This is a genomic window from Spirosoma areae (assembly GCF_054781775.1).
In genome coordinates this window covers 57,672-115,342 of record NZ_BAAGTT010000046.1, presented here as the reverse complement: position 1 = coordinate 115,342, position 57,671 = coordinate 57,672, and the positions used below count along the sequence as shown (strand labels likewise).

Annotated in this window: 48 protein-coding genes and 1 tRNA gene (2 of these 49 cut by a window edge); 29 read left to right on the top strand and 20 right to left on the bottom strand. The window is 51.3% G+C overall.

Annotated features, from left to right (window positions below):
• Nucleotides 1-1,415, bottom strand: partial view of a tetratricopeptide repeat-containing sensor histidine kinase gene (locus ACYVI1_RS28355; protein WP_460914724.1) — the 5' portion only. The gene continues 550 nt to the left of window position 1, outside the view; 1,415 of the gene's 1,965 nt are visible here — the first part of the coding sequence; its start codon is at nt 1,413-1,415; its stop codon lies off the left edge, out of view.
• Nucleotides 1,416-1,417: 2 nt separating this feature from the next.
• Nucleotides 1,418-3,640, bottom strand: coding sequence for a tetratricopeptide repeat protein (locus tag ACYVI1_RS28350; RefSeq protein WP_460914723.1), 2,223 nt, complete (start codon nt 3,638-3,640; stop codon nt 1,418-1,420).
• 545 nt (nt 3,641-4,185) lie between these two features.
• Here ACYVI1_RS28350 and ACYVI1_RS28345 point away from each other — a divergent pair.
• A complete protein-coding gene (locus ACYVI1_RS28345) occupies nt 4,186-5,454 on the top strand; it encodes a hypothetical protein (protein WP_460914722.1) in 1,269 nt (422 codons plus the stop codon).
• A gap of 1,186 nt (nt 5,455-6,640) precedes the next feature.
• On the opposite strand, the gene ACYVI1_RS28340 is transcribed toward ACYVI1_RS28345, so the two are convergent.
• From ACYVI1_RS28340 to ubiE, 3 genes are all read right to left on the bottom strand, one after another.
• Nucleotides 6,641-6,715: transfer RNA gene (locus ACYVI1_RS28340), tRNA-Val, on the bottom strand.
• A gap of 129 nt (nt 6,716-6,844) precedes the next feature.
• Nucleotides 6,845-7,627 carry a type IX secretion/gliding motility protein PorT/SprT gene (gene porT, locus ACYVI1_RS28335; RefSeq protein WP_460914721.1) on the bottom strand — a complete coding sequence of 261 codons (783 nt, stop codon included), beginning with the start codon at nt 7,625-7,627 and terminating at the stop codon, nt 6,845-6,847.
• Nucleotides 7,564-8,313, bottom strand: a complete 750-nt coding sequence (gene ubiE / locus ACYVI1_RS28330; RefSeq protein ID WP_460914720.1) for a bifunctional demethylmenaquinone methyltransferase/2-methoxy-6-polyprenyl-1,4-benzoquinol methylase UbiE — start codon at nt 8,311-8,313, stop codon at nt 7,564-7,566. The genes porT and ubiE overlap by 64 nt, the downstream gene beginning before the upstream one ends.
• A 285-nt stretch (nt 8,314-8,598) precedes the next feature.
• Here ubiE and ACYVI1_RS28325 point away from each other — a divergent pair, with 285 nt between their 5' ends.
• From ACYVI1_RS28325 to ACYVI1_RS28305, 5 genes are all read left to right on the top strand, one after another.
• Complete coding sequence (locus ACYVI1_RS28325) at nt 8,599-9,804, top strand: dipeptidase (RefSeq protein ID WP_460914719.1); 1,206 nt, start codon at nt 8,599-8,601, stop codon at nt 9,802-9,804.
• A 126-nt stretch (nt 9,805-9,930) separates the two neighbouring features.
• Nucleotides 9,931-10,362: an ABA4-like family protein gene (locus ACYVI1_RS28320; RefSeq protein WP_460914717.1), complete on the top strand. Its 432-nt coding sequence runs from the start codon at nt 9,931-9,933 to the stop codon at nt 10,360-10,362.
• 410 nt (nt 10,363-10,772) lie between these two features.
• Entirely contained in the window at nt 10,773-11,159 is a 387-nt protein-coding gene (locus ACYVI1_RS28315; protein WP_460914715.1) for a hypothetical protein, read from the top strand.
• 93 nt (nt 11,160-11,252) lie between these two features.
• The gene (locus tag ACYVI1_RS28310) at nt 11,253-12,560 is read left to right on the top strand and encodes a Gfo/Idh/MocA family protein (RefSeq protein WP_460914714.1); all 1,308 of its coding nucleotides are present in this window, start codon (nt 11,253-11,255) and stop codon (nt 12,558-12,560) included.
• Between the two features lie 133 nt (nt 12,561-12,693).
• Entirely contained in the window at nt 12,694-14,187 is a 1,494-nt protein-coding gene (locus ACYVI1_RS28305) for an APC family permease (protein ID WP_460914713.1), read from the top strand.
• Between the two features lie 33 nt (nt 14,188-14,220).
• Here the strand turns inward: ACYVI1_RS28305 and ACYVI1_RS28300 are convergent, their stop codons facing one another.
• A complete protein-coding gene (locus ACYVI1_RS28300; RefSeq protein ID WP_460914712.1) occupies nt 14,221-14,763 on the bottom strand; it encodes a DUF2231 domain-containing protein in 543 nt (180 codons plus the stop codon).
• 134 nt (nt 14,764-14,897) lie between these two features.
• Here ACYVI1_RS28300 and ACYVI1_RS28295 point away from each other — a divergent pair, with 134 nt between their 5' ends.
• From ACYVI1_RS28295 to ACYVI1_RS28280, 4 genes are all read left to right on the top strand, one after another.
• Nucleotides 14,898-15,524 carry a TMEM175 family protein gene (locus tag ACYVI1_RS28295; protein ID WP_460914711.1) on the top strand — a complete coding sequence of 209 codons (627 nt, stop codon included), beginning with the start codon at nt 14,898-14,900 and terminating at the stop codon, nt 15,522-15,524.
• 15 nt (nt 15,525-15,539) lie between these two features.
• Nucleotides 15,540-16,892, top strand: a complete 1,353-nt coding sequence (locus tag ACYVI1_RS28290; RefSeq protein WP_460914710.1) for a peptidoglycan DD-metalloendopeptidase family protein — start codon at nt 15,540-15,542, stop codon at nt 16,890-16,892.
• A 120-nt stretch (nt 16,893-17,012) separates the two neighbouring features.
• A complete protein-coding gene (locus tag ACYVI1_RS28285) occupies nt 17,013-17,369 on the top strand; it encodes a hypothetical protein (RefSeq protein WP_460914709.1) in 357 nt (118 codons plus the stop codon).
• Between the two features lie 112 nt (nt 17,370-17,481).
• Complete coding sequence (locus tag ACYVI1_RS28280) at nt 17,482-18,012, top strand: ferritin (protein ID WP_460914707.1); 531 nt, start codon at nt 17,482-17,484, stop codon at nt 18,010-18,012.
• Nucleotides 18,013-18,084: 72 nt separating this feature from the next.
• Here ACYVI1_RS28280 and ACYVI1_RS28275 read toward each other — a convergent pair whose 3' ends face one another.
• The 4 genes from ACYVI1_RS28275 to atpA form a co-directional block, all read right to left on the bottom strand.
• Nucleotides 18,085-18,366, bottom strand: coding sequence for a hypothetical protein (locus ACYVI1_RS28275; RefSeq protein WP_460914705.1), 282 nt, complete (start codon nt 18,364-18,366; stop codon nt 18,085-18,087).
• Between the two features lie 99 nt (nt 18,367-18,465).
• Nucleotides 18,466-19,035 (bottom strand): DUF4136 domain-containing protein, encoded by a 570-nt coding sequence (locus ACYVI1_RS28270; RefSeq protein ID WP_460914703.1) that lies wholly within the window; start codon nt 19,033-19,035, stop codon nt 18,466-18,468.
• A 446-nt stretch (nt 19,036-19,481) separates the two neighbouring features.
• Entirely contained in the window at nt 19,482-20,369 is an 888-nt protein-coding gene (gene atpG / locus ACYVI1_RS28265) for an ATP synthase F1 subunit gamma (protein ID WP_460914702.1), read from the bottom strand.
• Nucleotides 20,370-20,454: 85 nt separating this feature from the next.
• On the bottom strand, nt 20,455-22,029 hold the full coding sequence (gene atpA, locus ACYVI1_RS28260) for a F0F1 ATP synthase subunit alpha (protein WP_460914701.1): 1,575 nt from the start codon (nt 22,027-22,029) through the stop codon (nt 20,455-20,457).
• Between the two features lie 366 nt (nt 22,030-22,395).
• Between atpA and ACYVI1_RS28255 the strand changes: the two genes are divergently transcribed.
• From ACYVI1_RS28255 to ACYVI1_RS28230, 6 genes are all read left to right on the top strand, one after another.
• The gene (locus ACYVI1_RS28255; protein WP_460914699.1) at nt 22,396-23,172 is read left to right on the top strand and encodes an FKBP-type peptidyl-prolyl cis-trans isomerase; all 777 of its coding nucleotides are present in this window, start codon (nt 22,396-22,398) and stop codon (nt 23,170-23,172) included.
• Nucleotides 23,173-23,278: 106 nt separating this feature from the next.
• A complete protein-coding gene (locus ACYVI1_RS28250; RefSeq protein ID WP_460914698.1) occupies nt 23,279-25,384 on the top strand; it encodes a carboxy terminal-processing peptidase in 2,106 nt (701 codons plus the stop codon).
• A gap of 103 nt (nt 25,385-25,487) precedes the next feature.
• A complete protein-coding gene (locus ACYVI1_RS28245) occupies nt 25,488-25,727 on the top strand; it encodes a hypothetical protein (protein WP_460914696.1) in 240 nt (79 codons plus the stop codon).
• Nucleotides 25,728-25,812: 85 nt separating this feature from the next.
• Nucleotides 25,813-25,953 carry a hypothetical protein gene (locus ACYVI1_RS28240; protein ID WP_460914695.1) on the top strand — a complete coding sequence of 47 codons (141 nt, stop codon included), beginning with the start codon at nt 25,813-25,815 and terminating at the stop codon, nt 25,951-25,953.
• Between the two features lie 51 nt (nt 25,954-26,004).
• A complete protein-coding gene (locus ACYVI1_RS28235) occupies nt 26,005-26,403 on the top strand; it encodes a hypothetical protein (protein ID WP_460914694.1) in 399 nt (132 codons plus the stop codon).
• A 67-nt stretch (nt 26,404-26,470) separates the two neighbouring features.
• Nucleotides 26,471-26,911, top strand: a complete 441-nt coding sequence (locus ACYVI1_RS28230) for a lasso peptide biosynthesis B2 protein (protein ID WP_460914693.1) — start codon at nt 26,471-26,473, stop codon at nt 26,909-26,911.
• Nucleotides 26,912-26,927: 16 nt separating this feature from the next.
• Here the strand turns inward: ACYVI1_RS28230 and ACYVI1_RS28225 are convergent, their stop codons facing one another.
• Nucleotides 26,928-28,277 carry an MATE family efflux transporter gene (locus ACYVI1_RS28225; protein WP_460914692.1) on the bottom strand — a complete coding sequence of 450 codons (1,350 nt, stop codon included), beginning with the start codon at nt 28,275-28,277 and terminating at the stop codon, nt 26,928-26,930.
• Between the two features lie 153 nt (nt 28,278-28,430).
• On the opposite strand from ACYVI1_RS28225, the gene ACYVI1_RS28220 reads away from it, so the two are divergent.
• The 5 genes from ACYVI1_RS28220 to ACYVI1_RS28200 all read left to right on the top strand — a co-directional run bounded on the left by ACYVI1_RS28220 (nt 28,431) and on the right by ACYVI1_RS28200 (nt 33,675).
• The gene (locus tag ACYVI1_RS28220; protein ID WP_460914691.1) at nt 28,431-29,234 is read left to right on the top strand and encodes a DUF4290 domain-containing protein; all 804 of its coding nucleotides are present in this window, start codon (nt 28,431-28,433) and stop codon (nt 29,232-29,234) included.
• Between the two features lie 110 nt (nt 29,235-29,344).
• Entirely contained in the window at nt 29,345-30,652 is a 1,308-nt protein-coding gene (gene murA / locus ACYVI1_RS28215) for a UDP-N-acetylglucosamine 1-carboxyvinyltransferase (protein WP_460914690.1), read from the top strand.
• Nucleotides 30,653-31,038: 386 nt separating this feature from the next.
• Nucleotides 31,039-31,881: a hypothetical protein gene (locus ACYVI1_RS28210; protein WP_460914689.1), complete on the top strand. Its 843-nt coding sequence runs from the start codon at nt 31,039-31,041 to the stop codon at nt 31,879-31,881.
• Between the two features lie 102 nt (nt 31,882-31,983).
• Nucleotides 31,984-32,625, top strand: coding sequence for a DUF305 domain-containing protein (locus tag ACYVI1_RS28205; protein WP_460914688.1), 642 nt, complete (start codon nt 31,984-31,986; stop codon nt 32,623-32,625).
• 75 nt (nt 32,626-32,700) lie between these two features.
• Entirely contained in the window at nt 32,701-33,675 is a 975-nt protein-coding gene (locus ACYVI1_RS28200; RefSeq protein WP_460914686.1) for an SAM hydrolase/SAM-dependent halogenase family protein, read from the top strand.
• Between the two features lie 2 nt (nt 33,676-33,677).
• Here the strand turns inward: ACYVI1_RS28200 and ACYVI1_RS28195 are convergent, their stop codons facing one another.
• Nucleotides 33,678-35,510, bottom strand: a complete 1,833-nt coding sequence (locus ACYVI1_RS28195) for an ABC transporter ATP-binding protein (protein ID WP_460914684.1) — start codon at nt 35,508-35,510, stop codon at nt 33,678-33,680.
• Between the two features lie 83 nt (nt 35,511-35,593).
• Between ACYVI1_RS28195 and ACYVI1_RS28190 the strand changes: the two genes are divergently transcribed.
• Both ACYVI1_RS28190 and ACYVI1_RS28185 read left to right on the top strand, forming a co-directional pair.
• Nucleotides 35,594-35,938 (top strand): PadR family transcriptional regulator, encoded by a 345-nt coding sequence (locus ACYVI1_RS28190; protein ID WP_460914683.1) that lies wholly within the window; start codon nt 35,594-35,596, stop codon nt 35,936-35,938.
• Nucleotides 35,939-35,940: 2 nt separating this feature from the next.
• Nucleotides 35,941-36,624, top strand: coding sequence for a hypothetical protein (locus tag ACYVI1_RS28185; protein ID WP_460914681.1), 684 nt, complete (start codon nt 35,941-35,943; stop codon nt 36,622-36,624).
• 52 nt (nt 36,625-36,676) lie between these two features.
• Here the strand turns inward: ACYVI1_RS28185 and ACYVI1_RS28180 are convergent, their stop codons facing one another.
• Entirely contained in the window at nt 36,677-37,783 is a 1,107-nt protein-coding gene (locus ACYVI1_RS28180; protein WP_460914679.1) for a glycosyltransferase family 4 protein, read from the bottom strand.
• 128 nt (nt 37,784-37,911) lie between these two features.
• On the opposite strand from ACYVI1_RS28180, the gene hemE reads away from it, so the two are divergent.
• Nucleotides 37,912-38,940 (top strand): uroporphyrinogen decarboxylase, encoded by a 1,029-nt coding sequence (hemE, locus tag ACYVI1_RS28175; protein ID WP_460914677.1) that lies wholly within the window; start codon nt 37,912-37,914, stop codon nt 38,938-38,940.
• A gap of 130 nt (nt 38,941-39,070) precedes the next feature.
• Here hemE and ACYVI1_RS28170 read toward each other — a convergent pair whose 3' ends face one another.
• Complete coding sequence (locus ACYVI1_RS28170; protein ID WP_460914675.1) at nt 39,071-40,036, bottom strand: VOC family protein; 966 nt, start codon at nt 40,034-40,036, stop codon at nt 39,071-39,073.
• Nucleotides 40,037-40,174: 138 nt separating this feature from the next.
• Nucleotides 40,175-41,152 carry a bifunctional heptose 7-phosphate kinase/heptose 1-phosphate adenyltransferase gene (locus ACYVI1_RS28165; RefSeq protein WP_460914674.1) on the bottom strand — a complete coding sequence of 326 codons (978 nt, stop codon included), beginning with the start codon at nt 41,150-41,152 and terminating at the stop codon, nt 40,175-40,177.
• Nucleotides 41,153-41,366: 214 nt separating this feature from the next.
• Here ACYVI1_RS28165 and ACYVI1_RS28160 point away from each other — a divergent pair, with 214 nt between their 5' ends.
• Nucleotides 41,367-42,221 carry a M23 family metallopeptidase gene (locus tag ACYVI1_RS28160; RefSeq protein WP_460914673.1) on the top strand — a complete coding sequence of 285 codons (855 nt, stop codon included), beginning with the start codon at nt 41,367-41,369 and terminating at the stop codon, nt 42,219-42,221.
• Nucleotides 42,222-42,309: 88 nt separating this feature from the next.
• Here the strand turns inward: ACYVI1_RS28160 and ACYVI1_RS28155 are convergent, their stop codons facing one another.
• Entirely contained in the window at nt 42,310-43,830 is a 1,521-nt protein-coding gene (locus ACYVI1_RS28155; protein ID WP_460914671.1) for an NADH-quinone oxidoreductase subunit N, read from the bottom strand.
• A gap of 42 nt (nt 43,831-43,872) precedes the next feature.
• The gene (locus ACYVI1_RS28150) at nt 43,873-44,685 is read right to left on the bottom strand and encodes a TerC family protein (protein ID WP_460914670.1); all 813 of its coding nucleotides are present in this window, start codon (nt 44,683-44,685) and stop codon (nt 43,873-43,875) included.
• Nucleotides 44,686-45,030: 345 nt separating this feature from the next.
• Between ACYVI1_RS28150 and ACYVI1_RS28145 the strand changes: the two genes are divergently transcribed.
• Together ACYVI1_RS28145 and tamL are read left to right on the top strand one after the other, a co-directional pair.
• Complete coding sequence (locus tag ACYVI1_RS28145) at nt 45,031-50,121, top strand: translocation/assembly module TamB domain-containing protein (protein ID WP_460914669.1); 5,091 nt, start codon at nt 45,031-45,033, stop codon at nt 50,119-50,121.
• A 9-nt stretch (nt 50,122-50,130) separates the two neighbouring features.
• Entirely contained in the window at nt 50,131-52,545 is a 2,415-nt protein-coding gene (gene tamL, locus ACYVI1_RS28140; RefSeq protein ID WP_460914668.1) for a translocation and assembly module lipoprotein TamL, read from the top strand.
• A gap of 125 nt (nt 52,546-52,670) precedes the next feature.
• Here tamL and ACYVI1_RS28135 read toward each other — a convergent pair whose 3' ends face one another.
• The gene (locus tag ACYVI1_RS28135) at nt 52,671-53,384 is read right to left on the bottom strand and encodes an arylesterase (RefSeq protein ID WP_460914667.1); all 714 of its coding nucleotides are present in this window, start codon (nt 53,382-53,384) and stop codon (nt 52,671-52,673) included.
• A gap of 148 nt (nt 53,385-53,532) precedes the next feature.
• Here ACYVI1_RS28135 and ACYVI1_RS28130 point away from each other — a divergent pair, with 148 nt between their 5' ends.
• Complete coding sequence (locus tag ACYVI1_RS28130) at nt 53,533-54,225, top strand: ABC transporter ATP-binding protein (protein WP_460914666.1); 693 nt, start codon at nt 53,533-53,535, stop codon at nt 54,223-54,225.
• A 112-nt stretch (nt 54,226-54,337) separates the two neighbouring features.
• Nucleotides 54,338-56,839, top strand: coding sequence for an ABC transporter permease (locus ACYVI1_RS28125; RefSeq protein ID WP_460914754.1), 2,502 nt, complete (start codon nt 54,338-54,340; stop codon nt 56,837-56,839).
• A 24-nt stretch (nt 56,840-56,863) separates the two neighbouring features.
• Here ACYVI1_RS28125 and ACYVI1_RS28120 read toward each other — a convergent pair whose 3' ends face one another.
• Entirely contained in the window at nt 56,864-57,484 is a 621-nt protein-coding gene (locus ACYVI1_RS28120; RefSeq protein ID WP_460914665.1) for an ABC transporter ATP-binding protein, read from the bottom strand.
• Nucleotides 57,485-57,624: 140 nt separating this feature from the next.
• Nucleotides 57,625-57,671: the 3' end of an acyl-ACP--UDP-N-acetylglucosamine O-acyltransferase gene (gene lpxA, locus ACYVI1_RS28115; protein ID WP_460914664.1), read on the bottom strand. 748 nt of this gene lie beyond the right edge of the window; 47 of the gene's 795 nt are visible here — the last part of the coding sequence; its start codon lies beyond the right edge, outside the window; the stop codon is at nt 57,625-57,627.

The window sequence follows — 57,671 nt, the reverse complement described above, 5'->3', positions numbered from 1 at the left end:
GCTGAGGCCCGGCCACCGTGGAGGGTGATTTTCTGCAGGTTCTGTTTTAAGTCGCCCAGCAGGTCAGCTTCCAGGTCGGCATCCCGATTGGGCTTTTGCTGTTCCTCTTCGAGTTCGGTGACTAACTCGGTGGAGACCTCTGAAAAGTTATTGACGAAGTTCAATGGGTTCTGAATCTCGTGGGCAATACCCGCCGTCAATTCGCCCAGCGAAGCCATTTTTTCCCGTTGGACGAGTTGAACTTGAGTATCTTTGAGTTCAGTGAGCGTTTTTTCCAGCACTACATTCGCTTTCTGCTTTTGCTGATTGTTACGCCACAGCACATAGGCCAGCAGCAACAGGCCCCCTAAACCGGCCAGCAAGGTGTAAAACTGAATTCGATTTTGGTACTCTTTCTGGTCGTCAATTACTGCTTGTTGGCGTTGTTGTTGAGCAAGAGTGAAGCGTTGAAGTTGCTGAATTTTTTTCCGACTAAATATACTGTCACTTGTGGCTCTAACTATTTCCTGATACTTAAAGGCACTATCGAAGTTATTCCTTGCCTTATAAAGTCTCACCAGTACATCACTTACATTTAGTATAGATGAGTTATTGGCCTGCCGACTACTCATCAGGGCTAGATGCGCGTAATGCAGGCTGGAGTCGGGTTGAAGGGTTTTATTGAACAAATCAGCCATCGTCACTTGAATGGAAGTTCGGCTGCGCAAATCAGTATCCAGGTAGGTTATTCGTAGGGCTTCCCGATAATAGTGCATGGCCTTGAGACTGTTTCCCTCCACTTCCTCAAATTCTCCAAAATTCTTAAATACCCGACTCATAATTGGGGAATGGGGTAATTGCATGGCTAACTGGTACGCTTGCTGATTGGCAAATCTTGACGAATCAAGTAGCTTCAGGCCCATGTAATGGATGGCTATGTAATACCAGGCATTGGCGATTCCTTGTTGATCCGAGATGGATTCGTAAATGTTTTTGGACTGTTTGTAGTAGTTGAGTGCTTTTCGGCCTTCGCCCAGATTTGCATAAATGCCCCCCAGGTTTCCCAGTATCCTGGCCTCATCTTTCCGATACTTAGTGGCTCTGGCAATTTCAAGGGCCTTAAAGGCATAATCTAAGGCTTGGGGTAACTCACCTCGCTCCCGCAATGCTAAGCCGAGTGCGCCCAACGCTTGACCTTCGCCTTTAACGAAATGAATTCTCTGTGCCAACGTGAGGGCTTGTTGAGCCAGCATCATGCTGGAGTCAGACGAAATGAATGTGTAGGCATACCCCAGCTCAGACAGCAGCAACACGCGGCTGGTATCCTGGTGGATGTGGGCCAGCAGGTGCTTGAGGCTGTCGATTCGGGTATTCTGACCGAGGACTACTGGCAACGAAAAACCCAACAGTAAGAGGGTAGCGTACAGTAGTTTCATAATCAGGTGGTGGGTAGAGTGATAACAAACTCGGTTTCCTCGTCCTGGCGACTCTCCACCGTTAGTGTACCGCCGTGGCCTTTGGTAATAATGTCATAAGCCAGTGAGAGGCCTAAGCCCGTCCCTTCGCCGGTGGGCTTGGTGGTAAAGAAGGGCTGGAAGATTTTCTGCTGCACTGACTTTGACATCCCCGTACCGTTATCACTGACCCGGATCTCAACTCTTGTTTTTGTCATTGAGGTAGTGACTGTGACAGTGGGCTGGTAATCGGACTCACCCTGCTTCTGGCGCTCCTTGACCGCGTAGAAGGCATTGTTGTACAGATTCAAGAGCACCCGGCCTAACTCCTGGGGCATAACGTTTACCTTGTCCAGGCCGGAGGAAAAGTCGGTGACCAATTTAGCGTTGAAATCCTTTTCTTTAATCCGTTGACCGTGAAAGGCAATCTTGAGATATTCATCCGCTAAGGCGTTGAGGTCGGTGGAGTGTTTCTCACCCGTTCCACTGCGGGAGTGTTCCAGCATACCCCGCACGATGGCCGAGGCTCGTCCACCGTGGTGGTGGATTTTCCGAAGATTTTGACTTAAATCCTCAGCGATGGTTAGTACGTCATCGGTTCGTGCGGCCAGGGCTTCCTCTCTCAACTCATCGACTAGTTCGGTACTCACCTCCGAGAAGTTATTGACAAAGTTTAAGGGGTTCTGAATCTCGTGGGCGATGCCCGCCGTTAACTCCCCTAACGAGGCCATCTTCTCTTTTTGGATGAGCTGAGTCTGGGTGGTCTTAAGCTGCGTCAGCGCCTGTTCGATCTGCTCTTTTTGCGCCTGTAGCCGGATGTTGGCCCGTTGCTTGGAACGGTAACCGATATAAGCCATGGCCATCAGCAGCAGGGCTACAACCAACCCTCCCCCCAACGCCCACTGCCGAACGCGCGACGCTGATTCAGCCGCCTGCTCCCTGGCCCTGGCAACGGCCTGTGTTTTGGCAAACTCAAACGTCAGGGTCTGCTCGGTAACTTTACGGACGTTTTCCTGATTGCGAAGCGAGTCGTTGAGGGTGGTCGAACGCCGGAAAGCGCTCAGGGCTTTTTGATATTGTCCCGTCTTTTCGTAGCACAGCGCTAGATTAGCATACACAATGGCAAGCTTGCGGTCGTATAGCTTGATTCTGCCTAAGCTACGGAAGGCCCGCTCGAAGTAGGGCAGAGCAAGGGCGTACTTTCCCTGCTCGGTAAAGATGGACCCCATTGTTGTATACACATCATAAATGATATACGGCTGCTGAAGCGAGTCGGCGATGGCCATCGCCCGTCGGTTGAGGGCTTCGGCCGGGCCATATTGTTTCTGTTGGGACAACATCCACGCGGCCGACATTAGGTATGTGGCGTAGGGACCGGTTGCGCCGGTCTGCTTGGCTATGCTCGCTGACCGCAGGTAATATTGGTACGCCCGGGTGTACTGCTTCATTGTCTCATAGACCCTGGCCAGATTGTTACTGGCGAGCATTTCGATGTAGGGGTTACCGGCCTGTTCAGCAAAACGCAGGGCGCTGAACGTGTTGCGCTCGGATCGCACCGTGTCGCCGGTCTCTAACAGGACTCCCCCAATGTTTAGATAGATCCCCGCCTGATTTTTAAGGTCCTGGCGTTGCTGTGCCATTTGCAGGGCTTTCTGAAGATAAGCCAGCGACTGGGGATAATTCGTTAGATTTTTGTAGACGGTTGACAGGTTTATATACAGCCCCTGCAGCAGTTCGCTGTCCTTGCTGCGTTGGGCGAGGGGAATGGCTTTTCTGAAAAAGAGAGCAGCGCTGTCGGGCTGGTTCTGCTTGAGGTATAACACGCCGTAGTTCAAGTATACGCGACCGAGTCGTCCCGTCTCGTTCTGGGCTGAGAAGATCGCTTCCGCCCGGCTCAGGGCCTGGCGGGCCTGGGCAAAATTCCCCTTAAATGTATAGGCCCTACCCACCTGCATGAGCGCTTTGGCTTCGCCAATTGGATAGGCGATTCGCCGGGCAACGGCCTGTGTCCGCAGAGCAAGCGTAAGGCACGAGTCGTAATTGATGGCAAACAGTTCGCTGGCAATGTCAAGGCTACGGTTTACCCGGGCCGTGTCCGTGGTGGCCTTGGCGAGCAAGCGGTTGAGCGAGTCGATTTTTGGAGTCTGGGCGAGGGCTGGAGCTGCCAACAGGCAAACTAACAAGGTGGCCGTGGAAAGGGTCTTCAAATCGAGACGGGGATAGCCAGGGCTAAGCCAGCAGGCGGGCAGAACATTCAATATAAGTTGAGGCATTATCCGGACTCAGGAGCAAACTGAGAGCTAATGTAGTAAACAAAAGCCACTTAAGGCCAATCAACGTGCATTCTCGTTGCCTCGGAGGGCTGGCAAGCTTAGTCCAAATGGGAAGCTGTCGCTAACGGGCCGCGTCGACGCCGTTGTTGTGAGAACAATCGGGAAGTAAGGCCCCAAACGTGAGCGTAGCCCGGCGTTCGGCCGAGGGACGAGCAAGTACTGGTTAGAATAGGTATCGATGGCCAGAGGTAAAAGCACAACGTTGCCTTTAGTTATGGTCTGTATGATGGCGTGCCAAGAAACTTTACCTTTGCCCGCTAAAGAAGACAGGAAGGGTAGTTGACGAGAACGGGTAGGCGAGTGGGCTAAACAGCTTTGTTTGTCGGTCAGCTTAACATATTGCCCACTTATACAACAAGTTATTTCTTGTCAATTATTCGAATCGCATTGTTAAGATTAATTGAGGTACTTAACTCAATATGGGCAAATACATCATCACCTGGGCGTCCTGGTTCGGCATGGTATCCTTGTTGCTGTACCTAGTCAATCCCGCAACTGCCCAAGTTGATCCGCAACAGGCTGAAACTTATTTCAGGGAAGCCGCCACCCTCTGTCAACGCGACGGCGGACGACTATGGGGCATCTCTTTATGTGGACCCATGGTGTTCGCAGACGCCCGGACGCGAACCCTGGCGACCAATCAACCGCGTCCGGCAGACGATTGGCCTCGCGTTCTTGGCTCCACTAATGCACCCATCGAGTGGGGTGGCTCGCGTTGGGTCGCCTACATGTGGGACTTCACGACGACCCTGCCGACTCCACGCGCCCGGCGCGAGTTCCTGTTGCACGAGTTGTTTCACCGCATTCAACCGGACCTGGGGCTAATGACCCTTTCGGGACAGAACGCGCATCTGGATACGTTCGAAGGACGAATCTGGCTTCAGCTCGAGTGGCGCGCCCTGTCGCGGGCGCTCGCTCAGTCGGGGGAAGACCGTAAGCGCACGCTGGGCGATGCAGCCGCTTTCCGACTCAAGCGACGTTCGCAGTTTGCCGATGCCGCCGAGAACGAGCGCGTCGAAGAAATCCGGGAAGGCTTGGCCCAATACACCGGCATTGTCACCACGGCCGACTCACACGCTGACGCTGTCGCCAGCACCATTGAGCATTTGGCCGCGGCAGAAGGGCATGAGACGTTTCTGCAACAAGCTTACGCCACCGGTACGGCGTACGGGGTTCTTCTCGATGATGCGTCAGTGGATTGGAGACGCAGCGTGCATAGCGACACTGATCTGGGGCGGATGCTGATGGAAGCTCTGGAGATCAGGCCAACGGCGGATGTAGTCGAGGCCTCGGCGCGGTACGGTGGCGTGGAAATCCGCTCGGCGGAACAGGCGCGCGAGGAGCAGCGACGAGCCCGCCTGCTCGAACTGCGGAACCGCTTTGTGGATGGTCCTGTGCTAGTGGTTCCGTCAGGCGGTGGCACCACGTTTAACGCGGTCGGCGCCACGCCCATTCCAGGCGTAGGGACGGTGTTCGTCTTGCCGTATAGTACTAAAGGTGAGTGGGGCACGTTGGAGGCAACAAAGGGCGTGCTGATCCGCGAGGACGGCAAGCGAGTGCTGGCTGGACCGATTCGCATCGAAGGCACCACCATCCGTGGCAAGGGCTGGACGGTGGTGGTCGCTTTAGGGTGGAGCGTGCGCGCAGGGCCTCGGTCCGATGATTACCAGATTATTCGCGATCCGTAGCGGCCGCCACTGCGGTTGCTTACTGTATAAATCCGCCCGTTTGAGGTAGTAACTACCTCATAGAATAAAACGAAGTTACTTACTTTTCATCCCACTGTCTTACTTCTAGAATTAATCTCATAACATAACCCGTAGTTATGCAACGCGTCTGCATAAAGTACAAATTACTGCTTGTTAGCGGAGTTGTATTTTAGATAGGTTGACGGATTCAAGTGACGGATTTTGTACGAAACGGCAAAGCGACCCATAGTCGCAACGACTTGACCTGTAGCCGCATCTGTCTTGTTGAGCCTAAGCTATTAGAAGCTCCGGAGACCTATACCTGTAGTAGCCTGATAAGACCGGTACTATTATCGGAGTTAATAAAAGCACCCCCCCGGTAGACGCACATTCACCGGGAGAAAATTATCGAACGCAGGCGTAGCCGGGACTATCCCACCAGCCCCTGCCATCGAGAACATCGTTTTGTTGCTACCTCCCCCTGTTTTGCCTAGCCTGTGTATATAGAGTGGTAAGGGTCAGTTGATAATAGGCTGGTTTGCTATTGAGTTTTGGGAATGCAGAAGACTGGTATGAATGAAGTCAGGAAAGGATGAGGGTAACAGTAGTTTGTCTGTACTGCAAAACGGGACCAAAATGAAAATAGCCCCGTAAAGCGCTGATTTTGAGACTCAATAAAGAAAACGGTCCTTTTTTTAGTGACTGATCTGCGGGCTGTCCAAAGCTCATTTTACCGCTTTTTAGGGCAAATAACTCAGTTAAACAATCAACGTAAAGAAAGCTGCAACGGGTATTGAGTTCCCTAACACCCTGTTTCCATTCTGTCCCCGTTTTGCAGTACAGACCTAGGTGATCCGCCCCCGCTAAAATCCCAGGCTGTTATCCTATCTTCCATGTGATTTGTGTTTTTGCCTAACTATAGCCGGATTCGCTTTTCTGGTAGCTATAGGAGTCTGCTAAAGGTTCATGCACTACACACGCTGGCCAATAACAAATGGAGGTCGCTTAGGAATTTTAACTGGTTCCATTCGCTAGACGTTTACAGAAGGACCAAACTCACTATTGATATTTTCATACTTGCTTGAACTGGCTATAAGTGAGCACCGTAAGGGTTGTTTAAACCATAGTTTAAACCAAAAACAACTCAGCCAGTCAGCAACTAAGCTAACTGGCTGATTATCAATAGTGGGAGTTGACGGGTTCGAACCGCCGACCCTCTGCTTGTAAGGCAGATGCTCTGAACCAGCTGAGCTAAACTCCCTTTGCCCCGTTAGACGCCGTTGCGGTTTGGGACTGCAAATATAGTGGGCTGATGCCTGCTTTTGCAAACATCTACTCAAAAAAAGATAAACTTTTCTGCAAGTAGCTGATCGCCAACCGGTCCGAACGGCTATTCAAAATTCAGGTATAAGGTCACTGTGTGGGTCGTCAGCCTGTCGAGACCAATGCCCGCCACATTGGTCGACGGGCGGTAAAGATTAACTAAGCCGTGTGAAAAGCGCAGTTCAGGCGCGAGTTTAAAATACTCGAAAAATTGTTCGAACCCAACGCCGTACTCGATGGCAAAATCCATTGTGCTGGTACTGAGTTTGCTAACGCCCTGAATCTCCTTCCGGCGCACGTTGCTTTCGATACTGAATGCACCACCCGCCAGCAAATACATCCGGGTGTTATTGCGTCGCTCCGATTTATATTTGAGCAGCAAGGGAAAATCAAGCCAGGTCGATTCGCGGGTTTCGGTTTTTGAGTAGCCACCCGGATAATCATAATGCACCTCGCGGCTAAACAGGGAAACGGAGGGCGTCAGCCGTAAATCGAAGCGGTCGTTCAGATACGCATTCACCACAAAGCCCACCCGAAAGGCAGGCTTATTGGGCGAGTAAATCCGGTACGCTGAATCGGCAGTAAGAAACGTTGGGCTGTGCGTAACGCTGAAGCGGGTGACAGGTACGGCAAAGAAAAAACCGTAATGAATGAGTTTGTCATCGTACCGTTCGAGGTGCTTGCGAACGTATTTGTAAGACGTCTGCGCCTGACTCGGTGTAGAAATCAGGGTAGTACTCACTACCAAAACGATAAACGCAAGCGACAGCCGGAACGGGCGGCTGTTCAGGATTGGGCCAGCTTGTGACCGATGTAAATTGACGCGATGCCGAAGGTGAGCGGTATCCATTTGGTATTGATAAATCCAGCGGCTTCATAGATGTGCAGAAAGTCAGGACCGTCGGGGAAAGCCTGCACTGATTCGGGCAGGTAAGTATAAGCCGATGCGTCTTTGCTCACTACGCGCCCAATAAGCGGCAGGATGGTACGGGAGTAAAACCCGTACAGTTGTTTAAAGGGAAACTGGCGCGGATTCGAGAATTCCAGCACAACGCACACACCGCCGGAGCGCGTTACGCGGTGCATATCGGTCAAGCCTTTAAGCAGGTTCTCGAAGTTGCGTACCCCAAACGAAACGATGACAGCATCGAATTCATTGTCTGAAAAGGGCAAACGTTCTGAGTCGCCCGTTCGCAATTCGATAATTGAATCAACTCCGCGCTTCTTCATCTTCTCCCGACCAACTGCCAGCATGCCCTCCGAAATATCCACTCCAACAATTTTTTCGGGTTTTAGAGCGAGGGCTTCAAGGGCGAAATCGCCGGTGCCGGTGGCAATGTCTAAGATGGTTTTGGGCGAATAGGAAGGAGTTTTGCTTGACCGAAGTTCGCGGATGGCCCGTTTGCGCCACAGAATGTCGATACCACCACTCAACACATGATTCAGCAGGTCATACTTCGGCGAAATACTGTCAAACATCTCCGCAACCTGCTCACGTTTGGAGGTATCCTTATCTTTGTAGGGGACTACGGCCATTGATTAAAGAGTGAAAGAGTGAAAGAGTGAAAGAGTGAAAGAGTGAAAGAGTGAAAGAGTGAAAGAGTGAAAGAGTGAAAGAGTGAAAGAGTGAAAGAGTGAAAGAGTGAAAGAGTGAAAGAGTGAAAGAGTGAAAGAGTGAAAAAAAGACGCCTTATATTCGCTCTTTCACTCTTTCGCTCTTTGATACAAAGGTAACCTCATAACGGCAGGGTTCGCTCGAAAGTTTGTCATTGCGTCGGGTAATGCGTAGCTTCGACACACTTCCATACAACCTGATTGTCTATGCTTCCTTACGTTCTTCCTGCACTACTCGGCTTGAGTTCATTCATGGCGCAATTACCTGGCGATGAAGATCCCGTTACCAAAAAAGCGCACAAAATTCACCAGCGTGTACTAACCCTCGATACCCATGCCGACGCGCCAATTATGATGCAAAAAGCCGGGTTTGATGTTGGCGCTATGCACGATACCAAACGCGACGGCTCGCAGATTGACTTCCCGCGCATGAAACAGGGAGGCATGGATGCGATGTTTTTTGCGGTCTACACCTCGCAGGGGCCGCGCACCGATTCGGGCCATGCCGAAGCTAAACGGAATGCGCTGAACCAGTTTGACCTGATTCATAGAGCACTCAAAAAATACCCCGGTCTGGCCGAACTGGCCCTGTCGCCCGCCGACGCTTACCGCATTCAGAAAGCCGGGAAACGGGCGGTCTTTATTGGCATGGAGAACGGCTATCCAGTTGGCAAGGAGTTGTCGATGCTTAAAGCCTATTATGATTTAGGCTGCCGGTACATCACCCTGACGCACTTTGCCAATAACCTCATTGGCGATTCGTCCACCGACCCCGACGGCCCTATGTACGGCGGATTAAGTGATTTCGGCAAGAAAGTAGTACCCGAAATGAATCGGCTCGGTATTCTAATCGACGTATCGCACGTAGCCGACAGCACGTTCTACGACGTGCTGTCCCTCTCGAAAGCGCCCGTTATTGCGTCGCACTCGAACTGCCGCGCCCTGTGCGATTTTCCCCGCAACATGACCGACGACATGATTCGGGCCATTGCTGGCAAAGGGGGCGTTGTGCAGGTAAATTTCGTAAGTGATTACCTTAAAAAACCGTCGGATGCTCACCGGGTGGCTAAAACCAAAATCAGAATGTCGCGGGTAGGAAAAGTCCCTTCGGCAGATATGGAAGCCCGAATAATGGCCCAAACTGATTCGGTGTCAAAGATTTACGCTTCTGAGCGGGCCAGCTTATCGGATATTGTAGACCATATCGACCACATAGTTAAACTGGCCGGTATCGACCATGTGGGCATCGGCTCCGATTTCGACGGGGGCGGAGGGGTAAATGGCCTCGAAGACGTCAGTCAGATTGAGAACCTGACCGCCGAACTCGTGCGCCGAAACTATTCGGAAGCCGACATCGCCAAAATATGGGGCGGCAATCTGCTGCGGGTACTGGGCCAGGCGCAGGTGAAGTGATTGCAGACTAAAACGTAATGACAGTAGCCTGTTCCGGTTATTTTTTGTCATGTTTCCTTCGTCAGCATGACAAAAAACCTGCTTATCCCAAAATTACTCTCCCTTCCTCTAAACCCTCCTTCTCCTATGTCTGCCGAAGCTGTTTTTAAACTTGCCAACACGCTGGTTCTGCCGCAATGGCTGCTGATGGTTTTTGCCCCGCGCTGGTTCGTGACTAAATGGGTAATGAATTCGTACCTGATTCCGGTTGGTCTTGCTGTCATTTATGTGATTTATCTGTTTAGCGGAGGCCCGGTCGATTTTGGCGCATTTGGCACCTTGTCAGGTGTGAAAAATTTATTTGCGACGGGGGCTGATGGCGTTATGCTGGCCGGTTGGGTGCATTATCTCGCCTTCGATTTGGTAGCCGGTACCTTCGTTTTGCGGGATTCACAGGAGAAAGCCATCCCGCATTGGTTCATTATAATCCCCTTGTTTTTCTGCTTCATGCTGGGGCCGGTCGGCTTGCTTTTATATTGGTTAATTCGCACGGTGCGTACCCGAACCTTGTCAGCCTGACAGGTCACTAAATCACTAAAACCAATGAACACGTTTTTATCGACGCTCAGGAGCCGGAATGCCGTTCTGTACGGGTTCGGCTGGGTTTGCCTGATTGCCTGCCTTAGTTGTGCGGCTTTATCCCTGATAACCAGCGGACAAGTGCTGGGTATCAATGCATTTATTAAACCGGCAAAATTCTTTATATCGACAGCGATTTTTTGCTGGACGATGGCCTGGTATACAGGCATGCTCACCCAACGGCGAAAGGTGAGAATCTATAGCTGGGCGGTTGTCGTCATCATGGTCGTCGAACTGGGGATTGTCGTAGGTCAGGCTGCTTTGGGCAAATTATCACATTTTAATATCAGCTCTCCGGTCGATGGCCTACTGTTCAGTTTAATGGGGATGCTGATCACTATTTTTACCCTTTGGACGGCTTACATTGGCTATTTATTTTTTCGGCGCCAGCCATCAATGAATCGGCCTATGTCTGGGCTATCCGGCTGGGTATCCTGTTATTTGTCATCTTTGCTTTTGAAGGTTTCATGATGGCAAGCCGGTTGAGCCATACGGTAGGAGCGGCCGACGGAGGAGCAGGATTGCCCGTAGCGAATTGGAGCACGCGCTATGGGGATTTGCGAGTGGCTCACTTTTTTGGCATGCACGCCCTGCAACTGCTGCCTTTATTCGGCTACTATGTGGCTCGCCGACCCGTTCAGGTTATAGCGATGGCCGCTGTCTACCTGCTGTTCGTTACGTTTTTATTGATGCAGGCGCTGGCTGGCAAGCCAGTATTGGCTGGTTTGGGAAATTGACGGTAAAAAAGAGACGGGTTCATCTTTGACAATAAACGAGGCTGCCCAATGCCCTCACCGCACCGGCGACCCGGCCCAACCCCTTGTCATCGAATGAACCGTTCTGACTTTCTAAAAACCTCTGCACTTGCCAGTGCCACGCTCATCACCGACCCAATCCAGGTTCGGGCATTTATTACGCGCCAGCCTGCCCGGAAATACCGCACAGCCCTGGTTGGCTCAGGCTGGTGGGGAACCAACATCCTGCGGTGCGCCGTGCAGGCGGGTGAATCGAAAGTAGTCGCGCTTTGCGATGTAGACACCCGCCAACTCCAAAAAGCAGGTGATGAACTGAATAAACTCACGGCTGATAAACCCAAACTCTACCGCGACTACCGCGAGATGCTGGCCACCGAAAAGCCCGAAATCGTGATCGTGGCCACCCCCGACCACTGGCACCCGCTGGTGGCCATCGCGGCCATGAAGGCCGGGGCGCATGTGTACGTCGAAAAGCCCATCGGGCATACCATCAATGAGGGCAAAGCGATGGTAAAAACGGCCAGGCAAACGGGGCGTATCTGTCAGGTAGGAACGCACCGGCGGGTGTCGCCCCACAACGTATCGGGCATGGAGTTTTTGAAGTCAGGCAAAGCGGGAAAAATCGGGATGGCGAGGGCATTTGTGCATTATGGAGGTGGTGCCGGGCAACCCACACCCGACGCCGAAGTGCCTAAAGAAATGGACTGGAATATGTGGTGCGGGCCAGCCCCACTGCGGGCGTATAATCCAACGATGCACCCCAGAGGCTTCCGGGGGTATTTAGATTATGCAAACGGCACGCTCGGCGACTGGGGCATTCACTGGATGGACCAGATTTTGTGGTGGACGGAAGAAAAACATCCGCGCAAAATCTATTCGACCGGCGGACGGGCTATCCGAAAAGACAGCACCGATGCCCCTGACCATCAGGTAGCTACGTATGAATTTGAGGATTTTACCGTGGTGTGGGAGCATCGACAATTTGCCGGTAACAATGCCGAGAAAACCATGCCCGGCCAGGCCGTGGGTGTTTATTTCTATGGCACCGAGGGCACGTTTCACATGGGATGGCTCGACGGCTGGACGTTCTACCCGGTAGACTCGAAAAAACCGATCATTCATCAGGACCCTCAACTCAATAAACCCGACGATCAGAACATCGCGCAACTGTGGGCCAACTTTTTAGACAGCATTAAAACCAATAAACTCCCTATTTCCGACATCGAAATCGGGCACCGCTCCACCAACATGGCGCTTTTAGGAATGCTATCCATGAAACTTGGCCGGAGTATAGCCTGGGATGGCAGTCAGATTCCAAATGATCCCGAAGCCAACAAACTCCTGAGCCGCGCCTACCGGGGCGAATGGCAATATCCGACGTAGGGTATTTTATGCACTGTTTTACTGGGTAAATACATCATTTAGTGGTTGACTGACCGGGTTAGGAACGGTTTTACCCGTAATCGTTTGCTTTTTTGCCCGATTGGCCGCTTCTTGTGGGTATATCTTCTTCTTCATGGCAGAAAACCTTCCTAAGTCCGTTTCGTCAGCCGATGCCACGGCGGAACCCACTGAATTCAAACGGTCGCTAAGTCTCCTCGATTCCACCCTTATTGTTTCCGGTTCCATGATTGGCTCGGGCGTTTTCATCGTCACTGCCGACATGGCCCGTAACTTAGGGTCGTCGGGCTGGCTGCTTATGCTGTGGGTGCTGACGGGCGTGCTGACGGTGGCGGCAGCGCTTAGCTATGGCGAACTGGCCGGTATGATGCCCAAAGCCGGAGGGCAGTACATCTACATTCAACGGGCGTTTGGGCCGTTGACGGGTTTTGTGTATGGCTGGACGGTGTTCATGGTCATTCAAACCGGCACCATTGCGGCTGTTGCTGTAGCGTTCACCAAATACACCGCCGTTTTTGTCCCTGCCCTCGGCCCCGACAATGTGTTGCTGGCACTTGGGCCGGTTAAAGTTACTCTGGGATCCCTGTTTGCTATTTCGAGTCTGGTGCTGCTGACATGGCTCAACAGCCGGGGCGTGCAGAGTGGCAAGCTGATTCAAAACGTGTTTACATCGGCTAAACTCATCGCCCTGCTCGGTCTGATTGTGATTGGTATTGCGCTGGGAATTAGCAGCGGTTTACTCTCGACCAACCTGACTAATGCCTGGGAAGCCAGCCTGACATCGGCAACGGGCGAAATTGTGCCGTTAGCCGGGATCGCCCTGCTGCTGGCTTTTGGTACGTCGATGATTGGCTCCCTGTTTTCGGCTGATGCCTGGAATAACGTCACGTTCATTGCGGGCGAAATCAAAAATCCACGCCGTAACATTCCGCTGGCCCTGTTTTTCGGAACGCTCATTGTTACTACGATCTATTTTCTGGCCAACGTGTCATACCTTTCTCTGTTGCCCTTGAAAGGCGACCCGGCGGCTACGGATATTATTGGCCGGGGCATTCAGTTTGCTGAGGCCGACCGCGTAGCTACTGCCGCCGTTTCAACGGTTTTTGGCAATGTGGCCGTTGCGGCAATGGCCATTCTGATTATGATTTCGACCTTCGGCTGCAACAACGGGCTGATTCTGGCTGGGGCGCGACTTTATTACGCCATGGCAAAAGACGGCCTGTTTATCCGGCAGGCATCGCACCTCAACCAGAACGCGGTGCCGGGCCGGGCCTTATGGCTCCAGTGCATCTGGGCATCGGTACTGTGCCTGTCGGGAAAATACGGTGATTTGCTCGACTATTGCACGTTTGCGTCGCTGCTGTTTTATATGGTCACAATTGCGGGGCTGTTTCGACTCCGGCGCACCGAACCAACTACCGAACGGCCTTATCGGGCCTTTGGGTATCCGTTCGTTCCCGCTCTCTACATCATTGCTGCTCTGACCATCTGCGCGATTTTGCTGTATACCAAAACCTTCAACACCGGCATGGGACTGCTTATTGCGGGGTTGGGCATACCAGTCTACTTCCTGACAAAACGAAGCCAGCGGAGTCCGGAACAGGGTTAATGTTGACGTGTTTAAGTCGTTCTTAGCTACCTGTCAGGCAAACCGTTCCCTGCCCGGTGCGTCTTTTATCCGTCCACTGTCGCCATCAACGTCAGAGGCAGGCCGCCCTGAGAGTGAGTTTGGTGAGTTCAGGTGCGCGCCGTCGTCGATGCCAACGCCCAGCCGGTCCACCAGTTCACCCCCCAGCCAACCAGTAAAGCCTGCCAGCGCGAAGGCGGCAAACGATAACGCCAGCGCAAGAAAGGAGGGTAGATAACCAGCCTCATCGCGCCGGAGGAGCCAGCTTATGGCAAATAGCGCCAGCACGGTCACGTTGCCCAGCCCATGCACTAAGCCGATACGCTTGGCCCGCGTACCCAGCGGAATGGCGAACCAGTCAATCCAGCCGGGCACTGCCGCAGCCAGACCACCCAGCAATCCAGCAGTAATCATCCAGTAGGATACCAGCACAAAGGTCGAGTTGTCGGTCAGCAGATAGACGATATCGAAGATGGCGGCTGTTGCCAGCAGCCCAAAGGGGAACACGACCAGAATCGGGTGAGCCGCGTGTCCTGCTAATTTAATTTTGCTTTCCATAGGTGTTGAGTTGCGTTGTTTACAAGCCTATTTAACCCAAATGGATTTTATTTGTTCCCGAAGTTGAGGCAAGTTACCTCTGTAACTATTCGGCGTGCCAACCGTTTGTCAGACAGACACTTTCTTTTCGATACATGGCAGATTCCCAGGAAAACGAAACCGTCCGGACAGAAACCTTCAGCGATGGCGTTTTTGCGATTGACATTACCTTGCTGACGTTTCAGCTTAAGGCGCCGAGCCTGAGAGAAGCCACTTCCAGTAAAAACTTAGCCTTGGCTCTGCTTCACCAGTGGCCAGACTATATCGCGTATTTTATCAGTTTCACGACCATCTTCATCATCTGGCTCAATCACCACCGGATGTATAATGTTATCCAGCGTAGCGACGTGCGGTTCATGTTCTATAACGGCCTGCTGCTCATGCTGGTTACGATAATTCCATTCACAACATCGCTGCTTGCTGACTACATCAACACGCCTGGCTATCAGCTTTCGTCGGCGTTATATCTGCTGCTTTTTGCCAGTATAAACCTCACCTTGTTACTTATGTGGCGTTATGCCACTGAAAACTATCGGTTACTAAAACGGCCAGCCGCCAACGTTCGCGTTCAAACGGTTCGGACCAGCTATTTAATCAGCACGATCACCTATGCGGTTGCCGCCGGATTGTCGTTTTTAGTGCCCTCACTGAGTATTTTGGTGGGTTTGGTAATGGTGGTCTATTTATCCCGGCTAAAATATCACCGCGAAAAAGTCGTTTAAAACGATAGTGAACCTATGGTAATCAAGACATCACTCCGTTTTCTTAGTATCAGCTTGCTGGCAGGATGGTTAGGCGCCTGCACCGGTATTGGCCCGACCACGAATCTGTTCAAGCCATCGTCGCCACACGACCAGTACGAACAATCCCTTAAAGAGGCTAAACTCGACCGAACGGCTCTCGGTACTGACTGGCTTTCGGCCGGTGAACGTGCCCTTCGCGATTCGCTCAAAATCACGATTCCCTACCGCGAGAGCGGGTATTTTTCGGCGACCAAAGCATTTGCCGTTGGCTATCGACTCAATGCTCAACGGGGAGACCGCCTGTTAATCCAGGTGGAAACACAGGGACAAAAACAAACCCAGGTGTTTATTGATGTGTTTGCCGTAGAGGCCCGGAACCGCATTAGTTTAATGGCTGCTTCCAAAGCTGATACGAACGTGCTATCCTGGGAGCCTCGCCGAACACAAACGTTTCTGATCCGCATCCAGCCCGAACTGTTGCGAAACGCTCGTTACACCATCACCGTCACCCGCGAACCCGCGCTGAGTTTTCCGGTGAAGGGCCGCGACAGTCGGCAAATCAGTAGTTTCTTTGGCGCTTCCCGCGATGCCGGTCGGCGAAAGCACGAAGGCGTAGATATTTTCGCACCGAAAGGGACACCCGCGCTGGCCTCCGTCGATGGCATCATATCGGGGGTTGGCACCAACAGTTTAGGGGGTAATGTCGTGTTTTTATCCGATAATGACCGTAACATTCGGCTCTATTACGCTCACCTCGACCGGTTCAATGTTCGTGATGGTCAGCGGGTATCCACTGGTGATACGGTCGGTTTTGTGGGCAACACGGGCAATGCCCGCACCACCGGCCCGCATCTGCATTTTGGTATTTATGGATTCAGTGAAGGGGCAGCCGACCCGTTGCCGTTCATTCGACTTGGGCGGGGTCCGGCCAAACAAACGCTCTTGCCCGAATCGTGGCTGGGGGATTCCGTGCGAGTATCGGCGGTTCGGTCGGTGGTTCGGCTTGCTCCCACGGGCGACTCGCCTATCCTGCGGGAGTTGCCCAAAGCATCGGCCCTGACCGTACTGGGTGGCACGCAAACCTGGCTGCGGGTCGAATTGCCCGATGGCCTGACCGGCTACGTGGCCAGCAGCACAACCGAACCGCTAAACCGCTCGCTTCGGCGGTTGACCTTATCTGCTTCCGTCAATTTAGCCGATGCTCCCAATGAGCGGGCGGCTGCCATTAAACCGATGGGGGCTGGTTCAACGGTTGACGTGCTGGCTACAGCCAATGGCTTCCAGTTAGTTCGCAGCCCGGACGGGCAAACGGGCTGGTTGTCAGGCGTTTTGTTAAAGAGAGAATGAAAGAGCGAAAAACAGAGGCAAGCATTTTTCGCTCTTTCATTCTCTCGCTTCTTAAATTTTATTTAGACGCGCTCTAAATTAACGGGTACGTTGTATATTTGCTCTTTCATTTTTGTAATCATGACAAGTAACGTACCCGTAACGTATCAGGAGGTTTTCAGAACTGATAGGGGAGTTGTCTATCAGTGCGATAGGAGTAACCGAATCATTCTGGAATTCTGGGATACCCACACCCCCTTGTCGGCCCGCGATTTTATGCAGTTTCGGCGTATGGTCGAAACCGTTGATATTCAGCAAATGGCCCTGAGTACGGCGGCTGCTTATGATGTTGAAATCCTGACGCCACCCCGCTCCGAGCGGTGTTATGTGCTCACGCTCTGCGAGATTGTTCACTTGCGGGAGTTGCTCAATGGTGCCAAACTAATGCTGGAACTCAACGCGATGCTGCGCGAATGCGGGTGTTCACTACCTGCATAATCATACATAGACTGCTTCTAAATTTCCTGATAATCAGCCGGCTGCTTAACAAGAGCCGGTTTTTTTGTGTTGTTTTGTTATAGAAATTCTCACCGGATACCGGTCACTTATTATGAAAGATTTAGCAAGACTTCGCAGCGCTGTTAAGGAAAGCGTCGAGCTGGCGCTGAACCAGCAAATACAACTGGAAATGGTGTCGTCGTCGAAGTATTTGGCGATGGCAGGCTGGTGCGACCGGACTGGCTTCGATTATAGCGCAGGCTTCTTTTATAAGCAGTCGGAAGAAGAGCGCAAGCACGCCATGAAACTTTTCCATTACCTGTGCGACCAGGGCGCAACAGCCTGGTCGCCCGAGGTGCCGGCAGTTGCTCAGGAATTCGATTCACTACGTTCCCTATTTGAGGGCGCCCTGGAGCAGGAAATTGCCGTTACCGATTCAATTAATCGGATTATCGGCATCTGTCGTCGTGAAAACGATTACGCGACGGAAGAACTCCTGAAATGGTTTGTGAAAGAACAAGTGGAAGAAGAATACATTGCCCGTCGTTGTCTCGATCTGTTCGATCAGATTCCGGCTGACCAACTGTATTACTTAGACAAGAAAGTTTCCAGCGTTACCTACGACAATAACGTATTTGAGTAGAATTAACCTGTGAACACATGCAAAAAGGCGTCTACTACAGACGCCTTTTTGCATGTGTTTCGGATACGGGCATCACCATTTCGGCAGGGTAGCCTTACTCACCGCCCGCGTTGGGGTCTCCCAGGCTGTATCGGCTGGCGTACCGGTTTGCACAGTGTCGCAGTCTTCGAGTCGCTCCTGTAGTTCGGAGATTTTGCTTTCCTGCTGGGTGAGGTTTCGGCGAAGATCGGTGGTTGCATCTTCAAGCCGCTGATGCCGGTTATAGGCTACGCCAAGCAGCGCTGTAATGCCCAACAGCAGTATCAGGACTACAGCCAGTAGTGAATAGACGAGTCCTCGGCTTACAGCAGACATGACGGGTTAGTAATAGCGCAAATTAACAAAAAGCTATGCCCATAAAAAAACCTGCCATCCGTTGGGTAGCAGGTTTTTTACGTGCATTATAATAAGGCCTTACCGGGCCGCGCCATAATCCTGACCGGCGCTCTCCGGGAACTGCTTCATGATAGCACTTACCGTTTCGCGGAAGGCCTGATCGCGGTCACGTTCTTTGTTGCGGTTATTCAACTGACCCGTTGCCCAGCCCTGCCAGATAATATCGTTGGTGCGCGCATCCGACACGTTAATAACGACGCGGTTTTCTTCGTACTGCCGCGAGTATACGTTGTTACCCATACCACCATACCACCACGAATAGGGTGAGTACATGTTATTAGACTGAATTTGCTGCTTGTCTTTCGAGTCCATAAAGAACCGAACAACCAGGTCAGCTTCTCCCTGCGTTACGGGCTTATAGCCGCGTGCTTTCAACGACTGGTCGAGTGCATCGGCAATCCGGCGCTGGTTCAGGTTACTGCCCACAATCGGGTCGGCGTTGCGCTGACGGTCAGCTTCAATGCGATAGGTTGCAAACTGCCGAACATTTACTTTCGGGTCGTAATCGTATTTTACCGTAATGGCCGGGGCGCAGGACGCCAAGATGCCGACGATAAACAGACTGGTGATTATGCGGTTAATTTTCATGTGTTTTGAGTCGTTAATGGTATCGAACCGACTAATAAACGATAAAGAAACAGCCGTTCGTATACTGTGTCTTTATAACTAAAAATCAGGGCTATTCGTTCCGATTAGTATACACTACTTAAGGCCTATAGTAACGTATAAGTCATTGATTGTCAGGACTACTTTTCTGTTAAGTATTTTTAACAGTGTATGGAAAGGCACCTTCATAGCCAGCTGTTTTTTTAGGTGGCTCCGCTTGCTCAGATCGCTGGTATTGATGCTCAACATAACGCATAAGCACCTCCTGGCGATGTCAGGCCTTCGCCGAAAATAGCCAAAACCGTTTGTTCTTCACTAAGACGCCATTGCCAGCCAAACCGTTGCAATGAATCACAAAAAAAACGGTATACATACCAACGCCACTACCCAATGGGCAGTGGCGTTGGTATGGTTAGTTAGAATTGCTATCAGGCGCTGGCTAATGCTTCGGCACCGCCCACGATTTCGAGAATTTCGGTCGTGATGGCTGCCTGACGTGTCCGGTTGTATACCAAACGAAGTTCTTTCAGAAGTTCGCCCGCGTTTTCGGTTGCCTTATCCATAGCGGTCATCCGGGCACCGTGCTCGGATGCGTTGGAATCCAGCACGGCTTTATACAACTGAATCTTGATTGTTTTCGGAATCAGTTCCGTAATGATTTCCTCTTCCGAGGGTTCAAACAAGTAGTTGATGGAGACCGCTGCACTGCCCGGAGCTGCTTTTGTGGCCACAATGGGCAACATCTGTTCGGTCCGTACAATCTGCATGGCGGCATTCTTAAACTCATTGTAGATGACCTCCACAACATCGAAACGACCATTGGCAAAACCTTCCATTGCTTCTTCGGCAGCCGCCCGCACGGTGGAAAAGCTTAGCGAACCAAACGCGTCGACGTGTTCTTTATTGACCTTAAAGCCCCGGCGCTGGAACGCTTCGGCGCCCTTCTTACCGATGGCCATAATTTCGACATTGCCCGAACGGGCCTGCGCCGAATACTTTTCGTCAATGAGGATTAGAGCACCCTTGACAACATTGCTATTGAAGGCTCCGCACAAGCCCCGGTCTGAAGTAACCACAATTAGTAACACGCGCTCAACGGGGCGTGTCTGTTTATAAGGACTGTCCGACGCGGTTTCGGCCCCCGCTGAAACGGTTCCGAGCATCTGGCTTAGCTTTTGAGCATAAGGCCGCAATTGTGTGATGTTATCCTGCGCCCGGCGCAACTTAGCTGCCGCCACCATTTTCATGGCTTTAGTGATTTGCTGCGTCGAATTGATCGACGAAATCCGGGCGCGTACTTCTTTAAGAGATGCCATGGTGTTAGTCGATAGTCGTCAGTCAGTAGTCGATAGTGGTTTCGCACGGTGCTAACGACTATCGACTACTGACTGACGACTAATTTTAATAATTCGCCGACAGGTCGGCGGCTACTTTCTTGAGGGTTGCCGTTCCTTCGTCGGTCAGTTTGCCCGCACGCAGTTCATTGAGAACTCCTGGATGCTGAGCGCTCAGAACCATGGCGAATTCGCTTTCAAACGCTTTCACTTTATTGACCGGCACCCGGTCGAGCAGGCCGTTAACCGACGCATAAATAATAGCCACTTGTTGTTCAACCAACACAGGCGAGTACTGAGGCTGTTTTAGTATTTCCTGATTCCGACGACCACGTTCGATGGTCAGTTTGGTCGACGCATCGAGGTCAGAACCAAATTTGGAAAAGGCTTCCAGTTCGCGGAACTGAGCCTGGTCGAGTTTGAGCGTACCGGCCACTTTCTTCATCGACTTAATCTGGGCGTTACCCCCCACGCGCGATACCGAAATACCGACGTTGATGGCGGGGCGAATTCCAGCGTTGAATAGGTTCGACTCCAGGAAGATTTGTCCGTCGGTAATCGAGATTACGTTAGTCGGAATATAGGCCGAAACGTCACCCGCCTGCGTTTCAATAATTGGCAAAGCCGTCAGCGAACCACCGCCTTTCACCTTACCGATCAGGCTTGGCGGCAGGTCGTTCATATTTTGGGCGATGTCGTCGTTCTGGTTAATCTTGGCGGCCCGTTCCAGTAACCGGCTGTGCAGGTAAAACACGTCGCCTGGGTAAGCCTCGCGGCCCGGCGGACGACGCAGCAGCAGCGACACTTCACGGTAGGCAACGGCCTGTTTCGACAAATCGTCATAAACAACCAGGGCCGGGCGGCCCGTATCGCGGAAGAATTCGCCAATGGCGGCACCCGTAAACGGCGCGAAGAACTGCATCGGCGAGGGGTCAGACGCACCAGCGGCTACAACAACCGTGTAATCCATGGCACCAGCCTTACGCAGCGTTTGCTCTACCTGCTTAATAGTCGACGCTTTCTGACCACAGGCAACATAGATACAAAATACCGGTTCGCCTTTGTCGTAAAATTCTTTCTGGTTGATGATGGTGTCGATAGCCACCGCTGTTTTGCCCGTCTGGCGGTCGCCAATGATTAGTTCGCGCTGGCCCCGGCCAATGGGAATCATAGCATCGATGGCTTTGATACCCGTTTGCAGCGGTTCGCTTACCGGCTGGCGGAAAATTACGCCCGGTGCTTTGCGCTCCAGTGGCATTCGGAACAGTTCGCCCTGAATAGGCCCTAAGCCGTCGATTGGCAGGCCAAGCGTGTTAACAACGCGACCGAGAATGCCGTCGCCCACGTTTATGTAGGCAATCTGGTCGGTGCGTTTAACGGTATCGCCTTCTTTAATTTCTGAGTAATCGCCGAGCAATACTGCTCCAACGTTATCTTCTTCCAGGTTCAGAGCCATCGCCTGAAGCCCATTGTCGAACGAAAGCAATTCGCCGGCCTGCACTTTCGAGAGGCCGTAGATACGCGCTACGCCGTCGCCGATTTGCAGCACCGTACCGACTTCTTCGAGTTCAGCTTCGGTTTGGGTTCCGGCCAGTTGCTGGCGCAGAATAGCTGATATCTCGTCGGGTCTTACGGATTCCATATGTGTATAAGGGGAATTTGAGGTTGATTTTTCGGGCGCAAAGGTACGACTAAAATTTGATAAAAATGCGATGAAACGTAGAATCAACGGCTGAATGTTAGACTTTTCCGATAAAACACCGACTTGTGTTTGACCATTGAGGGGGCATCCCAAACCGTTCATCCGAATTAATCAGGACTTTCGTCGGCAGGAATTGACACGGGCCAGATTTTCACCTACTTTTAATTCCCTGATTCAGTCTAAAGCCGGGCGTTGAGCAAACAGCCGTTTTTTTGTCAAATCGGTCTATAAGTAAACTTTTATCCCATTGATTCGCGTTTTAAAGAGAATAACCTTTTGTTTACACATACCTCGTTTTGTTTTCGCATGAAGTTCAACCAATGGATGTTAGCCGGTATTGTATCGGCTGTTTTTGTCGCTGGTACGGCAACTGCCCAAACTAAAAAACCGGCTGTCAGGAAACCTGCTTCGGGTTCAGTCAGACCCGCCACTACCACTAAACCAGCTACGGGCGGTGCCATAGCCTCAACCCAGGATTCGATTAGCTATAGCATTGGCTTGTTTATGGCTCAAAATTTGAAACAGCAGGGCATAACTGACCTTAACAATGCCTTATTGATTCGCGGTCTGCAGGATGCGTTGCAGGGCCAAACTACCCAACTGACCCACGAGCAGGCCGGACGGGTGATGAATAATTATATGCAGAAGCAGATGGCCGCCCGGAACGCTGAAGGCATGAAGGCATCTGCCGAGAATAAAAAAATTGGAAGTGCCTTTCTAACCGAAAATAAAGCCAAAGCGGGTGTGGTCACAACGGCCAGCGGGTTGCAGTATTCGGTTGAAAAAGAAGGCGCCGGCGCCAAACCAACCGCCACAGATCGGGTAAAAGTGCACTATACCGGTAAGCTGCTCGATGGTAAAGTATTTGATAGTTCAGTGGAACGTGGCCAGCCCGCCGAATTTGGGGTGAGTGACGTAATTAAAGGGTGGACGGAAGCGCTCCAACTGATGCCGGTTGGCTCAAAATGGAAGCTCTACATCCCATCGGACCTTGCCTATGGCGACCGGAGTATGGGAACTGACATTAAACCCGGCTCAACATTAGTGTTCGATGTTGAGTTACTTGATATTGTTAAACAATAACTAAAAGAGCGAAAGCGCGAAGGAGTGAAAGAGTGATGGTTCGGCATTCCGGTTGATGCACGAAGCATAACTCTTTCGCTCGTTCACCCGTTCGCTCATCCAGCGGATGAAAAAGTATCTGGTGACCCTTCTGCCCGTGCTGATGCTGAGTTTTCAGCCGGATTCGCCGTCAACTGGCGCCCCCAAAACGACATCGTTTCAGCCGGTATCGTCAACAACCGACCCCATAGACGACCTAAAACCGTCTATTTCGCAGGAGCGCGTTGAGCAATTGGTGGCTAAACTTCTGACAACGTATCACTACCGCAAAGTGCGACTTAATGACTCGCTGTCGTCGGTCGTGTGGGATAACTACCTGAAAGAAATTGATGGGAACAAAACCTACCTGCTGGCATCGGACGTAGCTTCTTTTGAGAAGTACCGGAAGCAGATTGATGACGCGCTCATTAATGGCGATTTGACAGCCGCCTATGACCTGTTTAACGTCTATCGGAAACGCTATACTGAGCGGAGCGCCTTTATAAAAGAGCAGCTTAAAAAGCCGTTTACCTTCACGGCCGATGAAAACTTCAATACCGACCGGGAGAAAGCAACCTGGCCAAAAACGGTAGACGAACAGAATGAGTTGTGGAGCAAAATCCTGAAAAACCAGGCATTGGAACTGCGGCTGGGCAATCGGAAAGACAGTGCCGTGACGGCCATGATGACCCAGCGCTATACGAACCTCGATAAAGCCATCAAACGGATCAAAAGTGTCGACGTGTTTCAGATGTACATGAACTCGTTTGCCGAAGCGCTTGACCCCCATACAAATTACCTGTCGCCCTCGAATGCAGATCGGTTTAACCAGGAAATGAGTCAGTCGCTGGAGGGTATTGGTGCGATGCTTCGCGAAGATGGGGACTACATCCGCATTACGGAAGTGCTGCCCGGTGGCCCTGCTTTCAAAAGTAAACTGCTCAATAAAGAAGATAAAATTGCGGGCGTGGCCCAGGGCGATAATGGAACGATGGTGAACACCATGAACTGGCAGGTCGATGAAGTTGTCAAACTGATTAAAGGACCAAAAGGGACGGTTGTTCGGCTACAGATTATTTCGCCCAATGCACTGGCTGGGGCACCGCCGAAGGAAATTCGGCTGGTGCGCGAGAAAATAAAGCTGGAAGAGCAGCGGGCCAAAAAAGAAATTATCGAAGTGACGGACAATGGAAAACAGTTTAAGATTGGCGTGATTAATATTCCCCTGTTTTACCGTGACTTTGAGGGCGCCCGCAAACGTGAGGAAGGCTTTAGCAGCACTACCAGCGACGTGAAGCGTTTCATAGATTCACTGAAGCTTGAGAAAGTCGATGGCATCGTGATCGACCTGCGCGACAATGGCGGTGGATCGCTAACCGAAGCGATTGACCTGACGGGCCTGTTTATCCCGAAAGGACCCGTAGTGCAGGTGAAAGAATCGACCGGCGAAACTGAGGTCTACTCGGATAAAGACGGTGGCTCGGTCGTTTACGATGGGCCAATGGCCGTTTTAGTAAACCGGTTCAGCGCGTCGGCTTCGGAGATTTTCGCGGCCGCCATTCAGGACTACAAACGAGGTGTTATTGTGGGTGGGCAGACCTTCGGTAAAGGCACCGTACAAACCCTGATCGACCTGAATCAGTGGCTTCCTAAAGTACCCGAAAAGGCTGGACAGGAGGCTGAAAAGGCCGGTCAGGTGAAAATGACCATTCAGAAGTTTTATCGGATTAACGGCAGCAGCACACAACACAAAGGCGTAACACCAGATATTGAGCTGCCATCGGCATTCTCGGCAGAAGAATACGGCGAAAGCTCGCAGCCGAGTGCTCTGCCCTGGGATCAAATTAACTCGACCCGCTTTGAGCAATCGCGGGCGGTTGATGACAAAATGCTCAGCCGTTTGCGCGACAAATTCGATCAGCGGTTAAAGTCTGACCCCGAACTAAAGCAACTGACGCAGGATTTGGCCGATTTCAAAAAAGCGAAAGAGAACACGGTTGTTTCGTTGCAGGAAACAAAACGACGCAAAGAGCGTGATGAAGCAGAACGCAAACGGACGGCTGCCAATAAGGTATCGCAGGCCACTGCTCCTGTCGACGAAACCGGCACACCAACGCCCAAAAAGAAGAAAGACACTTACCTGAACGAGGCTGGTTTAGTACTGGCGGATTACATACTGGCTATCAATAAGTAGCAATTTTGTCAGCCCGACGGAGGAGAAATGGCAACCAATCAAAACCCCCGCACAGCGACCCGTTGTGCGGGGGTTTGTTTATACCAGAGATTAATAAATAGTTATGTGGTATATCCTCATCAATCAGAATTTACTCGATATCGCCCAATACCGGGATTTGCAACAACGGGCATCTCTAACCGAAGTCGAACTGTTTAGCGAACCTTATCAAAACTGGTGTGTGTTTGCGGTTGAAAAAGATGATTATGCGAATTTTATGGACGTTCTCGACCGTGAGGGCATCGTCTATACCTTAACTCCTGACCGGCCAACGCGTGCCGAGATATTGGCCGATATGCAGTAGTTAAAGAAAAAAGTAGCCGCTTCCTACACTATAAACTATTTTGTAGCGTAGTCGTTAGTGGTCTTACCACTCTCTGCTCAACTTCATGAAAACACTTTTGTCAATCCTGCTTTGCATCGGTTCGTGGTCTGCTTTCGCGCAACAAAAAACATACGACATAGCCCTTAGCTATGGGGCCTACACCAGTCCCGGCTTTGAACAAAATCATTCCAGAGACTATTTCTAGGCGGACTTTGATTACCATCTGTCGAGACGATGGACAATTTCTTCCGGCTTTATGACGGGCCGCTTCAATTACTTTGATAATACACGCTCAAATGCGCCGACGGCTATTTTATATACGAATGACAAGACCAACGCACCAGGTTACGAACTACACGGCTATGCAATGGCTAAGTATTCAGTTGTTAACGCAAACCGGTTTTCGCTGCAAATTGGGGCAGGTGCTGGTTTCTTTAACCAGCGCCTGCAGTATCCATTTCGTGATGATTCGGGGGCTGGATCAATTTACCTAACGGACTCCTCGTTTACTGATCTCGCATTTCCTGTCAGTGTAGAATTTTATTATCTGTTGAGAAATTGGGTTAGTATTGGTGTCAAAGCTGGTGGTTTTATTGAACCTGATTTTCCGATTGTCGGCGCTCATGTTGGCCCCCAACTTCGGTTAAGATTATGATTATCGGTACTTTTGGCCGCACGGCTACTGAGGCCGTGAAGCCCGTTAGATACCGGTTAAGTATACCATGAGAAAATGGGTGAGCCGCTTCTGTAAATTCCTGGCGTTGTCGTTCTCAGAACAGCTATTGCTGGCCAAAGCCTTCTCAGTCGTCCTGTTGATACGCATCGCACTGAACCTGTTTTCATTTTCCCAGTTCAAAAAGCTGTACTCCTCTCTTAGCTCATCGGATACGAACAGCAGTTCAACTGATGCCTGTATTGCCCAAAACGTTTGGGCAATACAGGTAGTCAGTCAGTCATTATCGGCGCGTTGTTTGCCGCAGGCGTTGGCCTTGAAGTATTTCCTGCGACATGACAAAGAAGCGGAAGTGGTGATTGGTGTGCGAAAAGCAGGCACTTTTGAAGCCCACGCCTGGGTGACTAAAGAAAATACTGTTCTGCTCGGGGCACTCTCCGATACCCAACATCAGACGATGGATTTTCAGCCCATCTGGACGTGGCAGTGAGTCTTCCAGTTGCTGGTCACACAAAACGAATTCGCCGGAAAAATCGCCAGGTCAGCAGAATAGCCGCGAGCGTCAATCCCGCCAGCAGGCCAATCCACACCCCAATCGCATCCATCCCGAACGGAAACGCCAGCACATAACTTAAGGGCAACGCCATGCCCCAATACGTTACTAACGTGATTAGAGTGGGCACGTTCACATCCGACAAGCCCCGGAGTCCGCCCAGCGCGACCACCTGCACTCCGTCGGAAAGTTGAAAGAAACCGGCTATGATAACCAGCGAAGCGGCTATTCGCATCACATCGGGGTTATCGCGAATGTAAAGGGTTACCAGCCAGTCGTTGGCCGTAAGAAACAGCAGGGCCATGAGTCCCATAAACCCCACCGACAGCGCAAAAGCGGCCATGCCCGCCCGCCAAACGCCTTCGCGGCTTTGGCGACCTACTGCCGCACTAACCCGAATGGCAGCCGCCGACGAAATACCTGTTGCCATCATATACGTTACCGAAGCCATATTGATGGCAATCTGATGGGCGGCCAGCCGATCCTCGCCCAGCCAGCCAACAATAACGACGGCCAGGGCGAATGTAGCTACCTCAAAAAAGAACGTAAGACCGCCCGGAATGCCCAGCCGTAGAATTTCCCAGACTTCTTTGCCGGTCGATAATGATGTGAAGCTAACTTTCAAATAGTCCGCGAAGCGGCTATTTCGGTAAATATAGAGCAGCATAGCCCCCGCCATGAACAACCGAGACAGCAGCGTAGCCGTGGCCGACCCCATTAGTCCCATCGCCGGAAATGGGCCTATGCCTTTAATGAGCACATAATTGAAGAGGGCATTAATGAGTAGAGCCGAGAGCGTAATGACCATGGCCACGCGAGGATAGCGCAGCCCATCGCAGAGTTGACGAGCCGCCACAAAAAGTAACAGCGGCAACAGCGACACGCTCAGAATTAACATGAACGTATGCGTCAGGCGGGTTACTTCAGGCGTTTGCCCGAAGAGGTCGAAGTTATAGGCCAGCACAGTCGACAACCCCCCCAGCACAATACTTAACAGAGCCGCTACACGCAACCCTGCCCGAAACAGGCGGTTGACAGCGGCAGGGTCGTTCTGGCTGTGGGCCTTCGAGACCAGAGCGGCCACTACCGATAAGCCGCCCACCCCAATGCTCGACATCAGAAACGAAAGTGAATTGGCCAGCCCAGCCGCGCCCAAAGGCACAGCGCCAAGCAGCCGCCCAACGAATAAATTGTCGGTAACACCCATCAGCACAACGCCCAACTGAGCAATAATAATCGGGATACTTAATCGAAGTGTGTCGGTAAGTTCGGCGCGGTAAGTCGGTAGGGGAGCAGTAGGCATGTGGTGGGAAGCGCGAAGCAGCAGGAAAAAGACTATCGGCAAAAATAGCGTATTCCAGCTATAACCCCATACGCACGACTTCACCCGCGGAGCGCCTTGCCCCTTGCTCCTTTCTTTGTACTTTTGTTCTATCATCACGAATCCGGCAGACCCTTGAAAGAATACGGCAGTAGTATCCAGAAGTTGGTTGACAATATGGTCAACATCGAAGACCGCTCAACCCGCACTCGATATGCACATATCCTGGTCGAATTGATGCGGCAGATTCACCCCAACATGAAAGATGGACAGGATTATTACAACAAGTTGTGGGACGATCTGTACATCATGTCTGGTTTTACGCTGGATGTCGATAGCCCCTATCCTCCGCCGTCAGAAGAAGCTTTAGGCAAGAAACCACAGCGGGTTCCTTATAATACGCACCACCTGAAATTCAAGCACTTTGGCCGTAATGTAGATTTATTGGTAGCGAAAGCCATATCGCTGGAAGATCCTGAAGAACGGCGGGCCTTTGTGTCCTATCTGACCCGCCTGATGCGAACGTTTTATCAGGCCTGGAACAAAGAATCGGTCGAAGACGAAACGATCTACCAGAGCCTGATCGAACTCTCAAACGGCAAACTCGCCGATGACATACAACTCATTCGGGACCAGGGCCTTGTTGAATCCACGCCACGCGAACGCACCGGCGACCAGCCCCAACGCCTTGGCGGCACGAACTACCGCGACGGTAATCAGCGCAGCGGACCCGGCACGCAAGGCCGGTCAAACAACCGCAATGATCGGGATGGCGGAGCGGGTGGTCAGCGCAACTTCGGAGGTCGTAACCGCAATGACCGCGACGGGGGAGCACCGGGGCGGCCCAACAACCGCAACAACGATAGCGGAGCGGGTGGTCAGCGCAACTTCGGAGGTCGCAACCAAAATCGAAATAATAACGATCGTCGCAAACGGTAAAGCTTAGTTAATGAATACTGGTTAATGAATAATGACTGAGCAGTCATACCTCAGTACTATGCATTAACCAGTATTCATTTTACATTAACCAGTATTCATTTACTTCAGGAATGGCATCTTTTCAAATTACAGGCGGACGCAAACTCAATGGCGAACTACTTCCGCAGGGCGCAAAAAATGAAGCTCTTCAGATTCTATGCGCCGTCTTACTCACTAAAGAACCCATTACCATTCATAATATCCCGAACATTCGAGATGTGAATCAATTGATTGATTTGCTGGGCGATTTAGGCGTATGGGTGACAAAAATTGGGGAAAGCTCCTACCGGTTTCAGGCCAGCGACGTTAATCTGGACTACCTGGAAACAGAAACCTATAAACGGAAAGCAGCCGCCCTGCGCGGGTCGGTTATGTTGCTGGGCCCCATGCTCGCCCGCTTTAAAAAAGGGCGCATTCCCCGGCCCGGTGGCGATAAAATTGGCCGTCGTCGATTAGATACGCACTTTTTGGGTTTTGAAAAACTCGGCGCTCAGTTTAACTACGATGCCAACGATGGCGGTTATTACCAGGTTGATGCCAGTAACCTGCGCGGCACCTACATGCTCCTCGACGAGGCCTCGGTGACCGGCACGGCTAATATTCTGATGGCCGCCGTAATGGCCGAAGGCACAACCACGATTTATAATGCCGCCTGTGAGCCGTATCTACAGCAGTTGAGTAAAATGCTCAATTCGATGGGCGCTAAGATTACAGGAGTTGGGTCGAATCTGCTTAGTGTTGAAGGGGTGTCGGAACTCAAAGGCACGGAGCATACGATGTTGCCCGACATGATCGAAATTGGCTCGTTCATTGGCTTAGCCGCCATGACGCAGTCGGAAATAACCATTAAAAACTGCCGGATTCCCGAATTGGGTATCATTCCCGATCAGTTCAAGCGGTTGGGTATTCAGATGGAGTTTCGGGGCGACGACATTTTCATTCCGGCGCAGGAACACTACCAGATCGAGAGTTTTCTGGATGGCGGCATGATGACCGTTGCCGATGCTCCCTGGCCCGGCTTTACCCCCGACCTGCTGAGCATTGTACTCGTGACGGCCGTTCAGGCGCAGGGGACCCTGCTGATTCACCAGAAAATGTTTGAAAGCCGGCTGTTTTTTGTGGACAAGCTGATTGACATGGGCGCCCAGATTATTCTCTGCGACCCGCACCGCGCTACTGTCGTGGGCCTGAACCGGCAGCTTCCCTTAAAAGGTATTCGCATGTCGTCGCCGGATATTCGGGCGGGGGTTGCGTTGCTGATTGCGGCCCTGTCGGCGAAGGGCACCAGCATTATCGACAGCATCGAACAGATTGACCGGGGCTACCAAAACATCGACACCCGCCTGAACGCCATTGGTGCCGAGATTGTGCGGTTGTAACCAAATTGTCCATTTTAAGCTCGGTGTATAGGTTGTAGACTAAGTTTTTCTTTTGAGTATTTTATCTATATGAACAATAGAGGCCGATTTCAGGCTCAGGGTGATAACTTAGAAGAATCAGAAGCTTGGGCACAGGATGAGCCATTGTATTCTGTTGAAGCAAGAGTTAAATTGATGAATCTGAAAGAAAAACTGTCTCCAAGAGAGAAATCGCAGAACAAAAGCGTTTATTGATTGTGAATCGTTTATTGTCCGCGCTTGTAAGAATCACGGAATCACAATAGTCGATAAGCCAGTTAAAAAGTCTTATCCCGGTAATAATAGGGAGAGGGTTGATATAGAAATTTGGAAAGGAGAAGCTTTTCTGAAACGAAATGATGGAAATAATGGAACTTGCTAAATATAAAAATTTTCTCTCGGACAAAGAATTATATCTCCAAAATAAAAAATTCTGGGGTGACACGATTGTTAATTTAAGTGAAGTTAGTTTTGAGGAGTGGGTCACTACTAAATTCGCAAATGGCGAAGATTTCTTTGATGGTAACCCCATTTTCTCGGCCTTTTATTCAAGTTTAAATAAAGCAGTCAGAATCATTCAACTTCCAATTGATAGAAATATAGCTTTACTAAGAGTTTGGTTAGACAAAGTAAATTATAATGATAATTCTATTAAGGAGTTAGTTTTAGTAGTTCAGCCTATTGATAAGGCGTATAATAGTGCAACAAGCTTAATTACTCTTTTTTTACATGGGCAGGCAATAGGCAAATCTATAAATGCCTACAATACTTTTTATCAGAAAGAAGTTAGTCTAAAGAGTATTGGGATTGATATAAATAAAGTAACCTCTAAGTTTACTATAAAACCTTTTACTGAACTTAATCGCCTTAATGCAAAGCATTTACAGGATAAAAGTCTGGATATAAATATTGTAAGGGAAATGTACAAAACTATTTCGGCACAAAAGCGCTCTTTGAAACGAACTTCTAATAGAAATGGCTTACAAAGAGTAGATGAAGATATTCGTAAAGAATTTGAAACTATAATTAATGTACTAACTATTGAAAACTCCGTTGACTTTAAAAATGACCTTGATAAAGATACATACATAGCTCTTGTCGAAGAAAAGTATGGTATTGATAAATATATTCATAAATTACACGAAACAAATAGCCACATTGATGTTCTTAGTAAAGACTTGACAACAAGAATCTTCAAGAGCAGATCATAAGTATATTCTTTATTCCCACTAAACCTTCTGGCCCAAATTTTGTCTTTAGCCTGTAAGCCGTTTAACTTAACGGCGAAACGATTCCATTAATCAAGACAAACCATGAAAACGCTCCCATCCAACGCGACAATCTGGGCCTTAGCCATTGTGCTCTCCGGCGGTTCCTTAGCTGCCTGCGCCCAGGCTACAACCGGCGCGGCTACTACCAGTCAGCCAGCCGCCGATCCGGCCAAAACCATGCTGTTAACGCCTTTGCAGCAGACAATTACAAAAATCAAGAAACTACAGCCTACCGGCGACCCTGACTACGATTACGCTTTCCAGGCTAAAATTCACACGCAGGGTACGCAGGACTTTCTGAAACAGGAAATTCAGAATGGGAAGGATTCGTCGTTGAAACAAATGGCGTCAACGATGCTGCCAGCCGCTGACACCGATGTTACGCTGCTCGATGGTACACTTCGCCAACTAAAGCCAACACGCCCTAATCAGGCCTTCTCGCAACAGCAAAGCCGCAATGTGGAAGCTATGAGCCTGAAATTGCAGCAAACTGGCTCCAGCGACAAACTGACGAGCAACCTGGACAAGAACTTCTCGACGCTGCTTCTCGACCAGCGTCAGGATGCTATCGATATGGCCACAACCTACCTGCAATACGGCAAAAACTCAACCCTGCGAACGTATGCTCAGCAGGTGATTGATAAAGCCAAGCAGGAGATGGCGCAGATTAAATCGATGCCTTAACTAAAAAATCCATTGCACGTTCAATGCAGTAATGGTAGTTTTAACCCACTACCATTATTGCATTTTTATTTATAGATGAACGCGTTCTTTCGGCCTGGGCTGGTTAGCTATCGTCACCCGCCCTACCAACTACTATCCACCACCTTAACCCTGTCTCCCATGCGTATCGGTTGCGGAGTCATTCTGCTTTTTTTTGTACTTCTAAAATCTCAGGCGCAGAATGGCATTGTCGTTTTTCAATCCGATTTCGGGGTAAAAGACGGGGCCGTGTCGGCCATGAAAGGCGTTGCACTGGGCGTATCGCCGAACCTGAAACTGGTTGACCTCACCCACGAAATTCCCGCTTTTAACATCTGGGAAGCCGCCTATCGACTGCATCAAACGGTGGAATATTACCCCAAAGGCACCGTGTTTGTCTCTGTCTGCGATCCGGGCGTTGGTACGAGCCGAAAATCGGTTGTGCTACTGACCAACTCCGGGCAATATATCGTGACGCCGGATAATGGCACACTGACGTTAATAGCCGAACACCTCGGCATCGGTCAGGTTCGACAAATCGACGAAGCCATTAACCGGCGACGAAATTCGGACCAATCCTACACTTTTCATGGGCGCGATGTGTATGCGTATACGGCTGCCCGGCTGGCATCGCACACTATCCGATTTGAGCAGGTTGGTCCAAAACTCAAAAAGGAGGTGGTTCGGATCCCGTATCAGAAAGCGGAATACGCAAACGGCGTTATAAAGGGCACCATTGCCATTCTCGACAGCCAATATGGCAACGCCTGGAGTAATATTCCTAAAACGCTGATCGACCAACTCGGGGTTAAACCGGGAGTATTTTTGCAGGTGCAGATTTTGCACGGCGACCAGGTTTTGTATGACAGGCCCGTCCGAATGAGCAACACTTTTGACGACGTTCCCATCGGCGACGACGTGGCCTATATTAACAGCCTGATGGATTTTTCTATTGCTATCAATCAGGGCAATTTTTCCGGTAAATACAACGTATTCAGTGGAGCCGATTGGAAAATTGTTGTGCGTAAATAAGTTTACACACGCTGCATCGTGCTCAATTTTCGATAGAATCCTTCCTCTAAACTCAGCAGTTCATCGTGTCGGCCACGTTCCACGATGCGGCCCTGACTAACAACCAGAATTTCGTCGGCGTGTTGAATGGTGCTGAGCCGGTGAGCAATCACGAGCGTGGTGCGGTTAGTCATCAGGCGCGTCAAGGCTTCCTGAACCAGTTTTTCGGATTCGGTATCGAGTGCCGACGTCGCTTCGTCAAGAATTAGAATCGGTGGATTTTTCAGAATCGCGCGGGCAATGCTGATGCGCTGCCGTTGCCCGCCCGACAGTTTGCCGCCCCGGTCGCCAATAATGGTCTGGTAGCCATTGGGTTGTGCTATAATGAAGTCGTGGGCGTTGGCAATTCGGGCGGCTTCCATCACCTGCGTTTCGGTGGCTACGCTACCAAAGGCGATGTTGTTGAAAATGGTGTCGTTGAATAGAATGCTCTCCTGCGTCACGATGCCCATCTGCCCGCGCAGCGATGCCATTGTACAAAAGCGCAAATCCACGCCATCAAGTAGAATGGCCCCAGCGGTCGGGTCATAAAAACGCGGAATCAAATCGGCGATGGTTGATTTTCCCCCACCCGATGACCCAACGAGTGCAATGGTTTTCCCCTTTATCAACTCAAAACTGATGTCGCGCAGAACGGGCGTATCGACACTGTAGGAAAAGGAAACGTTTTGTACCGAAATTCGGTCGTGGAAATTAGGCAGGGCCACCGCGCCGGGTTTGTCCTGAATAGCAGGCTCTGTATCAATCAGTTCGAGAACGCGTTCGCCCGACGCCAGCCCCCGCTGCGACCCGCTGAATGCGTTGGAGATGTCTTTGGCCGGGCGCGTCACTTGTGAGAAAATGGCAATGTAGGCAATGAACTGAGCCGCCGTCAGGTCCGACTGTCCACTTAATACCAACGAGCCGCCGTAGAGCAGAATCCCGGCCACGACGGCCACGCCCATCACTTCTGAAAAGGGCGATGCCAGTTCGCGCCGGTTTGCCAGGGAGCGGATGGCGGTACGATAACCTTCGTTCTCACGCCGAAATTTGTCTAAAATAAAGCCTTCGGCCACGAAACCTTTCACCACGCGCATTCCGCCAAAAGTTTCATCTAATAAACTAACTAACCCACTTAGTCGCTGTTGCCCTTCCTGCGCGTCCCGTTTCATTCGCCGAACGAGGAAGGCAATAAATCCGCCCGAAATGGGAATGACAACAATAGCAAATAGCGTCAGCTTAACCGAAATGCTCAGCAGCGCAATGATGTAGCCTATCAGCAGAAACACTTCTTTCGAGGCCGCCGAGAGGGTGTTGGCAATCGAGTTTTCGACTTCCTGGACGTCGGTGGTGATGCGCGAAATAAGGTTTCCCTTGCGTTCGTTTGAGAAAAAACCGAGGTGCAGCCCAATCGTCCGGCTAAAAACGGCTTCCCGCAAACGCGACACCATCCGCGCTTTAAATGACTCCAACTGCCTGACAGATAAGTATTTGAACAGGTTGCTACATAAGACCGACACAACTATCACCACACAAACAAACTGAAGCGCCCCGACCTTACCATATTCCTTAAACACCTGAGCGAAGTAATAGCTAAACGCATCGGCTGGTGATGTCAATAACGAAGGCGCGGGCTGGCTCATCAGCGTTTGCACCTCTTTGCTATCGACTTTGTCGAAGAGGATGCTGAGCAACGGAATAAGCAGGGTAAAATTGAGCACACCAAATACACTGGCCACGAGCGACGTTAGCACGAACGGCGTCAGGAAGCGACCCAGCGGTTTGGCAAACGAGAGTAATCGAAGGTACGTTTTCATTGATTTCGCAAAGGTACGCCCACCCTCAATTAGTTAATACCTAAGATTTGGAGGTATAAAGACTTCTTTTGTACGTTTGGCGCATGAACAATTTTACTAACTCCTCTTTGCTGAAAGGAAGTCTGTCTGTCATGATTCTACGGCTCCTCGAAGACCGCGAACGCATGTACGGTTATGAGATTACACAGAAGGTGAAAGAACTGACAGCAGGCGAGGTGGCCATTACGGAGGGCGCTCTGTACCCGGCTTTGCACAAACTCGAAGCTGAGGGCCTGCTCACCACCGAAACGCAGATTGTGGAGGGCCGCGCCCGCAAATACTACTCGCTCACCAAAACTGGCCATACTGAAGCCGCCGGGCGCATTGCTGGCCTTGCGGCCTTTCTGGAGAATTTGAATTTAGTTTTAAAACTCAAGCCAGCTATTTAACGATGGCTCTCACATCTGACCAACTCAATGCCATTGAACGCCATTTACGAAAAGAAAACTGGCTGCTCAATGAAGATTTAATCGCCGAACTCGCAGATCATTATGTTGCTGGACTTGAAGACCGATTAGCAAGTGGTATGACTTTCGATACCGCTTTACAGGAAATTCACGCAAATTTTGGTGGAAGAAAGGGGTTGTTAAAAATGGAAGAAGACTATCAGCTACAACAATATCGGCAAATGGGTTGGCTTGAGTGGAAAACCGTCCGCTCGTTTGTCGAAGGCCCACGCTGGCCGGTGACTGTCGCAGTTTTTGCATCTCTCTATTGGGTAAATACGTACTTAGGCCAGAGTGAATCAGGCGGCAGTTTCCTATTAGTCGGTTCGTTTTTCGTTACGGTTTCGGTACTGACGAATGTAGCGTTAATGATCGTGTCTTTTTACAAGAATCGGCACGAAGTCAAGGCGGCAGTTGCACAACCTTCGTCAGCCGTTTATGTCGTGGCTTACTGTTTGAGTTTGTTACTTCTGTTACTCAATAAATACGGCCTCGCCTTAACCCCTACCATGCTGATGGGGTTGGAAACCTTGCTGGAAACATTGTGTTTCATCTATTACATCGCCATTTTTCTGACTATCAGGCGGTTGTTTTCAACTAATCGAAAACAAAAGGCCAAAATCGCCTAACCAATAAGTTCTTCACGGAAAATTCTCGTTCCCAAACGACCGACTTCCCTATTTAAGGTTTCTCTCCCGCTAACGCTTTATACACCCCCCAATATTCCCCCGCCACGCTCGGCCAGCTAAACTCAGCGGCTCGCTTTTTCATCCGCTCCTGACGCAGTGGATTCTGACCGAAATCGTGCAGGCCGTCGTGGAGTGTTTTGGCCATGTGCTCCGGCTCGAAATCTTCAAAATAATACGCTTCTTTTCCGCCCACTTCGGGCAGGCTGGTCAGGTTGGAGATGAACACCGGTTTGCCAAAGGTCATAGCCTCGGCAACGGGTAAACCAAATCCTTCGGAGAGTGAGGGGAATAAAAACGCTTCACAGTGGGCGTAGAACCATAATTTCGTGGCTTCATCGACCGGGCCAGGCATTAGCAATCGGTCGGCCACGCCGAGATTCCGGGCCTGTTCGCGGATGTGCTGCGCGTAGGGATGTCCATCTGGCCCGGCCAGCACCAACCCATAGTCCGGGAAGGCTTCGAGCAGAGGCAGCAGCGTATGCACGTTCTTTTTAGGATGAATGACGCCGAGGAAAAGGAAAAAAGGCGAAAGAGCGAAAGAGCGAGAGAGCGAGTCTCCGGGCAGTGAAAGAGCGGGTGGGTCGGCAGGAACATTATTCTGGTTAACGGCAACGCCATTGTGAATAATCTGTACGGGTTTGGATGCCGGAATTTGCAGGTTTTCAGTTACTACCGATGCGGTATAGCTGGAAATAGCTGTCAACGCAGTGGCGCGGTCTACGGCGCGTTGCAAATGAACCAGTTTACGTAATTTTTTTTCAGCCGAATAATCAGGACGCTCCAGAAAGTTCAGGTCATGAACCGTCAGCAGCAATCTGGCTGGGCCATTCCACAGCCGATTAGGCAAATAAACCGAATCCTGATGCAAACAATGCCAGACATTGTACCGGCCCGAAATCCAGCATTTCCTCAGCCCCAACGCTTCAATATAGTTCACATTCTGGCCAAAGATGCCCGCCTTTCCATTCGGGACTAAAAACGTTAGTTTCCATCCAGTAGGGCATTGGCGAACCAGTTCGTGGCCGAGGTGCAGACATACCTGCCCCAAACCACTGTTCAGGTCGCGCAGGCGTTCGGTGTCGATAAAGAGAGCGGGCATTAGATTTCCTAATTTTGGTAAAATTGAGAAATCTTAGGACATCTACGTACTTAGATGCCGATTGGATACCTATATAATAATTCAGCCAACGGCATTTATCCACGTTGCTTCCTTCGGATATTTGCACTATGACTTTACAGAATGATTTGCTGCTCCGCACGGCGCGGGGTGAATTGACCGAGCGGGTTCCGGTCTGGATGATGCGGCAGGCCGGGCGGGTGCTGCCCCAATACCGGGCCGTTCGGGAGCGGGCCGGGAGTTTTATTACGCTGGCGAAAACGCCCGAATTAGCTGCCGAAGTGACCATTCAACCGGTCGATGCCTTCGATGTGGATGCCGCCATTATCTTCTCCGATATTCTGGTCGTCCCCGAAGCGATGGGCTTGCCCTACGAGATGATTGAAAGCCGGGGTCCGGTTTTCCCAAATACCGTTCGGAACAGGGCCGACCTGAGACGCCTGCGCGTGGCCGATGCCGAAAGCGACCTGGGCTACGTGCTGGAAGCCATCAAACTAACCAAAAAAGAACTGAACAACCGTGTGCCCCTCATCGGGTTTGCCGGGGCGCCGTTCACTATTTTTTGCTACATGACCGAGGGCAAAGGTTCGAAAACGTTCTCGGTTGCCAAAAAACTACTCTACACCGATCCCGATTTCGCCCACGCCCTGCTTCAGCAAATCACCGACAGCACCATTGCCTATTTGCAGGCTCAGATTCGGGCCGGGGCCGATTTAGTACAAATCTTCGATTCGTGGGCGGGCATTTTGTCGCCGGAGCAGTACCGCACGTTTTCGCTGCCGTATATCAAACAGATTTGCGACCTGATTTCGGGCGTTCCTGTTACGGTTTTTGCCAAAGGCGCGTTTTTCGCCCGACACGAAATTGGGCAATTGAGTTGCGACGTTGTGGGACTGGACTGGAACATGGACCCGCATGAGTCGCGGCAGTTAATTCCTGACCGGGTGTTGCAGGGAAACTTAGACCCTTGCGTTCTCTACGCTGATTTCGCCCAGATTCGGCGCGAGGTGAAGCAGATGTTCAATAGTTTTGGGCATCAGCATTACATCGCTAACCTCGGTCACGGCATCTACCCTGATACCGATCCCGACAAAGCGCGGTGTTTTGTGGATGCGGTGAAGGAACAGGGAACCGTTTAAGGATTCGGCCTTCTTTACTTCTAAAAATACAAATCAAGGTTAGGTGATCTTGATTTGTATTTTTCCTGGATAGGCTCTACAACTCAGATTATGTTAGGAGACTTAGACTAAAAAATGGCCGATCAGCTCGCTAACGCTGTTTCTTAGAATAATACATACGCCTGCGTAGGTCAAATACGGTACAACTTATCCAAAATCCAAGCACTACACCGGTTACGAAACCCGTGTACCTGATTATGTATTGATTAGCCAAAAAACCGTCATCCGAGTAATGCTGATACACACCATAACTGATAAAAAGAAGGCTGAGAATAATCGCTAAAATGCCTGCTGACCTCTTCTTAAAGGGCACCAATAAGCAACACAAGAAAACAAAAAGACCGAAAGCCATTGATGGAAGCACTAAAAAAACAACCCAGTACTGAAACCAACTGAGTTTGGTCATGTCCACTGGTGCTCCATGGTGCATGACCAAACCGGCTATTCCGAGAGTTAGCACACCTGACAGAATAATTCCCAAAATCCATCTACTGAGTTGTACCAGTGAAAATTTGTTCTCCGGGAGCAATAAGCCTGGACATCCAATTTCCCAATGATGGCCAAATGGATCGACCAAACGTCCTACCCTCCAGCCATGTTCTTCGCTTACCGGAAAGACTTGTGACCCACCAGCTTGTAAGGCTTGAGCAAAAACCGTATCCGGATTCGTTACAGTTAGTATTAACCGGACAGATCCTCCACCGAGCGATTGAGGACCTGGATTAGTTGGCGACTCTTCACTGACCCAAAATTCTGCCCCGTTAACAGAGAGTTTTGCCACTACACCGCCATCAGAATCTTCCAGGCGATACGTTTCAACGGCTGCCAATGCAGATTTGTAAAAACCTACTGCTCGCCTACTATCCCGAACCGATAACCAAGGAGCGAGAGAACTTGACATAAAGGGGTGTTCAGTAGACTTTTCAATCTCGGTATCAGCCATAAAAGTTAAATCTTGTTGTATAAGTGGCGTGGCTGTTACAAAAGTCGATCCTGCTTGGGAGTAGCTCGTTGAACGGGCAATTTTAGCTATCTGATTGGGTCCTAATTGACTCACAATTCATGCCTATTGAATCCATTCCAGACTTTTGCGACAGCCACGGGTCTTATGTTAATTAATCAAAAAATAATAGACATTTAGTGCAAAAATAACCTACTGAACATAAAGGCCTTGGAATGATGGAGTCATAGGTTATTACAAATGCTCCTTCGCTTCGGCCTTCAACTTCGCTTTGTCAATCGGCACGACGCCAACCGATTCGCAGACCAAGCCCCCGCCGAGGTTCGACAGGCCGGCAATGATGCCCGGCGGTTGCTTCAGGGCAACACAGCAGGCGGCAATGCTAATGACGGTATCGCCCGCGCCCGACACGTCGGCAATTTTGCGGATATGGGCCGGAAGTCTCCGTTTTTCGCCGTTGAAGTCGATAAATACGCCCCGTTCCGAGAGCGTAATCAAGGCCCCTCTCAGGTTTAATGTTTCTTTCAGTTGAGTAATGGCGGCCTGAAATTCATCGGAATTGTCAACGTCAAAATCGAGCTTCAGCCCTTCGCGAAGTTCTTTCAGATTCGGCTTGAATAGGGTGGTGTTCTGATATGACAGAAAATTACGCTTTTTGGGGTCAACCACCGTCGGAATGCCCTGCTCGTTGGCAAAATCAGTGATTTCGGCAATGGCTTCTTTGCTCAGAACGCCCTTGTCATAATCTTCAAAAATAACGACATGGCAGGTTGGCAGCAGCTCTTTGGCTTTGGCAATCAACTGCGCCCGTTCGGTGGTAGTGATGTATTTATCGGTTTCGGTGTCCACCCGCACTACCTGCTGCGACCCGGCAATGATTCGCTCTTTGATGGTCGTTATCCGGTCGTTGCTCCGAATGAGTCCATTGCAGCTCAGGCCCCGGTCGCAGAGTTCCTGCTCGAGTTGGTCGCCGGGGCCGTCGGTGCCGATGACGGAGCAGATAATGGCTTCGGCACCCAGGGCCTGCACGTTCAGCAACACATTTCCTGCCCCGCCCAATCGCCGTTCGCGTCGGTCAACGTTAACGACCGGCACGGGCGCTTCGGGCGAGATGCGTTCAACATGCCCCCACACGTAGGAATCGAGCATTACATCGCCAATAATTAATACACGAAGGTTATCGAACTGCTCAAACAGTTCGTCAAGGGTCATATCTAAAACCGGACTCATAAGCACACAGCAACTTGTTTCAGCTTGCAAAGAAACGAAAAGCAACAGCGATTTCCGCAATGAGCAGGGAAGGTTGGGACGGCAATTGCTCCGTTCATGCGTCACCAGGCAAGAAAGCCACACGCCTGGGCAATACTTTTTAGGGCTATTGTAGTCTTAGTATAGATGTTAGTTGATTAACAAATTTACATTCACCATGAAACTACACTTTTCATCCATTGGCCTGCTCATTATTTCGGTTGCCTTATCCACCCAGTTGGTTGCCCACGCGGCCACTACTCCTCAACGCACCTCGCCAAAAGTCGAGCAGGGTAGCGTGGTTCGTTGGGCGGGCGATTGCGTTCGGTGTAGTATGGGCAGCAAAAGCTGGCGGGCTGTTGGCGGTAGCTGCTATTTCCCGGTCGATATGGCTGCCTCCATCGGAACCCACCGCGTCTATCGCCGAACCAAACAGGGGCGTCGGCAACGAGGCAGCTTTGAGGTTGTCAAACGGGAATTTATCCGGGAAGATTTTAAGGATTTTCCAAAGCTTGAATACGTTGACGTCTCTGCTAAAAACATAGCCCGTGTTCGGCGCGAGCAGAATCAGGTACTCCCCTTATTCCGCCGGAGCGAAACCAAAGCCAACTTCGACTTGCCCTTAGCCGCACCAGCCAGTTCACTGCCTAAGAGCGAAAACAATTTTGGCGCCTTCCGCACATTCAATGGTAAGCCGCGTAATCGTCATACCGGCGTCGATTATCCCATTGCCGAAGGGCAGCCGGTAGTAAGCCCCGCGCCCGGCCGGGTGGTGCTGGTGGCCGACCATTTTTTTGGCGGCAAATCGGTCTACGTCGATCATGGCAATGGTTTAGTGGCCATGTATCTGCACCTTCGTTCGGCTGTCGTTGCTAAAGGCGCAAGCGTGAAAAAAGGACAGACATTGGGCGAAGTGGGTGCAACCGGTCGGGCGACTGGCCCGCACCTGCACTTGGGAACACGCTGGCACAATGCCCGTATCGACCCTTCGGTTTTATTGAGTGATCCGGGTAGCCTGCCCCAGATTCAGTAACAATCGCTGCTATCAAAAATCAGTGTGCCGGTTAGTCCAGAACATCATTCTGGACTAACCGGCACACTGATTTTTGTAAATACTGATACTACCAGCCTGTCAACCAGTTGAGTAGTAACTCAGGTTTAAGAAATAACATAAGTATAGGCACCACTAATCCAACCGCCAGCCAGACAGCGGCTTTGGGCGGAGGAACAGCCGTAATCTGTTCAGGCCGAATAGGTGCCGGTCGGAAAAAGAGAAGAAATGGAATTTTAAGGTAGTAGACCAGCGAAATCAGCGCGTTCAGCAAACCAAGCACAAATAAGGCCAGCAACCAGGCATCGCTTGTGTGCTGCCAGGCATCATAAAGCGCTGAAAAAATCAGGAGTTTGGCGGTAAAACCAACCGTCGGGGGCAGGCCCGTCAGGGCGAGCATCACGACAGTGAGCGCAACGGATAGCAGCGGCTGTTTCGACCCCAAACCGGCGAAATAACTAATCGTTAGCTCGTTGCCGCTACTGCGAGCCAGCAAATCGACCAGGAAGAACGCAGCGAGCGAGATGAACAGGTATGTACCGATATAAAACAGTACCGCGTCAAAACCGGCTTTATTCAGCGCCACAACGCCCACTAACAGAAAACCCGCGTGGGCAATGGTCGAATAGGCCAGCAACCGCTTGGCATCGGTTTGCCGAAGTGCCGACAGATTCCCGATTAAAATACCCGCTAATGCCAGCACCGCCAACGGCGTTTGCAGAGCCGCTACCGACGCATTCCCCTCCGGCGAATCGACGGGCAGGGCCGTAACAACCCGCAACAGAACCAGCACCGCAGCCGCTTTGGGCGCGACCGAGAAAAAAGCGGCTACGGGCACCGGGGCGGCTTCGTAAGCATCGGGCGTCCAGATATGAAACGGCACCCCGGCCAGTTTGAACAAAAGCCCGGCTCCGGTTAGCAGGGTGGCAACGGCCACCACGGCGGCATCCTGCCGGGCGAGTTCAACGGCAAATTCGGTGGCCGTCAGGTCGAGTGTGCCGGTCATGCCATACAGCAGCGACATCCCGTAGAGCATAATCGCCGAACTAACAGACCCGAACAACAGGTATTTAATGCCGCCTTCCGACGCTTTCCGGTCGGCGGTGAGGGCCGTTAGCAGGTAAGAGCAGATGGAAACCAGTTCGATGCTAAGGTAAATGCTGAGCAGATTGACCGATAGCGTCATCAGAAACAGCCCAAGCGTCATGGCAATCAGCAGCGAATACCATTCCAGCGGCAGCCCTGACCTCGGTGAAACACCGGGTTCTGCCGACGAGGTTAATGCTTCGTAGAGTACTACACTGGCTGCGCTCAGGGAGATAACGACCTGGATAAAAACAGCCTGATTATCCAGAAACAGCAGGTGCATGAACAGAAAGCCGCGCGTTGGCAACAACAGTGCCCAACCACCCGCCACCAAAACCACCCCAACGCTCAGGAAAGCTAACCACCGGCGGGCCCGTTCCCGATTGCGACGCAGGCCGACCAGTTCACCGACCAGCAACCCGCAAAATGAGGCTGACAGCCACACCTCCGGTCCGAAGCCGCCGAGGCTATTGATAATGTCGGTTAATTGGTCGGTTAGGGACAAAAACAGTCGTTTTTTAAGGAGAGCAAGTAATTGAAACAAACTCTAAAGCATTCCGTCGTGTTCGGGATTGCCTTCGTATCGGTGAAGTGTTATGGGGTCCTGTTTTTTGCGGAGTCGAATATTCAGAAATTCAACCAGGAGCGAGAAGGCAATGGCAAAATACAGATAACCTTTCGGCACGGTGCCCACTTCCTGATTGAAAATAACCACGTCGGACAAGTGCGCGCCTTCGGCCACAAGCATGAACCCAATCATAATCAGGAACGCTAATCCCAGCATTTGAATGGTTGGGTGTTCATTGACAAATGAACCAACGGGTCCGGCAAAAAACATCATGATCAGAATCGACAGAATAACGGCAATCATCATAATCGTTACGTTCTGGGTCAGACCGATAGCCGTCAGAATGGAGTCAATTGAAAAAACAATGTTGGTGATGGCAATCTGCGTCACCACATTGGCAACGGTGGCCTGTCCTTTGGTGCTGCCACCCGATTCATTATGTTCGCTGCCTTCTAATTTGTGGTGAATTTCGGAGGTGGCTTTGTAGAGCAGAAACAGCCCACCCCCAAACAGAATCAGGCTCTGCCCCGTAAAGGCTGCCCTAAACCAGCCTGCATCGATATGCGTAAAGGGCTTACTAAGCGATATAACAACTGAAATGCCCAGTAGCAACACCAACCGGAACGCCATGGCCAGAATCAGCCCGATGTTTCGCGCTTTGCCCTGATCCTTTCGGCCGAGTTTATTGGCAGCTATGGAAATAAAAATGATGTTGTCGATACCCAGAACAATTTCGAGAAATGTCAGGGTTAATAAACTGATTATGGACTCAGCCGTAAAGAGGTCGCTCATAATTGAACAGAAGTGAAAACCCAAAATTACCCGCTTCGGGCCGGGTCTGCAACATCTAATGCAAGAAAGAACCGCGAATCAGACAAAAGGTTAGTCAGCCGGATAAATGGATGCATGAAGTTAGGGTGGGTAGCCGCAACAGTTGGTACGGCATTTGCGTATAGACAGCAGGTCGTACAAGCATCCTCGATACTATAAAATCATCGAATAGGCTATATTCGGCCTGTGATCATCGGGTAGCTTTGGAACCAGCCGTAACATATTTTGCCCAAGGGTCGTTATGAAAAGAAACATTGTCGCCCCGATGCGATATAAACTGGCTTAAGGCTAATCAGACCCTGCTTTATGGTGTCAAAAGTAATCGTTCGTGTTTTGCTGGGTGTGCTTGCTCTCGTTCTCTTACTGGCGGGGTTTGTCGTGCTTGTGGCTACAACGCCCTGGGGTCAGCAATTCGTGACGAAACAGGTAAATTCCTACCTCGCCCAAAAGCTCCAGTCACCATTTCGGATTGGGCACGTTGGCTTTTCCATTCCCGACTGGATTGAACTGGACGATGTATTTTTCAAAACACCCCAGGGCGACACCTTAATGAGCGGTGGCCGAATGCGCGTTGACCTCGATATGTGGGGTCTGCTCAACAACCGCGTCAGTCTGAACCAGATCGAACTGGAACATATTCGCCTGAACCTGAACCGGACATTGCCCGATACCACGTTCAACTTTCAATATATTCTCAACGCGTTCGACACAGGAACCGCCGATGCGTCGGACCGCCCCGAACCAGCCGACACCGTGTCGACTCCGATGGCCATTAACCTGACGGGTATCACCCTGAGAGACGTTCGCATTCGCTACAAAGATGATGTGGTTGGGGCCGACGTTAACGCCTATGTAGACAGCCTGCGGGCAAACTTCAGCGAAACCGACGTATACAAGTCAACGTACCACTTATCGGATGTAGCCGTCAATGGGCTGAACGCCTATACACGACTCTACGAAGGGTTGCCTACGCCACCCAGCCCAGCCAGCCAGCCCGGCGATACACTCGACTTAGCCCTGGGAAAGTGGCAGATTAACCACGCTAAGTGGGATGTACGCGTCGAAACTGCCGATTTTCGAACGCAGGGCAGCGCTGAACGACTGACTATGGAGTCGGATTATTTGTATTTGGAGGGAGAGAAGATTGGCATCAAAGCGCTCGATCTGGTCAATGGCGATATAGCCGTCATGCTGACAAAGCCCACCCGAAAAGCAATAGCAACCAAGCCAGCAGCAACCACGGCAACGACTGTAGACAAGCCGGGATGGGAGGCTAAACTTGGCATAGTACGCTTCGCCAACAACCGCATTCAGTACGATGACGAAACGGCGTCCCGGCAAAAAACGGGTCTGGATTACGGCCACCTCGACTTACGAAATCTGGGCATCGACGGGCGGTCGTTCGTGTATCAGGATTTAGGAAAGCGCGGTCAGCGCATCAGCGGGCAACTCCGCAACGGGCGTTTCCGGGCCACAAGTGGGCTTGTTTTGCAACAATTCGATAGTGATGTTTTATATACCGACCAGACCACGATGCTCACGAAGCTGTATATCCAGACGCCCACTTCGCTCCTTCGCGATCAGGTAGTGCTGCGCTACGACTCGCTGGGGCAGTTGAGTGATCCACGTTTTGCGAAGCGGGTGAGTGTGCAGGTAAATCTGCGCCAGAGCCGCCTGTCGGTAGCCGACGTCCTGCAACTGGCTCCGTTTCTGGTCGATACGCCCCCGTTTGCGGGCAATCGGGGAGGGGTGTTCCGGGCCGACGCTCAGGTGACAGGCACGTTGGCCGCGCTGAACATTCCCCGGTTTGACCTTACTATGCTGTCGGGAACGAAAATCCAGGCCAGCGGGCGGCTCACCAACGTAACGGACCCCGACCGGCTCGGCATGAATATGATAGTGCAGCAGGCCACAACAAATTTAGCCGACATCAACAAACTGGCTCCCAAAGGGTCCATTCCATCCTCCATTGCACTGCCTTCTCTACTTCGGCTGACGGGCAAGATTGACGGGCAGCTCAACAACCTTGTTTTAGATACAAAACTAAATACCAACTGGGGCACGGCAGATTTTAATGGTCGCTTAGCGGGCTTTGTTGCCGGTAGAAACCAGACGTATAAAGGGACCCTGAAACTTAACGATTTCGAGGCTGGTAAGTGGCTCAAGCAAACCGGAACCATTGGTAAAATAACGGGCCGGGCTACGGTCGATGGGCGTGGCATCGACGTAAACACGCTCACGACCCGCTTCGACCTGGCCGTGCAGTCGGCCGAATTGAGCGGCTATCGCTACCAGAACCTGAACGCCGAAGGTAAATTGGCCAATGGTATCGTCGACCTTATCGGTACGCTCAAGGACCCCAATGCTAACCTGACCCTAAATACTAAAGTTGGTCTCAAGGGCGAGTTCCCCAGCGTTGTAGGCGAAACCGTTGTGCAGGAGTTGAATCTACAAAAACTGAAATTATACAAAGACCCGCTGTCGCTCAGGGGGCGCATTCTCCTCAACATGACCTCCACCGATCCGGCGAAGCCCGTCGGTACGATTTCGGCGACAGACGCTGTGGTGAGTTTGAACGGCAAGGCGTATCCGGTCGATGCGTTGGATGCTGCATTTTCGGCCAATGGGCAGACGAAGAGTTTGGTAGCCGAATTGCCGGGCGCGCGGTTAAACCTGAACGGGCAGTTTGAGTACACCCAGCTTTATGACGTTGTGGTTGGCGAAATCAGTAAATACATTGCCCTGCCTGCCCTCACGTATAAAAAAGTGGCTTCTCCGGCGGCCTTTACCCTAAACCTGAAAGCCTACCAAAATCCGTTACTTCAGGCTTTTGTTCCTGCCCTGACCCGGCTGGATACTGTCCGGCTCAACGCTTATTTAGATAATGCTAAGGACACAACGCTGTCGGCTACTCTCCGCACGGGCGTTGTTGTGTATGACACAACCACCCTACAGGGGAGTACGCTGGCGCTGCGGGGATCCAACAACCAGCTAAAGGTCGATGGACAGGTCGATGGCATTCTTTACGATGGCATGACCATCCGGCAAACGAATCTGAACGGAATAGCGGTCAATAACCAGTTCCGGTTTACGGCTGTTAACAAAGATTCGATCAATCAGGATTTGCACGGGCTGGCCGGTACGCTCAGCATTGTCGATTCGAATTACCGATTTCAGTTTGCCCGCAATGGGCTGTTAACCAATTATCAACGCTGGCAAACGGATACTACTGGTTTTGCCCAGTATGGCAACGACGGCGTGCGAATCAATAATCTGCGGATTGCTGCCAATCAGCAATCGCTCGAATTAAACAATACCGAGCCGTATGGCAATGCGCCTATTCGTATCACGGCCCGCGCCATTGAGTTGGCCAATCTGGCTCGGCTGGCCGATCAGGACACAACCTTAGCCAGTGGCCAGCTTAACGGCACTATTGTCGTGCAGGATTACGTAGGTCAGGATAGCCAACTGTCGTTTATTGGCTCCATTTATGTCGATAGTCTGCGGGTAATGGATAAACCAATAGGCAATCTTACGGCCCGCTTCCGCAATAATTCCGATAGCCGAATCAGTGTCAACACAACGCTGGCTGGTCCCTATAATGATGCCACCATCACCGGTTTTTACAATCCTGAGAACGCCCGGCAGGCACTCGATCTGGTCATTAAACTGAACCGCTTAGATGCCCGCACCATCGAAGCCTTTAGCTTTGGCGAATTGCGTCAGGCAGAAGGCCAGCTCACGGGCGAGTTTAGCGTGGCGGGCGCTATCGACAATCCAAAATTAAACGGAAGCGTCGCCTTCGATTCAGTTGCCTTTAATATCAAACAACTCAATGCGACGTATCACATCGATCAGGAAACGCTAACGTTTGCCGGGCAAACCATCACCCTGAAAGATTTCAATGTGCGCGATAGTCAGGGGCGGACGCTCACCACCGATGGCGCAGTTGTGCTGCGAAATCTACCCAATGCGGGGTATGACCTGCGCGTTCGGGCCGACCGCTTCCAGGTGCTGAATGCTTCCCGAAAAGACAATGACTATGCCTATGGGCAAGCAGCCGTAACGGCCGACCTGCGTATCAAAGGAGCCGGGTCCAATGCGTCGGTAAACGGCAAAGTCCGGCTCGAAGATGGCAGTAAGATTTCGCTTGTGCTGCCCGACCAGTCGCTGGATGTGAACGAAGCCAACGAGATCGTGACGTTCATCGACCACAACGATTCGCTGGCGCTGGCGAAGTACATCTATCGCCCAAAACGCGACACGTCGGCAACAAGGCCCCGGCTGGCGTTCGACGAGTTGAGTAACTCAACCATTTCGCTCGATCTGGAAGCCGACGAGAAATCCGAATTAACGATTGTGGTCGATGAACTGAATGGCGACTACCTGCGGGCGCGGGGAAACGCCCGGCTTAATGTGGGCGTCAACGCTGCCGGACAGATTACTGTTTTAGGCCGCTACGACGTAACGGAGGGCGAATATTCGCTGACGTATCAGGTCTTGAAACGTCAGTTTAAAATCCAGAAAGGAGGCTACATCAGTTTTGCCGGCGATCCGCTCAAAGCCGACATCAACATCACCGCCATTTACCAGGTGTCGACCTCACCCTCCGACCTGATTGGTAACGAGTCAACGACTGTCAGTGCGGCAGCGCTCAACCGCAAACTTCCGTTCAATGTGGCCCTGAGCATTAGTAATAATTTAGCCGCGCCCAAATTGGACTTCGACATCCGACTGCCGGAAGTTGAAGGCAACAGCGCGGCCGCATCGAGTGAATTTGGCACAAGTATCGAGAATAAACTCAAGAAATTACGTCAGGACGAGTCGCAGATGAATAAGCAGGTGTTTGCTCTCTTGATTCTGAATCGGTTCCTGCCCGAAAACACCTCCGACTTTTTCTCGGGATCAAACAATGGGGGATTAAATAACCAGGCCGAAGGCGTTGCCCGGAGCAGTGTAAGCAAGTTGATATCCGAGCAGTTGGGTCGGCTGGCATCGGGCGTTCTGAAAGGCTTCGATGTTGATTTCAACCTCTTGTCGCAAACGGGTGCCGCCAATACCGGCGGGACGACCAACGGCGCCCGTACCGACCTGAACGTGGGCTTGTCGCGGAGTTTTCTGGAAGGGCGGCTGACGGTTTCCGTCGGTCGGAATTTTGTGCTCGAAAACGCGGCCAACAGCGCTACCCGGAATCCAAATGAAGTATTTGATAACGTATCGCTGAACTACAACCTTTCCCGCGATGGTCGTTACGTATTGCGCGGGTACCGGCGTAACGACTATCAGGCTGTGCTGGATGGCTTCATTATCGAAACCGGCGTAGGCTTCATTATTACGGTCGATTACAATACGCTGGCTGATATTCTGCGTCGGTCGCCGGGTCCCGCGCAGAATTGATTAATCGTTATGAACAACTTGTTAAAAACAGCAGGGCGCAGGGCGCAGCGAGCAGGGATAGCGGGGGGGTGCTCCCGGCACCTTGCTCCCTGCGCCCTGCTGTTAATCGTGTGTCTGCTCAACGCGTGTAATATTGCCAAACACCTGCCCACCAATGAGCGGCTTTATACGGGTACCGACATTGTGGTGCAGGCCGACTCCCTGGTCTCGAAGGATGATCAGGGGGCCTTAAAAGACCAATTGACGGCACTTGCCCGGCCCCGCCCCAATAAGCAGCTATTCGGTTATCCCTACAAAGTTGGTTTGTATTACCTGTTTGGCGAACCGAAGAAACCGAAAGGGTTTCGGGCGTGGTTTCGGCGTAAGTTCGGCGAGGAGCCGGTGCTGGCCAGCGCGAAAGCGATTTCGTCGAATATCCCTGTCATGAAGGCAACATTGCAGAATGAAGGTTATTTCGGTTCAAATGTAACGGGGAGCCTCAAAGAAGAAGGCTATAAAGCACGAGGTGTGTATATGGTCGATGTGGAACCCCGCTTCTACATCGACTCGGTGGCTTACTATGTCGATTCGTCAGCCGTTCGGAAAGCGCTGCGCTTTGCCGGACGACGAACGATTTTCAAAAAAGGCGATCCCTATCGCTTCGATAATATCAAATTAGAGCGGGAGCGCATCAGTCAGTTAATTAAACAACGGGGCTTCTATTATTTTCTGCCCGACTATTTAGGCGTGCTGGCCGACAATGATTCCGTTTCGCACCGCACGGTTCTGACGTTCTACATCAAGCCCGACATACCGGAGGCAGCCGCCGTGCCCTATTCGATTCGCGACGTATTTATTTATCCAAACTACAACCTCTCGACCGCTCAGTCTGACACCAACAAACGCCGGGCTAACCAGACTGAAGAGCTGTTCCGCGTTGTCGATTCAACCCGCCTGTTCAATCCGAAACTCTTCCGCGACATCGTGACGGTGCGGCCTGGAGAACGCTACAACAGCCGGGCGCAGGACTTAACCCTGTCGCGCTTCATCAACGTCGGCGCCTTTAAATTTGTCCGTAACCGTTTCGACCCCGATCAGCAGGGTGACTCGGCGGTGCTTGATGTGCATTACTACCTGACACCTTACCCCAAAAAGTCCGTTCGTGTGGAAGTTGACGGCACCTCGCGTTCCAACAACTTCACTGGTTCGCAGGTGATTCTGAGCTGGCGGAATCGAAACGCGCTTAAACGCGCTGAACTCCTGACCATCAATGGCAACGCCGGTATTGAATTTCAGGTGGGAGGGGGCGACCAGAACGTAACGAACTATCGGTTGGGAGCCGATGCACTGCTGAGTTTTCCGCGATTGGTTTCCCCCATACGGTTCCTCTATGACCAGCGGCAGGCCCTGCCAAAAACCAACGCGACGCTGGGCTATCAGACGATTATACGGGGTGGTCTATATCGAATCAACTCGTTTCAGACAAGTTTTGGCTATGCATGGCGTCAGAATCAGCAAATCGAGCACGTATTTCAGCCCTTCAATGCCAACTATGTTTATGTACCGATTAGTAGTATTGGACAGGGCTTTCGGGATATTCAGGAAGATACACTGGTGCCGGGTATTGTTAAGCAGCAATATCAGAACACTGTGTTTAAATCTGACCAGCTTATTCTGAGTACGCTGTATACGTTTAATTATAATTCATCTCCTCGTTCGGCTTCACCAACTACGTTTAAACTGACGGCTAATGTTGAAACGGCGGGTAACTTAGTTAGTCTTTTCGTTCACGAAATTAAACCGGATCAGGAACGAAAAGTGGTTTTTGGCGTCCCTTATGCCCAGTATGTCCGATTTGATGTCGATACGCGGTTCTATCGTCGTTTGACCAAGAATATTACCTGGGCAAACCGGCTGTTTGCAGGCATCGGTATTCCTTATGGGAACTCAGAGACCTACCAGATTCCGTTTACGAAACAATATTTTGTTGGGGGAGCTAACAGCATCCGGGCCTTTCGTCCCCGCGCCATCGGGCCGGGCCTGTTCACCCGCGACACCATCCGTAACCTGCCTGCCTTTCAGGAAGGCGGGGGGGATATTAAACTGGAAGCCAACACGGAAGTACGGGTCAAATTTAACAAGTTCCTCGAAGGAGCCGTATTTTTCGACGCGGGTAACGTCTGGACGTACTATGATATTCCGGAGTTCAGTGAGAGCAATGAACTGTTCAAATCTGACTTTTATAAACAAATTGCCCTCGGCACCGGCGTTGGCATTCGTATTGATTTATCGTATTTCCTGATCCGGCTCGATCTGGCAACGCCCCTGCGAAAGCCATACAAAACCAATGGCAGTGAGTGGGTTATTGACCAGATAAACTTTGGCAATCGTGACTGGCGAAAGCAAAATCTGGTGTTTAACATTGCCGTTGGGTATCCGTTCTGAATTTTATTCCAGATTTGTTTTTGTCATCCCGACGCAGGAGAGATCTTCGGTAAAAGTAGACTTTATGAGCCCTCCTTCGTCGGGATGACAAAAATACGCCGTTTGGGAATCTTGCACTGATTAATTCACTTCAACACGGGCCTGAGTATTTCCCATACCGTATTGGCCACAATCTTATGGCCGGCGGGTGTTGGATGAATGCCGTCGGGCTGATTGAGTTTTGGCACACCGCCCACGCCTTCGAGCAGAAATGGGATTAGAATCGCCTTGTTTCTGTCGGCCAGTTCCTTAAACAAGGTCCGAAATTCGGCTGCGTAAGTCGTACCCATGTTGGGCGGAATCTGCATACCGGCCAGTACAATCGTTGCCTGCGGGCTTTTCCGGCGGACGGTATCCATAATGGCCTGCAGATTTTGCCGGGTTGCTGTCAGAGGAAGACCACGAAGTCCGTCGTTGCCACCCAGTTCCAGGACAAACACGGCTACGGGCTGGCGCATAACCCACCCAATCCGGCTTTTGCCACCGGCCGTTGTTTCGCCACTCAGTCCGGCATTAACAACCTGATACGTTAAGCCGGCAGCGTCAATTTTTTGCCCGATTAATGCTGGAAACGCCTGCGAAGGCTCAACGCCATAACCGGCTGTCAGGCTGTTGCCGTAGAACAGCACAATTTGTTTTTTAGCGGTCTCGACTGGATTGGCTGCTGCCTGCGTAGATGGAGCAGCACCCGTATTGGCGTCCGTTTTTTTTTCGGATGAGCCACATCCCCAGACCGTTAAGAGGAGCATCAGCCCGCTTATCACAGAAAAGGACGTTTGTTGGTTTAAGCAGAACTTCATTGATTTTATGTCGGTTTGATTTAAACAAAGAAAAGAGGATATAAAAAGTTTCATATTCCAGGTTTCAGGTTCCAGCCGGGCCGCTGGAGCAGTTGGCTGTTAAACTTGAAACCTGGTACTTGAAACGTTAAACAAATTTTACGTTCCAATGAGTATTCTGCGCGTCGAAAATCTTACGAAAACCTATTCGAGTGGAGGGCGTGACCTGACTGTACTGCACGGCGTTAATTTTACCCTCGAACCGGGCGATACGTTTTCCATTGTCGGGCCATCGGGCAGTGGTAAAACTACGTTGCTGGGCTTGTGTGCCGGTTTAGACCGGGCCTCGTCGGGCAGTGTATATCTGAACGATGTTCGGCTGGATACCCTCAGTGAAGACCAGCGGGCGGCCATCAGGAACCAATATGTGGGCTTTATTTTCCAGAATTTCCAACTACTGCCCACACTCACAGCACTCGAAAATGTGATGGTGCCGCTCGAACTTCGGGGAGAGAAAGGAGCCGCAAAAGCCGCCCAGGCACTGCTCGACCGAGTTGGTTTGGGCAATCGCGGACACCATTACCCAACGCAGCTCTCAGGGGGCGAGCAGCAGCGCGTTTCGTTGGCGCGGGCTTTTTCCAACCGCCCTAAACTGCTTTTCGCGGATGAGCCGACCGGTAACCTCGATGCCGATACCAGCGCTACCGTTGTCGACCTGCTCTTTGAACTCAACCGCGAGGCCGGAACAACGCTTGTCCTCGTTACGCACGACCTTGACCTGGCTTCCCGAACCCAGCGCATTATCCGAATTAAGGGAGGGGCGGTGGTAAATGATAGAATGACTGAATTGTTGAATGATTGAATAGCTGGCGTATACAATCATTCAGTCATTCTATTATTCAACATTCACTATGGATACCCCTCGTTTTCATCCGTTGCTCTATCCCCGTCCAGGTTCGGCCTGGCTGTTTCGTATGGCCTGGCGCGATAGTCGTCGGAGCCGCCAGCGGTTATTGTTGTTTATGTCGGCCATTGTGCTGGGCATTGCCGCGTTGGTAGCTATCAATTCCTTCGGCGACAATCTGGCCCGAAGCATTGATGAGCAGGCCCGCGAACTCCTCGGGGCCGATCTCACCCTTTCGTGGAACCGACCGCCATCCGCGAAAACGCAGCAGTTGCTCAAAACCATTGGGCGTGACCGGGCGTATGAAGTCTCATTTGCGTCGTTGGTTTCCATACCCAAAACTGGGGGCGTTCGGCTGGCGCAGGTGAAAGGGTTGCAGGGAAATTTTCCGTATTATGGAACGTGGGAGGTACAGCCTGCTTCGGCTATCGCGTCGTTTCGGCAGGCAGCCAGCCGGGTAGCCTTAGTCGACGATGCGCTCTTGGTGCAGTTGGGCGCTCAGCCCGGCGACTCGGTGCGGGTCGGTAATCTGTCATTTTTGATTATGGGGCGAGTGACCAAAACACCGGGGCAGGCAGCCATTGCTGCCACCGTTGCACCCACGGTATTCATTCCCAACCAGTTTCTGGCCAATACCGGGTTATTGCAGCGCGGCAGCCGGGTGAACTACCGATATTACTACCAGTTTCCTTCGGGCACCGATATTGAGAACTACCTTAAAACCGTGGCGGCACGGTTCGATAAAGAGGGCGTGAATTACGATACCGTTGCCGGACGCAAACGGCAAACGGGCCGCTCTTTCGCCGATTTGACGAAATACCTGAGTTTAGTGGCCTTCGTGGCGCTGTTGCTGGGCTGCGTAGGGGTAGCCAGCGCGGTGCAGTTGTATGTAAGGGAAAAAGTGACGTCGGTCGCTATTTTGCGAACGCTCGGTGCCAGTGGACGGCAATCGTTTCTGATTTATTTGCTCCAGACGACACTTATGGGTCTGCTTGGCGCGGGTGTCGGTGCATTTCTGGGTTCGGCGGTGCAGTTGATTTTACCGCGCGTGTTTGGCAATTTTCTGCCCATCACGGTCCAGACGACCTTGTCGGTACCGGCTATTCTGGGCGGTATCGGTACCGGGTTGTTGATTTCGGTGCTGTTCTCGTTGCTACCCTTGCTGGCCATTCGGAATGTTTCGCCCCTCCGCGCCCTGCGTTCGTCCTACGAGGATGACCTGAATGGCAGAGATCCGTTGCGGTGGCTTGTTTATTTGCTGGTTATCGGGTTCATCGTCGGGTTTGCGTATTTACAAACCAAAGACCTGATGCTGGCTGTTGGCTTCACGGCCGGGCTTACCCTGGCGTTTGGCATTCTCACAGCCCTCGGTCTGGGGTTAATCTGGTTAGTGCGCCGATTTTTTCCGGTCTCGTGGAGTTATGTCTGGCGGCAAAGTCTGGCCAACCTGTACCGCCCCAATAACCAGACGCTTATCTTGGTTACGTCCATTGGGTTAGGCGCCTTTCTCATTGCTACCCTCTACCTGACGCAGGGGCTGCTGCTGGGTCGGGTAGAACTGTCGGGTAGTGGCAAACAGCCCAATATGGTGCTGTTCGACATTCAGAATGAGCAGTTGGCGGGCGTTCGGTCGTTAGTGAACGCGCAAAAACTACCCATCATGCAGGATGTGCCGGTTGTAACGATGCGTTTAGCTGACATCAATGGTAAGTCGACTGGGGTAAGTCGTCGGGATACGTCGGCAAAAACACCAAACTGGGCCTTCACCCGGGAGTATCGGGTGACGTACCGCGACTCGCTCAGTTCATCGGAGAAACTGACATCGGGAAAAGCGCCCTATCAGGCGAATGGCAATGCGTATATTTCCATAGAAAAAGATTTCTTTGAGCGGCTTCATATCAAACTCGGCGATACGCTCAATTTCAATGTGCAGGGTGCCCCAATTCCGGTTATTGTGGGCGGCACTCGGGACGTTGAATGGGGTCGGCTACAGACAAACTTTCTGATTGTTTTCCCAACGGGTGTGCTGGAGCAGGCTCCGCAGTTTCATGTGCTGATGACCCGCGTGCCCGATAACCGAACGTCGGCTCAACTGCAACTTGGGCTGGTCAGAAACTTCCCCAACGTTTCGGCTATCGATTTGGGGCTGATCCTGAAAACGGTCGATGAGATTCTCGGTCAAATTTCGTTCGTCATTCAATTTATGGCGCTGTTCAGTATTCTGACCGGGCTTTTAGTGCTGGCCAGTTCGGTGGTTATCAGCAAATACCAGCGGCTGCGCGAAAGTGTTTTGCTGCGAACCCTGGGAGCGAGCCGGGGGCAAATTTTGCGTATTACAGCCTTAGAGTACGGTTTATTGGGTTTACTGGCAGCCTTTTCGGGTATTCTGCTTTCTATTGGTGGCACGTGGGCATTGGCACAATTCGTTTTTGACGTGCCTTACCGACCCGATTTTATACCGCTACTCACGATTACAGTTGTCGTAACCCTATTAACCCTGTTGATTGGTGTGTTCAATAGCCGGGAGGTACTGGTACGCCCACCACTGGATGTGCTGCGGGCCGAAGGCTAAGTAGTCCTGGGGTCGTATTTACACTCACTTCCACTGCATCACATCCAGCACATTTGGGCAGAAATCGTATTCGGCGGGCTGATTTGAGCCGATTAAAAGAAGTTGATCGGGGCTGAGCTGGCGAACCTGCTCGTGATACCAGGCAGCGCCCTGCCGGTCGAGATTGGCTGTTGGTTCATCCAGAATAACGAGGGGTGCTTCGGAGAAAAACGCCAGCCCCAGCTTGACGCGCTGTTTCATTCCCGACGAAAAATACTTAATCTCCTTATGGCGGGCAGGGGTCAGCGCTAAGCGTTCGGCAACGGTTTCGGGCGTAAGACCAGCCCGGAAAGGTTTAAACGTTTGATGAAACGTCAGCAATTCATCTAATGTCAGCTCTTCCACCAGTTCCAGATACGGAGCCGCAATGGTCACCTGCCGAAACCAATTGTCAGAGTCGATTTGCTTGCCGTTCCGCGAATACGTTAACTGGCCTTCTGTGGCAGGCAGACTCCCGGCCAGCAGTTGTAGCAGTGTCGATTTTCCGCTGCCGTTTGGCCCCACGAACGTATAACTCGTGCCTGCGGAAAGCGTTAGGTCGACGCCCCGAAAAATCCACTCTTTTCGGTATTTTTTGCCGATTTGTTCGGTTTTGATCGTCAACATGGCCTCGTGACTTCACTTCACCGTGGCCTGTGTCCCCACAGGCCACTTATGCGTCAGCAATAGCAACCATTCGGTCGAGTGGCCTGTGGGGACACAGGCCACGATAGTGTGGTAACTTCACTTCACCGTGGTGTTAAGCCTTACTCCCGCTCTCCGTTCGACGATGGCCCGCGCATGATCCCGCGTT

Bases quoted from the DNA above. Each gene is read 5' to 3' on its own strand.
- ACYVI1_RS28345 (WP_460914722.1), top strand. From the start codon at position 4,186: ATGGGCAAATACATCATCACCTGGGCGTCCTGGTTCGGCATGGTATCC.
- porT (WP_460914721.1), bottom strand. From the start codon at position 7,627: ATGGATACCGCTCACCTTCGGCATCGCGTCAATTTACATCGGTCACAA.
- ubiE (WP_460914720.1), bottom strand. From the start codon at position 8,313: ATGGCCGTAGTCCCCTACAAAGATAAGGATACCTCCAAACGTGAGCAG.
- ACYVI1_RS28325 (WP_460914719.1), top strand. From the start codon at position 8,599: ATGCTTCCTTACGTTCTTCCTGCACTACTCGGCTTGAGTTCATTCATG.
- ACYVI1_RS28320 (WP_460914717.1), top strand. From the start codon at position 9,931: ATGTCTGCCGAAGCTGTTTTTAAACTTGCCAACACGCTGGTTCTGCCG.
- ACYVI1_RS28310 (WP_460914714.1), top strand. From the start codon at position 11,253: ATGAACCGTTCTGACTTTCTAAAAACCTCTGCACTTGCCAGTGCCACG.
- ACYVI1_RS28305 (WP_460914713.1), top strand. From the start codon at position 12,694: ATGGCAGAAAACCTTCCTAAGTCCGTTTCGTCAGCCGATGCCACGGCG.
- ACYVI1_RS28300 (WP_460914712.1), bottom strand. From the start codon at position 14,763: ATGGAAAGCAAAATTAAATTAGCAGGACACGCGGCTCACCCGATTCTG.
- ACYVI1_RS28295 (WP_460914711.1), top strand. From the start codon at position 14,898: ATGGCAGATTCCCAGGAAAACGAAACCGTCCGGACAGAAACCTTCAGC.
- ACYVI1_RS28290 (WP_460914710.1), top strand. From the start codon at position 15,540: ATGGTAATCAAGACATCACTCCGTTTTCTTAGTATCAGCTTGCTGGCA.
- ACYVI1_RS28285 (WP_460914709.1), top strand. From the start codon at position 17,013: ATGACAAGTAACGTACCCGTAACGTATCAGGAGGTTTTCAGAACTGAT.
- ACYVI1_RS28280 (WP_460914707.1), top strand. From the start codon at position 17,482: ATGAAAGATTTAGCAAGACTTCGCAGCGCTGTTAAGGAAAGCGTCGAG.
- ACYVI1_RS28275 (WP_460914705.1), bottom strand. From the start codon at position 18,366: ATGTCTGCTGTAAGCCGAGGACTCGTCTATTCACTACTGGCTGTAGTC.
- ACYVI1_RS28270 (WP_460914703.1), bottom strand. From the start codon at position 19,035: ATGAAAATTAACCGCATAATCACCAGTCTGTTTATCGTCGGCATCTTG.
- atpG (WP_460914702.1), bottom strand. From the start codon at position 20,369: ATGGCATCTCTTAAAGAAGTACGCGCCCGGATTTCGTCGATCAATTCG.
- atpA (WP_460914701.1), bottom strand. From the start codon at position 22,029: ATGGAATCCGTAAGACCCGACGAGATATCAGCTATTCTGCGCCAGCAA.
- ACYVI1_RS28255 (WP_460914699.1), top strand. From the start codon at position 22,396: ATGAAGTTCAACCAATGGATGTTAGCCGGTATTGTATCGGCTGTTTTT.
- ACYVI1_RS28250 (WP_460914698.1), top strand. From the start codon at position 23,279: ATGAAAAAGTATCTGGTGACCCTTCTGCCCGTGCTGATGCTGAGTTTT.
- ACYVI1_RS28245 (WP_460914696.1), top strand. From the start codon at position 25,488: ATGTGGTATATCCTCATCAATCAGAATTTACTCGATATCGCCCAATAC.
- ACYVI1_RS28240 (WP_460914695.1), top strand. From the start codon at position 25,813: ATGAAAACACTTTTGTCAATCCTGCTTTGCATCGGTTCGTGGTCTGCT.
- ACYVI1_RS28235 (WP_460914694.1), top strand. From the start codon at position 26,005: ATGACGGGCCGCTTCAATTACTTTGATAATACACGCTCAAATGCGCCG.
- ACYVI1_RS28230 (WP_460914693.1), top strand. From the start codon at position 26,471: ATGAGAAAATGGGTGAGCCGCTTCTGTAAATTCCTGGCGTTGTCGTTC.
- ACYVI1_RS28225 (WP_460914692.1), bottom strand. From the start codon at position 28,277: ATGCCTACTGCTCCCCTACCGACTTACCGCGCCGAACTTACCGACACA.
- murA (WP_460914690.1), top strand. From the start codon at position 29,345: ATGGCATCTTTTCAAATTACAGGCGGACGCAAACTCAATGGCGAACTA.
- ACYVI1_RS28210 (WP_460914689.1), top strand. From the start codon at position 31,039: ATGGAACTTGCTAAATATAAAAATTTTCTCTCGGACAAAGAATTATAT.
- ACYVI1_RS28205 (WP_460914688.1), top strand. From the start codon at position 31,984: ATGAAAACGCTCCCATCCAACGCGACAATCTGGGCCTTAGCCATTGTG.
- ACYVI1_RS28200 (WP_460914686.1), top strand. From the start codon at position 32,701: ATGAACGCGTTCTTTCGGCCTGGGCTGGTTAGCTATCGTCACCCGCCC.
- ACYVI1_RS28195 (WP_460914684.1), bottom strand. From the start codon at position 35,510: ATGAAAACGTACCTTCGATTACTCTCGTTTGCCAAACCGCTGGGTCGC.
- ACYVI1_RS28190 (WP_460914683.1), top strand. From the start codon at position 35,594: ATGAACAATTTTACTAACTCCTCTTTGCTGAAAGGAAGTCTGTCTGTC.
- ACYVI1_RS28185 (WP_460914681.1), top strand. From the start codon at position 35,941: ATGGCTCTCACATCTGACCAACTCAATGCCATTGAACGCCATTTACGA.
- ACYVI1_RS28180 (WP_460914679.1), bottom strand. From the start codon at position 37,783: ATGCCCGCTCTCTTTATCGACACCGAACGCCTGCGCGACCTGAACAGT.
- hemE (WP_460914677.1), top strand. From the start codon at position 37,912: ATGACTTTACAGAATGATTTGCTGCTCCGCACGGCGCGGGGTGAATTG.
- ACYVI1_RS28165 (WP_460914674.1), bottom strand. From the start codon at position 41,152: ATGACCCTTGACGAACTGTTTGAGCAGTTCGATAACCTTCGTGTATTA.
- ACYVI1_RS28160 (WP_460914673.1), top strand. From the start codon at position 41,367: ATGAAACTACACTTTTCATCCATTGGCCTGCTCATTATTTCGGTTGCC.
- ACYVI1_RS28150 (WP_460914670.1), bottom strand. From the start codon at position 44,685: ATGAGCGACCTCTTTACGGCTGAGTCCATAATCAGTTTATTAACCCTG.
- ACYVI1_RS28145 (WP_460914669.1), top strand. From the start codon at position 45,031: ATGGTGTCAAAAGTAATCGTTCGTGTTTTGCTGGGTGTGCTTGCTCTC.
- tamL (WP_460914668.1), top strand. From the start codon at position 50,131: ATGAACAACTTGTTAAAAACAGCAGGGCGCAGGGCGCAGCGAGCAGGG.
- ACYVI1_RS28135 (WP_460914667.1), bottom strand. From the start codon at position 53,384: ATGAAGTTCTGCTTAAACCAACAAACGTCCTTTTCTGTGATAAGCGGG.
- ACYVI1_RS28130 (WP_460914666.1), top strand. From the start codon at position 53,533: ATGAGTATTCTGCGCGTCGAAAATCTTACGAAAACCTATTCGAGTGGA.
- ACYVI1_RS28125 (WP_460914754.1), top strand. From the start codon at position 54,338: ATGGCCTGGCGCGATAGTCGTCGGAGCCGCCAGCGGTTATTGTTGTTT.
- ACYVI1_RS28120 (WP_460914665.1), bottom strand. From the start codon at position 57,484: ATGTTGACGATCAAAACCGAACAAATCGGCAAAAAATACCGAAAAGAG.